We start from the raw sequence: 56,973 nt of genomic DNA on the forward strand, positions 1-56,973 counted from the left end.
AGCTCCGCTTTCTTAGCCGTAGTTTCACTATAACCGGCACAAAGGGCCGCGCGGTAAGCATTAAAGCTCACCAAATACTCATCACAAAAACGTTGTTGTTGGAAAGTTAAATTTTCAGAATTATTCATCAGGTTTTTAATTTTTAGGTGGGACCAATTCAGACATTACAGACGTAACATCAAGACATACAAAGGTACATAATCTGATTTGATTTCTAAAAATTAAAATTATTTAAATTACTAATAATCAATTAGTTAATAACTAAAACAATCTAACAAATCAAAATAACACCACCACAAAAAAGCGCGCAGGGGGTGTCATGCTGAGGCACTCGAAGCGCGGAGCGCAAAGGCCCTTCACCACGCGACAAACAAACTCAAATAACACCACCACAAAAAGGCCCCCGCCCGTTCAGGCGTCCACGCCTGAACACAAGCAGTTGTAAGCGTCCACGCTTACGAGAGAAATAATGCAACAGAACCGGACGCAAAACAAATTGCTATTTGCTTATTATAGCAGCAGCAATAAACAGAAGAAAAGAAAAAACCAAATACGATACAAGTACGAAAGTTAAATCACTTTTGCTCTTATACTTCTGTTGCTCCATTATTTTATCATATCGCTTATAAAAAATAAAAGTAATTAAACAAGCAATCAAAAACCCAATTACAAAGGGGAAATATGGCTCGATGTAATAGTGAAGATGATTGTTTATAAACATCTTATTCATTAAGAGAGATAGCGAAACAAAATTTTGAAATAATAAAAAAAAGAAAAGTCTATAACCATAGTCTTTACCTCTTTTAGACATCTTCATTATCCCATAAAAAACAGTACCATAAAAAGTCACCATCCCTACACCCCCAACTCCCGCATCAACCCCGCAACAATCTCCTTTAATTCGGCCAGTTCAGTTTCAAGTGTAACAACACGCGCTTCTAATTCACTGTTACCGTTGCCGCGGGACGGAGCATCGTCATTGCTCTCATCATCATTAACATCAGGCGTGCCCGATAACAAATGAGCAAAACGCACTTCCTTTTGTCCGGGGCGGCGTGGTAACTGCACCACATAAGCAGGTTCGGAACTGGCCAGTTTTTCCAGCACATTCTGCACCTCTTCAAGCGTTTCAAACTCGTACAGGCGGCCGCTGTTGGTATTGATCTCGCCGGGGGTTTGTGCCCCGCGCAGCATTAGCAGGCATATTACGGCAACCTCAGCAGGCACCACCGGGAAAACAATAGCGAAATTATGTTTATATTTAATAGCACGGCTCGAGCCTCCCGTAGCTGTTGATACCAAGCCGCGGCGTTTTAACTTATCCAGGGCTTGTACCACAGTTTCATCATCGTAATTAACCACCGGCTTGCGCGATGTTTTTTGGTTGCAGGCGGCGGTTAAGCTATTGATGGTCATGGGATAATAATCGGGCGTGGTGCGGGCTTTTTCCATCAGCACACCTAAAACACGAAGCTCGGTAGCTTCCAGTACAGGCAAAGTTTGGGCGGTATCCATGGGTTAAAGATGTGTTTTTTATTTCGGATTTGGGGAATTGGGATTTCGGATTTCTGATAATAACATTAACAAAAGCGGAGGCTCTGTGCGATTCCCTCCCAACGGGAGGGTGTAGGGAGGGGTTTATTGAAGATGCCTTTTTGCAGAAACCCCTCCCTGCTAATACACCGCCAGCCGCTCCCCTCCCGTGCGAGGGAAATTAGTAATCCGGCCCCACTTAAATTTTTTAACATATACTAAACTTCTTCGCAAAATTGGGTTACTTTGTATTACATGTCATTGTTTATCGCATCATTAAATTCGGGGAGTAACGGCAATTGCTATTACATTGGCAACGAGCACGATGCTGTATTGATCGACGCGGGAATATCCTGTAAAGAAACCGAAAAACGTATGCTGCGCCTGGGTCTGAGCATGTATAAGGTAAGGGCCATATTTATCTCGCACGAACATTCTGATCACATTAATGGTGTAGCGGTGCTGGCTAAAAAATACCAGCTAAAGGTTTATGTAACCCCAAAAACAATGATCAGTTGCGGCTTAAAGGTTGATGAGCATTTAATTATGCACTTTAGGGGTTATGAAGCTGAGCAAATTGGCAACCTCGCAATTACCGCCTTCCCCAAGTTTCATGATGCTGCCGATCCGCATAGCTTTATTATCAGTTATAACGATATCAATATTGGTGTATTTACAGATATAGGCGCACCCTGCAACCATGTAATTCAACATTTTGCCAAATGCCATGCCGCTTTTTTAGAAGCTAATTATGACGATACCATGCTGGAGCAAGGCCGTTATCCTTATCATTTAAAGCGCCGTATCCGTGGTGGACATGGTCACCTATCAAACGCGCAGGCTTTAGAGATCTTTTGCACACACAAACCGGCATATATGAGCCATTTGCTTTTGGCCCATTTATCAAAAGATAATAATGATGTCGACCTGGTGCATAACCTGTTTAACACGCATGCCAACGGTACGCATGTAGTAGTGGCATCCCGGTTTGTGGAGAGTGAGGTTTATCAAATCAGCAATCACATACAAACCACCCAACCTGCTTTTGAGCGCGAAGTTGGGCAGTTTAGCCTTTTTTGAATATCGAATATTGAACGCCGAATTTCGAATAATGAAGTTTTAGCATACTGAATATCAATTTTAATAATGATTGATTGATATTATATACTTCGGTGTTCAAAATTCGATATTCATTATTCCTCTTTAGTCAATCACAATACTATTCAAACCTTTTTCAACGGCGGTATCCTGTATGCCGGGTATATTGGTTCCTTCTATCGCGAACTGGGTAATATCGCTCATACCCAACGTGCTTAACAATGCTTTCAAATAGGGCGTTCTAAAATCCATAGCCTGCATTGGTCCTTCAGTATAAACACCTCCCGAAGACAGGGCGATGTACACTTTTTTGCCTTTAATTAGTCCGTGGAATCCGGTTTCATCGTGATAAAAAGTGATGTCTTTCCTCACAATATGATCTATCCATGCCTTTAGCGATGAGTGTATACTGAAGTTATACATCCCGGCCCCTATCACAATAATATCGGCATCTTTAATTTGCTGAATAGCTTCATCAGAATGCTTTACAGCTTCTATCAGCTCCGGGCTGCGGCTCTCTGCCGGGGTAAAAAAGGATTGCAGATGCACTTCCTCTAAATGGGGGAATTGCTTGTCAATCAGGTTAACTTCAGTTAACATGCTACCTGGATATTTAGCCTGGATCTTATCTACAATAGCATTACCCAATTTAATGCTGAATGATTGCCCTTTGCGCGGACTCGAAATAATATGCAATATCTTTTTCATTTGTTTTTTATTTGTTGCGACAAAACTATGTACCTTTGATTACAAAAAGTTAGTAGTATACAAAAGGTTAGTAGTAACCTTTAAGTTAGTTTTTTGATTATCAATACAGTATAAATACAGAAGCCCCCATGAATAAAAAAGCTTGTAGCCAGGCACTAGACTCAATAAGTGATTCGCTATACGTAATAGGGGGCAAATGGAAGCTACCCGTTATAGTAGCTTTGCGCGAAGGGAATGTACGTTTTAACGAGATCCAACGTGCTACTGATGGCATATCCGCCAAAGTACTATCAGGTGAGTTAAAGGAATTGGAATTGAATGGCTTTGTAAAACGTGTAGTGCATAACCAAACTCCGGTTGTGGTTGAGTACCAACTTACCCCTTATGCTGATACATTGGGCAATGTTTTGTCGGCTTTGGCAGAATGGGGAGCAATGCATCGCGATAAGTTGAAGAACGAGCGATAGTGCAGATTCCGGATGTTCAACCTTAAATATTCTTTCTCGCCTAAAATAAATCTCACAATAAAAGGTTTAAATAATATACCCTTATCAATATAATGTTACCTTTAGTGGATAATCTACCAAACACTCCGGTAACATGATTTAGCCAATAGAGACCTTAGGCCCTCTCTGTATTACATTTAAACAACATTTACCTTTTTATCCGGCTAACCGGATAAAGAATAAAAACACGAACCATGAGCAAAGACAAAGGCAAAAAGGAAGCAAAAAAGGCTCCCGCTACACCTACAGAAGGTAAAAAATCAACTTCGGATTATCAATCGAGCAAAAAATCGGTATCATCAGACTTGAACTCTAAAACTAAGAAATAAATATGGCGCACAGAACTGCGGATTACCAGGCTAAAATGTATTTGTACGATTTACACAACATGGCCCGCGAAAACGGCTTTAAAGCCGATGATACCTGGGAAATTAGCCTGGTTACCGAAGAGGAGAAAACAGCGATAGTGAATAAGCACATTCACACCATAGCGGTTAAAATTGCACCTGCTATTCTGCTGGAAACGTTTACCCAGGTAAAAGACACACTGAATTTACCAAAAACAGAGACCGAAGAAGCTTACACTAACGATAGCATCCGCGTTAATCACATTAAATATTTAATGGCTTTTAGCGCCAAAAAGCTACGGAGATAGGGCAATATGATAAGTTAAATATCAAACACCAAATAATGAATATTGAAGTAATTTAGATACTCATTATTTGGTGTTACTAACCAGTTTGCCTTTTAGCTTTTCTTTTACCCCGCCAAACCATTCATCCCTCAAAATACTCAGGATAATAGAATCGCGACGGGTGCCATCAGCTTTTTGGCCATGATTTCGTAAAACACCTTCTACGGTGCAGCCAATGCTCTTCATAGCGGCTATGCTTCGCTGGTTGGCGTTATCGGCCCTAAACTCAACGCGCTCCGCTCTTATCTGCTCAAACGCGAAACCAAGCAATAGCAGTTTGCAATGCTTATTAAGTTTAGTACCCCTAAATTTTTCGCCATACCAGGTATAGCCCAATTGCAAGCTTAATTGCGCAGGTTGAATATCGTAAAAGCGGGTACTGCCTGCATACGTGTTGGTAAGCTTATCAAACACAATAAAAGGGTATTCTTTACCGGTTGCCTTAGCCGCCAAAGCATCATCAATATACTTTTTCATCCCCGCCTCGCCGGCCGCCTGCACCAACGAAAATTGCCAGGTATCGGGCTCATTTATGGCATAAGGTAAAAGGCGTTCGTAATCATCTGCTTGCAGCGGGCGCAATAATACGTGCTCATCTTCCAAAATATAATCCGCGGTGGTATCAAAGTTAAAGGCCATTGTTGTGTGTTTAGCTGATTAGCAATAATAGTGTTTTTAAACGATGAGCCATGAAATTTTTGCAAGTCCCGTTTCAAAATGCCCATCCGTTTCAAAATACTTTATCCGTCAAATTCCAGGTAGTCAACCGCAATCGTTCCCGGCATCGATTGCGTAAATATTTAATACAGATCATATTATTTATTATTTAAAAGTATGTACAATTGCTCCAGCTAACCAATTAAAGCTATCTCTCTCCATAACGCAATTCTTCCCTGATTAATGCTTTATTTTCTATAGGATATTTGTGGCCCGGCCAGTCGCACGGTAATTCTGTATCCCAAAACTATATCATCTACCTAAAAAATAGCAGGGCCATAATAGCATACAACAGCGGCAACTCACCAGGTGACCTATCCGCGTAAAGCACTTGTTCAAAACCAATTACCAAACCACTAAAAACAGAAATTATGAAACTCAAATTTAAACTGATCAGCTTTTTTACCATTATCCTTTTATGTGCCCTCGGCATGTTCGCATCGGCACAGGTATATGTACGGATAGAGCTTCAGCCGGATACCTGGCATTATTACGATAGCTCGTACGATGAATCAGAAGTGTATGATATGTATATCCGCGCCTATACCGATGCAAGCTGTACAACTCCGGCCACATTAAGTACCGCCATTACCATAGGCTTTCAAACTAATTATACCTATCAGGATAGCTACAACTATTTTTCTGGCTCTAATTCAAACCCCATAACTATAAATGCCACCGAAAGTGAATTTTATTATGATGATAAACCCCTATCGTTAACAATTTACAGTCCGTATAGCAAGTACACCTTCTCGTACAGTTTACTGTCCGGAACTGGTTATACCGTTGTTCCGGGATACACCTTTGTGCCTTAATATAGCGTACCCGTTTTTCTTAAAGAGATTGCCTTTTAAAAAAGGCAATCTCTTTTTTATGCGAACAAACATGTTAATACAGCTTTTAATAATACGATTAACCCATCATATTATTTCAAAATAAAACTGTAATTTAAGCCCTGCTAACCTATAACAATGAAAGAAATTCATGACATTGTAAAAGCACATCACCAGGCGCAAAAGCAGGGAATAAAAACCGCTTTAGCTACGGTAGTTTTGGTTGAAGGCTCATCCTACCGCCGGGCAGGCGCACGCATGTTAATTACAGAAAACGGACAGCTTACCGGCGCCATTAGTGGTGGTTGCCTTGAAGGCGATGCACTGCGCAAAGCCCGCTTGGTAATGGCGCAGCAACAACCCATGCTGGTTACTTACGATACCATGGACGATGATGATGCCAAACTTGGCGTTGGCTTAGGCTGCAACGGCATTATCCATATTTTGATAGAGCCTATCCATCCCGATAATGAAGCTAACCCGATCCAGTTGTTAAGTATCGCGTTAAGCAAAAGGCAAAATACAGTACTAATAACCCTGTTCTCGTTACAAAACCGAAAGGCCGCACAACCCGGAACCTGTTTACTTGTTGCAGATAATACCGTTTACAGCCCACTAACCAATGTAAGTTTAAAAACCACCCTTACCGGGGATGGCTTGCAAGTGTTACAAGTAGGCGAGTCTGTAACCAAAACCTATTTTACCGATGCGGAGTATATTGGCTTTATTGAATATTTGAAACCCGTTATCGCTATCATCATAGTTGGCGCGGGTAATGATGCCATCCCTCTCGCAAAAATGGCCAATATTTTGGGTTGGGAAGTTACCATAGTTGACGGGCGCGCTAATTATGCACAGGCAGAGCGTTTCCCGGAAGCAGGCCGCGTTGTTATAGCTAAACCCGAACAGGTGCTTGCGCACATAACACCCGACGAGCGTACCGCTTTTGTACTGATGACGCATAATTACAATTACGAAATTGCCCTGCTTAAGCAATTACTCCCCCTCCAATTAAGTTATATTGGGATGCTTGGCCCCAAAAAGAAGCTCGACCGTATGCTGGGCGAACTGGAAGATGGCGGCCAAACCATTATACCGGCACAATTACAAAACGTTTACGGGCCTGTTGGTTTAGATATTGGGTCAGAAAGCCCGGAAGAGATAGCTTTATCTATCGTGGCCGAAATTAAAGCCGTATTATCTGCCCGGAAGGGTTATTCACTTAAACAAAAAGCTTTAGCTATACACACGCCCGAAGTAAAATGACAGGCATTATTATTTTGGCCGCAGGCAATTCCAGTCGCTTGGGCAAACCCAAACAAAATTTAGTATACCAGGGTAAAACGCTATTGCAGCACGCGGTTTCGGCGGCTTTACATTCGGGTTGCCAGCCTGTAATTGTTGTGCTTGGCGCAATTATGGAAACAATTTTGCCCCAGGCAGATAAAGCGCGGATCACCATTCTCCATAACCCCGGTTGGCAGCAGGGCATGTCGGCATCTATTCGCCTTGGCATAGCCGAATTACAAAAAACGGAAGGTATAGAAAACGCTGTCATTATGCTTTGCGATCAGCCTTTTGTAGGTGCGGCACTCATTCAAAACATCCTGCAAAAGTATAACCAATGCAACAAAGGCATTATTGCCAGCGCTTACAATAATACACTGGGCGTACCTGTACTATTTAATAAAAAGTATTTTGCGGCGTTACTTGAATTAACCGGCGACGAAGGCGCTAAAAAACTATTAACCGATTACCGGGATGATATTGAGCCGGTTAATTTTGAGCAGGGTGCTATTGATATTGATACGATGGAAGATTATCAGGGATTGGTCGGTGATCAGTAATAAACAATATACCAGTTCATCAAACTTACGAGCAAAGTGGTGATCGTGTTCGCTTGACCTGTCCATTACGCCTCATTTCTTCAGGGTCATTAGTATATAACAAGGCAAAATAGCGCGGTAAGGCAAAACCAGTTATTACGTAGCTTATCAGCCCCAATATTTTAACGCTGCCCGAAGTAAAACAGAAAAACAATGGCGACTGAATAAGCGCCAATAATAATATAAAGTTACAATTATAGCTCTGGCTAATTTCATTTCAAGCCTTTTATGGGTATTGTTGCGGTGGGTTCCGCGTTTAACATAATTTGCAGCTACATTACCCGTTTCCCTTACTAATTGCTATTTTCACAAACCAAACTTTATTAAGTGAAAAAACTGCTACTGCTAATCCTCCTACTTTTTACATCCAACTTAACACATGCCCAAAAGTATAAAACCACACAGCCTTATGGTGTAGTTGATACCGCCGACCTGCTCCTTAAAGATTGTGATTTTGAAAAAAATGCCAGCGCTATGGTGCTTTTTGATAAAGCCGAGGTTAGCACCGAACTCGAAGATATTCACATGACCCGGCATAAACGCATTAAAATATTTAACGATGCTGGCAAGCGCAATAACGCCAACGAGCGGCTGGTTTATTATGCTGGCGATGGCCATGAAAGTATATACGATGTGCAGGCCCAAACCATTAACATGGAAGGTGATAAGATTGTAATAACCAAGCTCGACCCTAAAACGATGTATACTGATGTGATTGATAAGTACCACAAGGCTCTGGTTTTTGCCTATCCGCAGGTAAGGTCCGGTTCTGTTATCGAGTTAACCTATAAATGGAAAACCGATTATGCAGGCAATTTCCCTAAGTGGAACTTTCAGGGATACACACCTACCCGATACAGCGAGTTGTATGCCAATATATCGGGCAAAACTCAATATAATGCAGTATCGCACGGTTACCAGCCTTTTGTATTAGATAGTAATGTTAAAACCAATGGTTTTTTAGATAAGTTTGGTTATAAATGCTGGTGGGCAAAGGCCAACATTCCATCGTATGTGGTTGAGCCGTTTGTTACCGAGGGCAGCGTTAATTTGCAAAGTATTGATATGCAATTGCACTCGTTACGTAGCGGTTTTGAACAGGTTATTGGTAGTGATACCTGGAAAAAAATAACTTTTGAGATGATGTATGACGAGGATTTTGGCATGCAGCTTAACGTAGGTTTACCTAACGAGGATGTACTGATCAAAAAAGCGAAAGCTCTGCCCACTACTGATGAAAAAATAGCTTATTTGTTTAACGAGGTGAAAACCAGCATCACCTGGGATAAATACAGCGATTGGGAAACCCACGTTGGCACCAAAGAGGCCTGGAAGAAAAAAACAGGTAATTCGGCCGAGATCAACCTGATACTGTACCACCTGCTTAACAAGGCCGGGGTTGATGTTTACCCTATGGCGGCCAGCACACGCAATAATGGTTCTATCAATCCAGACTTTGCCGATTACGCGCATATCAATACTACGCTGGCTTTTATCCCGGCAACGGCTACCTCAAAATACTATGTACTCGATGCATCAAGCAAATACAATATTTATAACGAGGTGCCCCGCGAGTTTTTGAATACTTACGGTATAATGATCATGCCGAAAGATTTTAACAATAAAAGCAAGCTTATCTATTTAAAAAACGAAAGCCCGGCCAACCAGGTAGTAATCATCAATGGCGAAATAAAGCCCAACAGCGTAATTACCGGTACAGCCGATATTTCAAACTACAGCTATAACCGCGCATATTACCACGATTTGTATGATAGGCTTGGCGAAAAGAATTATACCAAAGAATTGAGCGATGCCAGCGGCCATATCAAAATTTGGGACCTCGCCATGGAAAACACCCAGGCCGATAGCTTACCGCTCATCCAAAAGTTTAAATTTGAAACCGACCTGGGCACTACCGATGGCAATTATATTTATTTTATTGCCAATTTGCTCACACCTGTAACCAATAACCCTTTTGTTAACGAGAAGCGCAACAGCGATATCGATTTTGGTAGCTGCAGCGCCTATAACATACATGGCAATTATATCCTGCCGGCTGGGTATAAGGTTGATGCTTTGCCTAAACCGTTGGTTATGTCGATGTCTGACAAGAGTATCACTTTTAAACGCGTAATTGGCGAGGCTAACGGCATTTTACAGGTACATTTTACTATCAGCATTAACAGGTCGCTTTACAACGTGGCCGAATACAAATCGCTGCACGAGTTCTACAAAAAAATGTTCGATATGCTGAACGAACCCATCGTGTTAAAAAAAGGCTAAGTAACTAATCCACTTTTATGATGCCATTTGAGCCGATAATTAAGCGATATATTCCACTGCTTCAATAAGTTCAAACTATCGCTTAACTTAGCCACAACCAATATTAACAACCTATGTATATCAAAAAAATTTCGCTTGCGCTGATGTGCTTGTTTGCAGCTTATGCCGCTTCGGCGCAAACCGACACCCTGTTTCAGCAAAAAAACATTTTAAAAACCATGGAGCGCGTTGCCGATTGGCAGCTTAACAATTGGACCGAAAAAGGTTTTAAATACAAAAAATCGGACTGGACCAATGGCGCCGCCTATACCGGCCTGTTTGATTTGGGAAAACTGAGCAAAAACGATAAATACCTTAAATATCTGGTAGGCATAGGTAACGATCTGGATTGGAACACCGGTTCGCGCCGTGAGTTTGCCGATGATTATTGCGTTGGCCAAACCTTTGCCAACTTGTACATGGTTTATCACGACCCTAAAATGATCGCCAAATGGCGCGCCCAGGCCGATAGTATTGTAGCCGCCCCGCATACCGAAGGTTTAGAGTGGGTAAACAAGATTAACCAGCGCGAGTGGGCCTGGTGCGATGCCCTCTACATGGGCCCTACGGCTATGGCTTACCTATCCACAGCTACTCATAACCCTAAGTATTTAAACAAAGCATCAGAATTGTGGTGGAGAACTACCGCCTATTTATACGACCCTGCCGAACACCTTTATTTTAGAGATGGAAGCTATTTACAGAAAAAGGAAAAGAACGGCCAAAAAGTATTTTGGAGCCGTGGCAATGGCTGGGTAATTGCCGGCCTGGTACGCGTGCTGGATAATATGCCCGCCAACCATCCCGACAGGAAAAAATTCATCAGCCTCTATAAAGATATGGCCGCCCGCATAGCCGCCCTGCAACAAGCCGATGGCAGCTGGCATGCATCATTATTAGACCCTGAAAGCTATCCGATTAAAGAAACCAGCGGCACAGGCTTTTTCGCTTACGCCATACTTTGGGGTTTAAATAACGGAACCCTTAACAAAAAAACTTACTGGCCGGTAGCACAAAAAGCCTGGACGGCGCTATCATCCTCGGTACAAGCCGACGGGATGTTGGGCTACGTACAACCTATCGGCGCCTCCCCGGCAAGTGTTGATGCACAAAGTACTGCGGTTTACGGCGTAGGTGCATTTTTGCTTACCGGCAATCAGTTGTACAAATATGTTGGTAAGAAGTAATTTTTGATTCGAATGTCGGATGTCCGATCCGAACCATTTGTGATAAGAAAGGACCTGTATTTGCAAGGCCCTTTCTTATTAGTCATTAATCAAAAAAACCGAAATCGAACATCCTAAATCCCAAATCCATTCTATCACTAAACAATTAAAAACAATCACTAAACAATAATTGTTCTTATTTTAACTATTAGATAAGAGCATCATGAAAAATATATTTCAAACATCAATTATCTGTATTACCCTGGCAAGTATGCTGGGCGCATGTAGCACGCCAACGCTGGTAAGCAGTTCATGGCGCAAGCCTAATGCTACGGCTAATGGCTTCCATAATATATTTGTTGCAGCAATAACTAAAGAAACCAGTACCAAGCAAAACCTGGAAACGGGCCTGCAAAGCCTGTTGCAGCAAAAGGGCCTAACGGTTGAAAAAAGTATAGACGTTTTTCCGCCAACCTTCAGCACAGAAATGGGCCGCCAGCGCGATCTGGTTTTGAGTAAGATACAAGGTACCAGGGCCGATGGTATTTTAACCATCGCCATTTTGCGTAAAGAAACCGAAAGCCATTACGTACCCGGATCTGGCGGCTATTGGAACCCCGGCTTGCGCTATGGCTACTACAATCGCTTTTGGAGCTATTATAACAACTGGTACCCGCAGATCTACTCGCCCGGGTATTATGATCAAACCAAAGTTTACTACATAGAAACCAACTTATATAACGCCAAAACTGAAGAGCTGATTTGGGCCGCCCAAACTAAAACTTACGACCCAACCAGCATGCAAAGCTTTTTAAAAGGCTACGTTGATGCCATTTATGATAGAATGGTAAAAGATGGTTTAATAACTGCGGCAGTTGCAGGTAGAGGAAGGTAAATACCATTGTTAAAAGCATTATGGAATCACCAGAAATTGTAAAGCACACCTGGCAAAAGCTGGTTGATAAACTTACTACACGCTTTGGCAGCGAAGGCTATCAGGTAGTGCATTTTCAGCATGACGACCTGGTTTTTGGTAGTTGTTTCATTATCTGGAGTAACGATCAGGATGCCTTGCGCCTTACCTGGGATGGTAAAGAGTGCTGGTTTATTTTGGAAGAGACACTATTGCCCCTATCACTGCAAAGCCCTTGGCAAGAGATCATCGTTTGCCCTTTTGATCCGGACGAGCATGATGAGGTATACTCAAGAAGTTTGATTGAAGATATTTTGGAGAGTTTGGATTAGAGCAAAATTTAAAATCTGTCATCTCGAAACGATAGTGAGAGATCTTTTTCGCATGCTTAGTATACTGTAAACAAAGCATGCGAAAAAGATTCTTCTCTCGTACCCTGCCTGTCGGCAGGCAGGCTCTATCGATGACATTTTTTGTGTCTTTTACTTCGCTTTAAACATCTTATCCAAAAACGCCACCGTATAATTCAACGTAGGTTCAAACCAGGGGTTAAACAGCAGAAAAGGGTGCGGCGTATCAGGCAGGGCATGTACTTCGCTATAAATATGCAGTGAATCCAGCTTCTGAATATAGTCAGTACGCCCGGCATGCATCCGGTCAACCGAGCTATTGATAAAGGCTGTGGGCGGGGTATTTTTATCCACATGGTTTAATGCCGCGGCTTGTTTCCATAGTTCAGGTTTTTCTGTTTTAGTATAGCCAAACCAGTAAGTTCCGGCCGAAGTATGTTTACTATCGTCGCCCTCGCTGCTTTCGGGGTGGATAAAAGCCAGCGTACCATCCACGTCAACAATAGCCTGCACCTTGTCGGAGTAAGTTCTGTAAGGCCCGTCGCCTAAAAACAACTTGCTGTTATTCGTTGTCCCTATCAGGGTAGCCAGCTGCCCTCCTGCCGAAAACCCCCATACAGCAATTTTTGTGGTATCGATATTGTACCAAGCTGCATTGGCCTTCATCCACTTAATGGCGGTTTTTAAATCATTAACAGCAGCGGGGTAAAGCGCCTGGGTTGATAAGCGGTATTGTGCTGTAATAGTTACGTAGCCCTTAGCAGCTATCTGTTGTGCCATGGGGATATGTTGTGATCTGTCGCCAGATCGCCAGCCACCGCCGTGGATCATCAACACTGCCGGGTAAGGTTGTTTGCTTTTAACCGATGGATAAAAAACATCCAGGTGCAGATCTATCCCATCAGCGGTACAATAAACCAGATCCTTTTTTGAACTGATATTTTTAGACACCGGCGGATTAGCCAACGTAATATTGGGATACTTTTTCAGCGCGCTTTTATAAGCGCTGTAATTACTGAACGAGGTATCGCGCGAAGCAAGCCTTAGTTGGGCAACCGAACCAAGTGATGTAGTAATACACAAAAACAGCAGTATTAAACGCATAGGTATCTTTTAAGTAAAGGTATGTATTTTACCTGCTTAAATACAACCATCATTAAACCATCCTATCAATTAGCCAACTGCTTTTTAAACTGATTAGGGCTCAGTCCTACCTCTTTTTTAAACAACCTCGAAAAATAAGGCAGATTTTCAAAACCGAGGGCGTAGGCAATTTCGGATATGCTTTGATCTTCGCCTTTAAGGCGGTTTTTAGCTTCGTTAACCAGGTAAATATGGATGAGTTCGATGGCGGTTTTACCCGTTTCCTGCTTCAGCAGATCGCTTAAATAACGGGCCGATAAATTGAGTTGTGATGCCATTACATTTACCGATGGCAGGCCTTTGGTTTGCAGCAAACCATTTTTGAAATACACACCCAAAGCCGCGTTAAATTTAGATACCGTTTTGCCCGATAGCTCGGCACGGTTAATAAACTGGCGCTTGTAAAAACGCTGTGAGTATTTTAATATCGAATCAATATGGGTGAGGATGATATCGCGACTGTACTCGTCGGTAGTGTTATTGTATTCGGTTTCTATTTTGTGGTACAGGTCCCAGATGATTTCCTCCTCCTTTGGCGAAAGATGCAGGGCCTCGTTAGCCTCATAATCAAAATAGTTGTATTCCCCTATCTCGTTATGCAAAAAGTGGCCGTTCAAAAAATCCTCGTGAATAAAAATTAAAAAGCCATCCTCTTCAAACTCCAGGTTTTTAAACTCAATAACCTGCCGCGGTTTAACAAACATCAGCGAGCCGTTATCATGATCGTATTTGGTGCGGCCGTACAAAATCACGCCCGATTTGAGTTTTTTAAACCCTATCATATAAAAATCCGCAGTAAACTCACTATTGCCAATAGAGCAGTCTACCGTGTCTTTACAGTGATGAATACTAAAAAGCGGGTTTTCGGGCGGGGCAAAACCGGTAAACCGGTGCATATCCGTAAGATTTTTAAAATGCTTCATACGATGCTTAAATAACAAACGAATCTACGCCGATAAACAGCATAGATCCGTCAAATGAATTACATATTTATTAGTGACCGTGAGCGGCTGTAGCAACATCGCTCCATGCTTCCCACTCAGCTAAACGGCCAGCGTACATTTGTTTAACCCAAGGCTCGGCTACTTTACCTAAAAACAAACGTAATGGCGGGTTTTCACTATCAATCAGTTTCAACACCGCTTCGGTAGTAGCTTCTGGCTTGCCGAATGAGTCTTCCGTTAAACCAGCCTGAAAATCAGCCTTAACCTTATCATACGCAGGTAAGTTTTCGGTTTGTGAAGATGATGCACCTGCCCAATCTGTAGAGAAGCCATTAGGCTCTATCAAACTGATGTTGATACCAAAACCTTTCACTTCGGCTGCAAGACTTTCGCTCAAACCTTCTACCGCGAATTTAGATGCATTATATATACCTAATACTGGTAAAGTAACAATACCCAACACGCTTGATACCTGGATAATGTGGCCATGCCCCTGCTCACGCATAACCGCTATAGCGGCTTGTGTTAACCATAACAAACCGAAAAAGTTGGTTTCCATTTGCTCGCGGGCCTGCTTTTCACTGGTTTCTTCAACGGCTCCAAATAAGCCAAAACCAGCGTTATTGATCAGCACATCAATACTGCCGAAATGTGCTTTTGCTTTTTCTATAGCGGCAAAATCTGCAGCGCGATCGTTCACATCTAATTGGATAGGCAATATAGCCGGGCCGTATTGTTTAACCAGATCGGCAAGCGAGCTTAAGTCGCGTGCGGTGGCAACTACTTTATCGCCACGTTTTAAAAATGCTTCAGTCCAAATTTTACCAAATCCGCGTGAAGCTCCTGTAATGAAAATTATTTTTGACATTGTTTTATTTTTTTAATTTGATATGTCAAAGGTACCGGACACTGCCCAGACCGATTTATACGGAAGTAGGAAAGAATGATACATTTTACCGTTATAAAACATTAGCCCTGATAATTCGGTTTCTAAAGTATGGAGCAATTGGCGTTATTTGGCGATGCCGGACAAAGCAAAGGTTTGCCCGAAGAGTATTTAATTTACCTTCCGGGATTATTCAGCGAAAGCGAAAGCAATCGCCTGCTCCAGAAATTTATTGCCGAAACGCCATGGAAACAAACGAGTATTAAAATTTATGATAAGGAAGTACTTAGCCCAAGGCTAACCGCGTGGTATGGTGATGTTGCCCCCGGCTCTTATCTTACCGAAAAAATAACTGATGCTAACCCATGGACCAACGAATTGCTTATGATCAAGGCCAAAGTTGAACCTTTAGCTGGAATGCAGTTTAACAGTGTGTTGCTAAATTACTATCGTGATGGAAATGATTCGGTAGCCTGGCACAGTGATAAAGGCGCAGTTGCCGATAAAAAGATGGTGGTGGCGTCGGTAAGTTTTGGGCAGGTGCGCGGCTTTGATATCCGCAACAAGCAAAACCATGCCGAAAAGTATTCGGTAAAGTTAGAGAGCGGATCCTTTTTACTCATGAAAGCTGGCTTACAGGAATATTGGGAGCACCGCATTGCCAAATCAACCCGGGCAATGCAACCCCGGGTTAACTTAACATTCAGACTGATAGTTTAACAGAAACAATGAGCGGAAGCTCTTTGCTTATTTTTCTTTTACTATTTTTTTAACCTTGATAGCGCTTAGGCCCTTTAAACCTTGTTCGGTTTCAAAGGATACTTTGTCGTTTTCCTGAATAGGTTCTTCAAGCGCCTTGATATGCACAAAAACACTTTCCTGCGAAACGGAATCCTGGATAAAACCAAAACCCTTTGATTCGTTGAAAAACGTTACTGTACCCTTGCGGAACGGATCTGGCGGAGCCATAGCCTCTTGTTTAGGCACCGATATCTGAATATCGTCAATAACGATCTTTTTACGTTTTGACGGATCCGGAGGTGTTGATGTGATGTTTCCATCATCATCAATATAGGCCATCATATCTTCAAGGCCCTTGCCTTTACCAGAGTTTGCCTTGCGGTCTTCTGCCTTTTCCTTTTTATCCTGCTGTTTTTTTGACTTCTTTTTTTCCCGTTCTTTTTTGCTGAAAGTTTCTACTGATCGACCCATGAATAAGTATACGAATTATATTTGATAAAGTGTACTAAAGTTAAACTTTTATTTTTAATTAATAAAAGAGCAACAATTTATAAGATAAGCTTATCCTATTTAAACGTTCAAATGTACCGTATTCTTCATAAATCAGCTACATATAATCTGAATATATCTTTTTGTACAATTACACCCGCAATAAAATTTCAAACGCTACAATTATTAACCGCATATAAAAAATTTATCGCCCAACATAAACGCACAAAATCAACTCCAGTATCCGCAATAAATGTTATGCCCATAAAACATAAAGTATAATTATACCATTCCATACTTAATTTAATAATTGTTAATTTATAGTAGCTTAGTGCTTTGTAAATAGCGCGTTAGGGTTTTGTTTTTGACAATATGAAAATGTAGCTTTAGCCCAAATATGTTTTCATGTTAAAAAGCCGATACTTATTTATTTTATTTTTTTGCTTATCCTTCCATTTAAGTGTGGCTAATAATGTTCCAAGCATTAAAACGCCCGTACTTTTAGAGGCCCTTAGACAAACCGATCCTAAAATAAGAGAACAAAAACTATCTAAATTTATAAAAGACTACTTTGGCCACTCAAACATAAAATTGCTGTATAGCGATAAAGTATTATTGAGTAAACTACTTATAGAGTACAATGTAGAAAACCGTGTAGCGTTTGGGTACTTTGCCGAAAGTATATATCAACAACGCTTATTGAATTTGGGCGGGGCAACCACTAATTTGCTTGCGGCAATTAATGCGGCCAGTAAAAATGCTGATCATTACCTGTTATACTACTTTTTTAATTACTATGCATTCTCGCTAACTGATGGCGGCAATACTATTGATGCTGTTCAGAGTTTTAGACGGGCCAAAAAAGAGGCTATTTTGATCAATGATTACTACTCGCAGGTAATTGTAGATATCAACATTTCGGATATTTATTACAAAAACGGTTTCTTCATCCAATCGATATTTTACTTAAACCAGGCGCAAGAAATATTAGTCGCCAACCAGGTAACCGATCCGAGGCTTCTCAACATTATTTATTACAACAAGGCCGAGAATTACTTTAGGATGAATAAAATTGATTCGTTAAAAAAATATAACGCCTTACTTAATGATCCACAATGTGGCTCTTATAAGATCTATATTTTCAGAAACCGCACTAATTATTACCTATCTATCCTAAACAACGATTATTCAAAAGCCATTAAAGCCATGAAGGCTTTACGCACAGATACTTTATATAAATTTGATGATACAGACGAACAAAATCTTGCCAACGCCTATTATAAGGCAAACATGCCCGATTCGGCCCGGTATATCATCAACCATTTATTAACAAAGTCTTCACAAAACAACCACCCCGAAACTAAATTTCACCTCTATGGGATGCTGGGAGATATTGCCGAAAAGAAAAACGATGACAAACAAGCTGCCTATAACTTTAAAATGGCGCTACAACAATCGGTAGAGCAAATAAACCGTTTAACGCAGGTAGGTAACATCTCATCGCAAATGAATATCGAAGAAATGCAAAACACCTATATACAAAAAGAAGAAGCGTACAAAAGGCAACGCATGTGGCTCATCTTTATCGTAGTTGTATCTGTATTAACCATTGCCACAGGGGGTATGCTTTATCGTAACATTACGCAAAAAAGATATTACGAAAAGTTGCTGTTTTTTGCAAAAAAAGAAGAACTGGCCTTTATCAACTCGCACGAGGTACGCAGGCATTTATCCAACATTTTGGGTATTGTTGATATGATCCGCCACAGTGATAACAAGGATAAGGACTATAAAGAAGCCGAAAACCACCTGTTACAGGCTGCAGAGAATTTAGACGAAGCCATCAAAAACATTTCGCATAAACTGGATAGTTAATTTTTTTAATACGACTAAGTAGAATCAAAAAAATATAATTGTTTATTAATTATTTATATCTTGCCCGAAATTTAATAAAAATGCCAGCAGGAACAGTAAAATGGTTTAACACAACTAAAGGGTTTGGTTTTATTCAACCCGAAGATGGTGGAACGGATGTATTCGTTCACATCTCAGCACTTCAACAAGCCGGAATTCGCGGTTTAGACGAAGGCCAGAAAGTAACTTATGAATTAGTATCCGAAAAAGGAAAAGTATCAGCAGGCGATCTTAAAATCGCTTAATGAATAAAACTTGCTTCGCCCTGTTGTAAAATACAGGGCGAAGCGAGCTAATTCTGTTTATAGCTATCTAAAAACGATACCAACTCATTTATCCCACAAGGCGAAAAATATTTTTTATTGGTATCGGGGTCAATGGTTCCATTTGATACCAAACCTACTACTAAACCCTGTTCATCAACCAAAGGCGCTCCGCTTAGTCCTCCAAATTGTTCAGGTACAATAATCTCTTTTAATAAAATACGATTGCCTACGGTTTTATAATATTCAAACTCGTACACACGTTGCGCACCTTCTTCCATTCTACGGGTCCATCCTATTACATATAATTTTTCGCCGGGCTTTAATGCTGTGGTACGTACCTGTAAAGGCTTTATTTTGGTATTGTTTTGTTTTATAGAAAATACCAGCCAATCGTTATCAAACGTGGCTTTTTCAGATAACAGCTCAATTTTATTCTCGTTTAATAGCTTATCGGCAACAACTACCTCACCCTTTTTATCCAAAGGAAACATGCTCCAGCTCTTAACACTATTTTGAAGATATACACTTTTCATATCTTCTGTTTTAATGAGTTTTAATAAATGTTTTGCCGTTACCGCATAGGTTTGGCCCTTATAATCCAACAAAAAAGCACAGCTAAACCTGGCCTGGTCAAATTTAGGATCAATAAAGTCTATCTTGTTTGTTAAGGCGATCTCGTCAAACTTTTTAGCGGATACTTTTTCTTGCCCGGAGCATCCGGTAATAGAAACAATAAATAGCAGCAATACTGTAGTGATTTTCATGAAATTAAAATTGATGTACTAAACTAATTATATAAAGTTATTATTTTAGTGTATTACCGCTTAACTTTATGAATACCACAACCACGCAGCCAATTTTAGTTCAGCATTTATTTAAGCCATTAGATATAGCTTTGCTATCGCTGTTAGAAAGCTTAACACCCCAGGATTGGGATAAACAAACCGTTGCCAAACAATGGAAGGTGAAAGATGTGGCAGCGCATTTGTTAGATGGGAACATCAGGCTGTTATCGCTGCAGCGCGACAGGTATGTTGGCGAAACCCCGCCAGCCATAAACTCTTATCAAGACCTTGTAGATTGGCTGAATGATTTGAATGCCGATTGGGTAAAAGCGGCAAAACGAATAAGCCCGGGTGTGATGCTCATGTTGCTTAAACTAACCAGCGATGCCTGCTGTGCTTACTACGAATCGCTCAATTTGTATGACGAAGCCGTCTTCGCGGTAAGCTGGGCCGGCGAAGATAAAAGCCTGAATTGGATGCACATTGCCCGCGAATACACCGAGAGGTGGCACCATCAACAACAAATTAGGGAAGCGGTGGGTAAAGAAGGCATTATAACCAAAGCGTTTTATTATCCCTTTATTGATACCTTTTTCAGAGGCTTACCGCACACCTTTAGCAAAGTAGTTGCCAATGTTGGTACAAATATTAGGGTGGTAATAACCAGCGATGTTGGCGGAAACTGGTATTTGCGCAAACAACAAAATGAATGGGAACTGTACGATGGCTCTGATGATGAAAACTTTGCTGCTACAGTAAGCATTCCGCCGCAAATTGCCTGGAAATTGTTTTCCAAAAGTATCCGCCCGGCTGATATTATCAATGAGGTTGAGATTAGCGGTGATAGTGCTTTGGCTACGCAAGTGCTTAATATGGTGGCCGTGATGGCTTGATGCTGCCTGCCTATAAATATTCCTTATTAAAAATAAGCGCTTACATCGGCCACAAACTGCTCAGGGCTTTTATTTGGGAAGCCGTCCCAGGCTTTTAAAACTTTGCCATTCTCGTCAATCAATAGCGTGTACGGAAATTTTCCCTCGGGGTTATATCTATCGGCCAAAGCCTCATTCAGTTGGGTTTGCTCTTTGGGTAACTGATTCTTTTTTTGGCGTGGAAAATCGGCCCGTACCAATACCAGATGATCGGCGGCGTAGGTTTCAAAGGTAGCTGTTTCTAATATTTCTTTACGGAGGCGGATACAGGGCCCGCACCAGTCTGACCCCGAAAAGTTGATCATAATGAGTTTATGCTTTTGCGATGCCTCGGTTTTGGCAGCTTCAAAATTACCCAGCCAGGTTGGGCTGGTAGTAAGTGTGAGGAAAAATATAGTGAGGAATTTCATTTGTTGATATTTAATTACGTTGTCATTTCGACGATAGGAGAAATCTTCTGCAATTGCCTGCTCTGCTGTTGATTGTTCTCACGCAGAAGATTCCTCTCTCGTACCCTGCCTGCCGGCAGGCTCTATCGATGACAAGGTGGATTTGTTATTTCATCTCTTACTTAAAACTAAAACTAACCGAAAACACATCCGATGCCAAGGCTGTAGTTTGCGAGTAATGGCCATACCGTATTTCCATATCGTGCAAATTTTGCCAGCCTAAAACACCCTTAGGCGGCGCTATGCGTAAACCTGCACCAAAAAAACTGCTGTCAAATTGGGCATAAGCATAGTTGCTGGTATAGTATTCATCTTTAACCGTATGAACGCCGTATGGTGCAAAATATTTCGCGGCTGTTTGGGTATAATACCTGTAAAATGGAGATATCGAAAAGAATGGAGATATTTTATAAGCCAGCTCTAAATTGGCCGTATTGGATTTTGTTCCCCAATCATCAAAGTAATAGCGATAGTACGATCGGATGATCAAATTATCGCCCATAAAATAATTAAGCCTTAACCCTACCGGCAGCTTAAAGCGCGATGATGGTAAATGCTCAATGGTATCTTTCCCGGTATTGTAATAAACCCGGTGAAAAGGCAAACTCAAATACCCATCCTGGCCAACTACATCGGCCAGAACCATTACCTGCAAACGCGAATTGATCATTTGCGAGTACGATAGCGATGCTGTATAGGTATTACGCGGACTACTTGGCACATTGGCCTCTTTGGTTTTTGTACTGCCGCCGCCACTGGTTGTAACCCTGCCACTGGCCGTTGTCACAACAGTTGTACCATTTACTACCGTTGTTGTAACGGGGATAAACTCTGACGGATAGATCAGCTTTACCTGATCAAGGTATGCTTGCAGTTTAACTGCAAACTCTCCATTTTTATCTTTAGTTTTTACCGAGAGGTGCATATCGGCACCAAGCGATTGATAATTGTACTCGCTTGATAAGTAGGCGCCAAAACCAAAACTATTACCTGTACGCGCTTTTTCAATGGTCCAGTCAACCGATGGGTAAATGCGTGAGCCACCAGTTTCTGATGCACCACTCTTATTCACAAAAGCTGCCGAAGCCGAGGTATGATGATCATAGCCTAAACCTAATGATAGCGTGTTTTTATTTTGGTTATTGCCGTTCCAAACCAGTTTAAGGTCTATCCCATTCGCAATATCGGTCACCTTTTCGGTACCGATACCACCCGTCACCGGCGAGTGGTTACCATCCTGGTTATAATAGCTCGATACCAGGTTGATTTCGTCAACCCGTAATGCCCGTGGGTTATAACCCGTATCGGCAGTAACTACGGGCGTGTATAAAGTTGGTTTAATAATTATCGCGGTATCTTTAGTGGTGTTGCGCTCCTGAGCGTGCCCGCTTAACCTGCAAATGAATGCAAAACCAATTAAAGACAGATATACTTTTTTCATAGAGCAAAAACTAATTTTACATCTCCCATCTTACCTGATACATCTTCCATCCTTTAATTGCAGCCACAGCCACCACCTGTTTTACCGCCATTGGCACCTGATGCCCCCTCACGGTACGATTGAAAGTTCAATTCGTTCTTCTCCACTTTACGGTTAGACAGGGCCATTTCCGAATCGTTGAGCCTGCTTTTTTGATATGCCTTTAAATGCGCGCAACTTGTTATAGCACCCATCAGCATCAACCCTGTTACTACTCCAAACAATTGTTTCATGGGCATTGGTTATTTAATGTTTATGTTGTTCGATGTGTATAACCTATCGTTATCGTCAATAATTATACACTCCATGTTATTCATTTGGTTTATCAGATCGAGCCCGGCGTGTATGCCCATTACCGTTACCGGTGTGGCCATGGCATCGGCTACTTCGGCGTTGGTGGTAATAATGGTAACACTCTTTATACCCGTTACGGGTAAACCTGTGCGGGGGTTAATGGTGTGCGAATATTTTTTTCCATCAATCATCACAAACTTTTCGTAATTGCCGGATGTGGCTACGGCCAGGCCCGTTAATTTCATATACGAGAATACTTTGCCCGAAGATTGGGGGTCAACAATTCCCAGTGTCCACTCCTCGCCATTGGGCTGTAAACCCCAGGTAGTTAAATCGCCGGATGCATTAACAACGCCGCTTTCAACGCCTAAATCTTTCATCACCTGTTTGGCACGTTCGGCGGCGTAGCCTTTGCCTATCCCACCAAAACCAATGCGCATACCCGTTTCGCGTAAAAAAATGGTACAATTATCGCTATCCAGAATGATGTTTTTGTAGTTGATAAGCCGCACCATTTTACGCGCCGTTTCGGCATCGGGCAGGGCTGTCATGTGTTGATCAAAGTTCCATAGGCGTTTATCCATTGAGCCGTAGCTGATATCAAAAGCGCCCTGCGTTACCGCGGATATGCGAATGGAGCGTTCAATTAAATTAAAAGTTTCGCTACTAACGGCAACCGGGGCAATACCGGCATTGCGGTTTATAAGGTTGGTTTCGCTATCCTCACTAAAAGTGGTAAGCAGTTTTTCGATCCGCCTGATCTCGCCGATGCCTGCATCTATCATCTCATCGGCCCAAGCCTTATGGTGCCCAACAACACTCAGCTCAAAATGGTTACCCATTAGCTTGCACGCGCGTTTAAAAATAAGTTGTCTGGCAACCATAGTTTGATTCTAATTGGGGGAAAGAGTCAATCATTCAACACATTTACTTACGTGTTACAACAAGTATAGGTTTTAATTATGAAAATTAGATGAAGTAAAAAGTAAACGCCGGCTAAATAGTTAACCGGCGTTTAATACCCTTGGGTGTAATTATATTATTCAGGATGGCTTGTCAATGTTTTTGGGCTCATAACCAGATACCAAACGCATGCGTTCAAATACGCTTGGGTCAATGCTCTCATTAGCTCCCGTGGTTTTCATTACCGGGCGCACATAGGCGGCTAATAACGAAAAAGGAAAACCGTTCGAATTGTAAAGCTCGCCTGTAATATCCGCTGTAGCGGTATAGCTGGCCAACTGCGGTTCGTCAAATCCTAAACCACAGCTACGGGCCTGGTCGCTCATCCATTTCAGTGTCAGGTCGCTCAAGCCATGATCCGGATAACCGCCGCCCACATTGGAGTGTACGCCGCTAAACCATACCTGTTTCATGGTTTGCCCCGTTGGTAAAGGCTTAGTAGGGTCTATCGTCCATAAAGCTGGTTGAAAATTACTGCGCTCCTCTTCAACCGCCAGGGCCTGGTATGCATTTTCCACAATGCTACTCAAAGTAGTATCATGAAATTGATACTGGTTTTTATTTAAAAACTGGAAGGCGCGTACAGGTATGCCTAATGCCCCAACGGTGTCCCAAACCCCAACAAACTTGATAGACGTATCGGGGTGACTGTGCTTTGCCCTAAAAGCTGTAGATATTTCGCCATTAGGGTTTTTTTTAGGGTCGTCCCTATCCCGGTAAATATCGTATGCCGTGTTGATCAGGGTCAGATCATTGTTTATCAAAATGCCGCAATTACGTATCAATCCCACCAAACTGCGGGCGGTATAAGCGCCACGGCTAAAGCCGAACAAAAACAGCTCGTCGCCGGGTTCATAGTTCCAAACAATAAATCTGTAAATATCTTTAATATTATCATCAATACCGGCTCCGGTGGCTCCATCTATTAGCTTGCTCCAGGCTGTACCCTCGGCGCCAACGCCTTCGTCATAATATTTAATTTGGTGAATGGGTTCCGAGCCATCGGCGGGGCTCATTACTTTACATACAGTGGCAAATAGTTTTTGAACATTTGTTGCCACAATTTGCCCTTTTGTTTCAACACCGGGTTTATTCCAGGTGCCATCGCTACAGGTAACAATTCTCTTCATTTTGTGATAGTTAAGGTTACTCCAATATCGTTATTTTATATTATATATCATTCATACCTGTCATATTTAAATCAACAGAGTAATAACTTAATTTTTTATTTGGAATTATTCTAAATAAGGTTTTACTTTGTTTTATCCTTAGCGGGATATACAGATGCTAAATTAAATGCAGTGCCTGGGTGCTGTTTAAAATATAAGTCCTGCTTTACCTACCGGCTACTCTATTACAGATACTGCGGGTAAGGCGGGCACTAATTAAAACTCAATTTTATGTGTGATGCAAAGGTACTGAGTCATAAGGGCGCGGCGGTGGTAAGCCGTTGCCACGATTGCCGGGGGTTGTTCATCTGGAACAATAACCTGGTGTTAAATTTTACGCCAACACAATTTGCCAAATTCCGCGTGTTTACACAAGATCTGGATATTGACGAATATACACTACCCTTTCCGGACGGCTTAGACCGTGTGGTAATGCGAACGCCAAACAGCGATATTAACCTCACCTTTACACCCCAAGAATGGCACGATTTTAACGAGGCCATAGAAGAAGCCACACATATGTTGAATGTGTATGAGCTGATGGAAGGCGAATGATAAAAACAGCCGTTGTTTAAATTGCACCCATCGGTCCCTGTTTCTTTATTAAAAATAGTTTTAATTATAACATTATTTTAAAATTCAAATGTTAATAATGGAGCAAATTGTATAATATGCAACATGGCATTAATCTACAATTGACATATTTTTCGCACTATTGAGCAGGATATTGATGCCATAAACCAAATACCGGTTGAAATTTTACTTATTTTTAGACCCTCATGAGCGAAAAAAACAACAAGAAAACCATTTGGGCCTGGTGCATGTTTGATTGGGCCAATCAGGCTTATAATATGGTGATCACTTCAACGATATTCCCCGCATATTTTGTTTTTGTTACTACAAATAACCCGCGTAAAAGCGATGTAGTTACATTTTTTGGGCATCAATATGTAAATACCGTTCTATCAAATTATATACTTGGCCTCTCTTACCTAATTGTGGTGGCCTTATTACCGATATTAACTTCAATAGCCGATTATCGTGGCAACAAAAAACTATACCTGCAACTATTTACCTGGTTGGGTAGTTTGGCTTGCGCCGGATTGTTCTTTTTTGATAAAGGAACACCATTGGAAGGGCCGATGATCTGCTTCGGACTTGCATCCATTGGTTATTGCGGGGGCTTTGTATTTTATAATTCGTACCTGCCCCAAATTGCCAGCACCGATCAGCAAGATGCAGTAAGCGCCAAAGGGTTTATTTATGGCTACGTGGGTAGCATTGTAGTGCAATTGATATGTTTTGTGGTGGTACTGCAACCCAAACTATTCGGCATTACCGAGGTTGATTATTTGCCCGCGCGTATCTCTTTCGTTATTGTATTTGTATGGTGGATAGGTTTTAGCTTTATCGCCTTTAAACTATTGCCTAAAGGGCAGCCTAACGCGGGTTCACATAATTATAATGTTTTAACAGGTGGCTTTAAAGAGCTTGCCAAGGTATTTGGCAAAGTGCGTAAAATGCCTTTGATGAAACGCTTCTTATCGGCCTTCTTTTTTTACTCCGTAGGGGTGCAAACCATTATGCTGGTTGCAGCCAACTTTGCTGCCAAAGAACTGCACATGCCCGATGATCATTTGATCATCATTATCCTCATCATTCAGGTGGTGGCCGTTGGGGGCGCGGTTATCGCATCCAAAGCATCGGCCAGATATGGCAATACCAGAACGTTAATAGGCTTAGTTACCGTATGGACGGCCATTTGCTGCTGCGTTTACTTTGTAGCCAACGAAACACAGTTTTACGTAGCCGCCGTTGTAGTGGGTTTAGTGATGGGCGGCGTGCAATCGCTATCTCGTTCCACTTATTCAAAATATCTTCCAGAAAACATTCCTGATACAGCATCATTCTTCAGTTTTTACGATGTTACCGAAAAGCTATCCATCGTAGTGGGATTATTTTGCTTTGCCAAGGTTGAAGATATCACACATGAAATGCGTGACAGCGCCCTGGCCCTCGATTGCTTTTTCGCGGTGGGATTGTTTTTGTTGATCGTTCTACTGGTTGCCGAGAGGCGAGCCGCGAAAGAGCAACTGGCAGTGGTTTAGTTTTATGATCTCGTTTTGTAAATTTTTGGTTGTCGATTAACATCCAAAATTTACTTCATCGTAACAAACCAAACTACCTTTCCAAACCTTTACATGTTATCTTTACTATACAAAAAACTAACCTATGATAACTACTAAAGCGTATGCGGCTCAAAGCCCCACTACCGATCTGGCCCCCTGGAGTTTTGAACGCCGGGATGTTGGTCCGCACGATGTGCAGCTCGATATCCAGTTTTGCGGTGTTTGCCACTCCGATCTGCATCAAATAAAAAACGATTGGTTCCCGGGGATATTCCCGATGGTTCCAGGCCACGAAATTGTTGGGCGCGTAGTGGCCGTTGGCTCACACGTTACCAAGTTTAAAGTTGGTGATCTTGCCGGAACCGGCTGCATGGTTGACAGTTGCCGCGTGTGCGAAAACTGCAAGCAAGACCTGGAACAATACTGCCTTAACGGAAGCTCACAAACCTATAATGGTTTAGAACAGGATAAAAAAACACCAACCTACGGCGGTTACTCCAACAACATTGTGGTGAACGAGGATTTTGTGCTACACGTATCGGATAAATTAGACCCTGCCGCTGTGGCGCCCTTACTTTGCGCGGGCATAACCACCTACTCACCCCTGCGCCACTGGAAAGTTGGCAAGGGGCATAAATTAGCCGTTTTGGGCTTAGGCGGCTTAGGCCACATGGGCGTTAAATTTGGTGTTGCTTTTGGTGCCGATGTTACGGTATTAAGTACATCGCCATCAAAAGAAGAAGATGCTAAAAAATTAGGTGCCCACCATTTTGTGGTAACCAGCGACCCTGAACAAATGAAAGCCGCCCGCGGCACTTTCGATTTTATTTTAGATACCGTATCTGCCGAACACGATATTAACGCGTACTTAGGTTTACTGCGCACCAACGGCACACATATTTGTGTAGGCGTACCATCTGAGCCATCGCCAATAGCGGCCTTTGGTTTATTGATAGGCCGTAAAAGCTTAGCCGGATCTGCCATTGGTGGTATTGCCGAAACTCAGGAGATGCTTGATTTTTGCGCCGAAAATAACATCGTATCCGATATTGAGTTAATTGATATTAAAGATATTAGTACAGCATATGAGCGTATGCTTAAAGGTGATGTACGCTATAGGTTTGTAATTGATATGGCTACGCTTTAATAGTAGCAAGTTATGAGTATCAATTAGCAAAACTATATATTGACATATCACGCGTTATTGCCAAACTATTGCGGCAATAACGCGTTTTTTATTTATGCCACAACAACTGTAGACTGACTTTTTACTCCCCTACTCCTGTCCTCTAAAAAATTGATTACCCTCATCCAGCTTTAGTGGGTTGGCCTTGTACCATGTAGCAAATGCCTGCCACTTTGCAGGATTTTGGGCCTTCCAGGTTTTAAAAGCGGCCTCGTCTCCGGCAGACAACAGCCAGTGATTGTAAGCCTCTATACAGTCTGCCTTAGCAATTTTATCCTGATAGTTATATAGTATGTTTGGGTATTTGGTATTATAGTGCCAATTGAAATAGGTTTTTAAAAAGCTTTGCCTTATCCTGTCTAACGAATTAAGGTCAATTGCCGATTCGGGGATGGCGGCTATGTATAAAGTAGGCTCGTACACGGTAGAGAAGGATGCTTTAAACCCCTTATCAACCATAACAGTAGGCCTTTTACTAAACGATTGTACGTATGGCTTGCCGGGCGCTGTAAACGTGATCTGGTTTTTGTAGGTATCGTAAAGCAGCTTGCTTATCTCTTGCCAGCGTTCGCCGGTAGGCTCAAGGTTCATAAACAGTTCGCCGTATATCATGCCCCACATGGCCTCGTTGCTGTTACAATATACCTTGGCGGCCCAGTAATAGTTATCGGCAAAAGCCGGATCGCCGGCTATGCCTTTTTCAAAATATTTGAGAGCCGTGTTCAGATCGGGTTTATCAGCCCATATCAATCCAGCTTCATAATTTAAACAGCCCGATTTTGGAAAACGCGTTAAACCCTCCTCATAAATGGCTACCGCTTTCGCGTTTTGGTTTAAAACATCATAACATTTACCCCAAAGCTGGTAAATCCTATCAAAGCTATCGGTTTTATCTTTAAGCTTTACCAGCACATCAATCACCATTTGATACTTTTTTTGCAGATACCAAACGTAGGCGGTTTCGTAAACATAACTGCTGTTGGTAGGTTCAAGCCTTTGTGCATCGGCTAATAATTTAAGGGCGGCGTTGTAATCGCCGTTATCTTCAAACTCCAGGGCTTGCCTGCATTTTTCGGCAGCGGCATCTTTATTGGCTTGAGCCGATGCGTTGAGGTATACCAGCACTAACAAGGCGCATAGCGAGTATCTAAAAACTATTCTCATTTTTATTGCTTATCACGAATAGAGCAAAATTACAGATAGCCACCGAGGTGATAAAAGTTTTAACATTTTATAACATTAATAAAAGCAAATAAAAGGACTGCTTAAAATACTCGCCAAACTGTCACCCCCATGTCATACACCAAAGTGTGCCAAATAGTTACAAATCCAGGCAATTGTCATGTAAATGACAAATTGTCGTGAAAAATATTTTCAAATGCTATCGCGGCACAAAAAACATTAATTATTAATGTTTTGATGATCAAATTCCAAAAAATAAAGAAAAATCACGCTCTAACCAACGTATTTTCTATTATTCGTTCCTTTTTTTATACTGTTTAAACCAAATTCTCATCTGAAACAATTTATTTCAATGCATAATTTACCTTTTCGGGATAAACATAAAATTCTATTTTACTAATTTAAAATTTATTAATGTCCGGTTTAAAATCATTACTAAAAAACAACATTTTCAAAAAACTTTTTGTGTTTTCAAAATCGTGATAAAAACTTTTTTTGAGTTTTTTACATGTAAAACACTGACAATAAAAATTTTATAATTACGGCATACAATTAGCGGGTGTATATTCAGAAGGATACATATGTTATCCTAAAAAAAATTATTTAAAACACTAAAACTCAAACCCATGTTAATTGTATTAGAAGTTGCCGTTTTGATCGCCGCTATTTTGATCCCTTTGTTCACACCAAAAAAGATAGCTTAAATTTTACGCTATAGCGTAAAGAAGAATTTGAGGGGGGCTGCACAGCCTCCCTTTTTTTGTGGAATCAATTAAAAATGTTTATCACTTCCATAACGATGCAGCTTTTATTATGGTTGCCGGATAATCTCGCCGTTTGGGCTAACCCTACCCTTCTACATTTATAAAATGTAATATTTTGCGGTACAACTCATCTGGTAAAAACGGTTTTACTATAATATCGTCAATACCAACCTCTTTGGCTTGTTCCTCAATTTCGGCGGGCAGGTTTGCGGTGAGGGCCACTATCGGGATGCTCACGCCCATTTGGCGCATGCGGGTAGTTGATTCATAGCCATCCATAACGGGCATATGCAAGTCCATTAATATCAGTTGATGTTTATGTACATCGAGTTTATCAAGCGCTTCCAGTCCGTTTACGGCAACATCAATAGTAGCGCCCCAACGTTGCAAAAACTTTTGGGCAACCAATACATTCATGGGGTTATCTTCAACAAGTAAAATAGAAACTCCTGTAAAGGGCTTATCATCTTGCTTGGGAGCCTTGCTTTCCAATGCCTGTTGTGCTTCGGTTTTAATACTCTTATCAAAAGTTTGGGTAAAAAAGAACGATGAACCTTTACCTGGCTCACTAAACACCTGTAAACTTGAGCCTTGCAACTCTAAAATACGTTTGCATATAGCCAAACCTAAACCCGTACCACCAAAACCCCGTACGGTTGACGAATCGGCCTGGGTAAAGCGCTCAAATATTAACCGCTGCTTATCGCGGGATATGCCTATGCCGGTATCTTTAACTTGTATGTTAAGCGTTATTGTTTTTTCGGTTTGGGATGTTACCAGGATGCCCACCTCAACATAACCTTGCTTGGTGAATTTGATGGCGTTATGCACCAAGTTAGTAATTACCTGAAAAGCACGGGTAGGATCGCCCAGTAGTTTGCCTGTTAAACCACCGGCAATATTAAGGCGCAGATCAATACCCTTATCATCGGCCGAATTTTTAAGTCCGGTTACAATGTTGCGCGCTATGGACATGATATCCATCTCGGTATGCTCAAAGGTAATTTTGCCGGCTTCTATCTTATTATAATCAAGAATATCGTTCACGATAGAGAGCAGGTTGTTTGCCGAGAAAAGCATTACGTCCAGTTGTTCCACCTGATCAGGCCGTGGATCATTCTTGAGCAGCAAATGGCTCATGCCGATAACCGAGTTCAGCGGCGTGCGGATCTCGTGGCTCATGGTGCTTAAAAACTCACTCTTAGCACGTAGGCCCTGCTCGGCCTGTTCGCGGGCATGGGTTAGTTCGAACGATACCCGGTGCGATAATACCAGCGACTGCAAAAAGAAAAAGCATACATAACAAATAGTGCTTGGCCCCTGCCATTGCGATATATATCCCCAGTAATGGAACAACGAAATACCAAAAACAACCATTAACGCTACCGAACTCACTAACGCGTAAATAGAACCCGGGCGTTTATTTTGATGGGCTTTCCAGTATACAAAAGGTATGTAAACTAAACAAAACACCATTACCAACAAAAATGGATTAATTAACCGGGTAAAAATTATGGGCGGCGCTATTAAGGCAATGAGCGTAAAACCAAAACAAATAAAACTTACGCTATACAATATCCATTTGTTAATATCCTGCGGATACAGACAACGGGTGTACAGGCCAAATATACCAATGCCCAAAAACAGGCTCATATATTCTATCCGTACAGTAATATACCAATTTATAGCTGGTATAATGGAGTGCAAAACATAATTATCTATCCCAATTAACCGGTAGCTGTAAATAATACAATATAACGAAAACAGCAGGATGGCATTATCGCGATTACCAAAAATGTATAATCCTAAAAAGAAAAGCCCACCCATAAACAAACAACCTGTAAGCAACAGATCAAAAGCGGCGGCGCGCTCGCGGTTAACTTCTATCATTTGTTTGCGGCCAATCACCAGCGGTTTACTGATGCCTCCCTTGCTGTGTACAAAATTGGCTACCTGGAGCACAATATCCAGCGTATCGGTACCGGCGGGTATGTCAATACCATTATATTGCCAATAGGGGACAAACCCTTTTGGGCTTGTGCTAACCGCTCCGTTTGTTGCCACTTCTCCCCCATTAAAAAACAGACGGTAGGCACTGTAAACATCGGGCATGGCTATACGCAACCGCTGATAGGTATGGGGTAAAAGTACTTTTAGTTTAAAGGTAGCGTAGCCAAATGCTGGCAGGGTTTTACCCTCTATTACGGCGCCATCCCATTTAAATGGAAAATTCACCAATATAGGCTTATGGATACTTGAATCTTGCGGGGCAAGCAATTGGGCCCAATAAAATTCCCATTGGCCGTCAAGATGTATAACTTCGTCAAATTTTTCCTTTCGCAGATCAAAAATACCACTTTGCGCCAAAGGTGTATAAGGGCTTACCTGTGCGCTACTTACAAAGGTAATGCAGCACAATAGCAACAATAATAGTGCGTAAAAAAGGTTTTTGCCTTTCATCAATAATCAATAAGGGGAAAAATTGCAGTATACGGGAGGACTACACTAATTCCATAGGTGTTTCGTGACCATAAAGATAAACTATTACGTTTAATACGCATTGTATTATGCATTAAATTAAAATTAATCCGTAATAAATATGATTGTTTAAAATTATTAGCCGCACGAGCGTAAAGCGGTAAGCATTGGATAGCAATAACTTTTTGCAAAGCAGTTTTTCTGACAGCAACGATTATATCATCCGCTCAACAACTACTCTTGGTTTAAAACTGCGTAAATGGATAAGCTTAACAACATCACTTAATTATAATAAACTCAATATTACCAACAGCCAGAATTTGAATTTTACTTATGGGCTAACGCTGGATAAGTTTTTTTGATGCCTTTTCACTTTATTATCTGAATAAATCAAACCCATATTGCGCATCGCTCCAAAACTCATCCAAAGCTATTATGCGTGGTTTAAAAAAGCTAATGAGTTGTGGCCAGTCTTCTTGCTTAAATACGCTTAGGGCAGGTAATTCAGTATAGATACGGCTTATGGTTTTACCGTTATCATCCATGTGCAGCACCCAATTCCACTCTTCGTTCAAAATACTTTGAAGCATCACTTTGTAAGCCTTAAACTGATCGAACATGTATTCCTGTATTTCCTTGTCGGGATGTGTCATCTCTATGGCGATGGTAGCCTGGTGCTTATCCGCCTCCATTTTAAAATACAGGTGCTTAATGCCGGTTTTATAATTAACCCAATTCACCTTTAAACCTTCGGCAGATGGATGCGGCGATATATATTGCCCAAAGGCAGTCCAAAATTGTTGTTTAAGTTGCGATGCCTGGTCTTTAGAATACACGGCGGTAAAAGTAAGAATCAGGAAGGGAGAATCAAGAATCAGGGTTTAAATAAAGCGTCGGGGTTCCTTATCATGATATTCGAAGTATAATACCTGCGCACCTTAATACAACGATTTTCTTTTAGTCCGTGCAACCAATATAAAAGCAAACCATTCTACTCCTAAGCCCAAACCCATTAAACAGCCATGTACAAAATCGGGCATATTCAAATACCGGCTCAATACCTGCGTTGCCGATATGACCAATAAACCCAGCACCAGGCAATACAGCGCGGGTTTCGGAAATTGTTTATTTTTCATCTAATTGTTCTAATATTTTTTCAAGATTTTGTTTGGTAGCGGCCAATTTGCGCGCGCCTTTTTTATAGCTATAAGGCCTTATCACAAACCAGTCGACCAGTAAGGATATCACCACAAGAGGATAGCCCCATAGCATGATACTGTGTTTTTTGCTAAAAAACTCATATTCGTAAAGCAGTACGCCCACCGTACAAAGCGATAGCACCCATACTTGCGTGTTGTGATAAAAGTAATCCTGGTTTTTACGGGTTTGTTCTAAAAACTGCAAAAACTCGCGGTTAGTAAAATTATCGAAATGATAAAAACGCTTAATAGAGCGGATATTGTTATAAGCCAGTATAGCGGTGCCCAGCAGCAGCATCGCCTCGCCAATGCGGGTAGTGATCATTTTTGTTGGCAAAAAGACCGTTATCGTTAGCATCAACAAAAGACACAGGCATGATATCCCGATCATTATTTTTTTGCGGCGCAGTACTTTATCACGAAAACTTTTGCCTAATTGCACCACCTCTGCCGATGTGGGCAAACCAGCCGTATCCGCTGTGCGCCATATGGCTTTTAAATCATTCAAATTTTCCATATGCTTTAAATTTGATGCTTAATTTTTCTTTTATCCGGTGAATCTTCACCCGTACATTCGCAGGGCTTAAACCCACAATACTGGCTATCTCTGCCTGTGGCACATCTTCCAGCACCAGCGAGATGATGATCCTGTCGGTTTCTTCCAATTGTGCTATGCAGTTGTATAAAAAGTGAAGTTTTTCTTCCGGATGTTCTTCCTTTACTTCTGCCAAATTAAGTGGCAACTCGGTAGTAACAACACGTTTTGATTTTTCAATGGCCCGTAAACAGTTGTTGGTAGCAATGCGGTATATCCAGGTACTGATAAGCGACTGGTTTCTGAACGAGGATAAATTTTTCCATACCGAAATAAAGGTTTCCTGCACCAGATCTTTCGCCAGCTCTACATCATTGGTATAGCCCATGCACACCCTAAATATTTGAGGTGAGTATTTGACATATATTTCATCAAAATCCATCATGTAATGTCAGAGCAATTCGCTTTATTAATAATTTATGCCCGGTTAGATACGGCACTAGTTATAATGTTACATTTTTTTTGCGAATGCGTATGGAGGGTTTGGTATATTCACTCGTGTTCGTCTTTAGACTTAGGGGTCTCTTTATCTACATAATGATACTCATCCTGTCTTTATTACTTGACCATAAACGCCTGGTCAAAAAATATCAAGTAAATGATCAGGCATATCCCGGCAAGGTGAATAAACACAGGCCAGTACGACTCATCGTCATCCAAAACCGATTTACGCAGGCTGCTATACAACATGTAACAAGAGCATAAACTAATAATAATAAACGCATAGATATTAAGCCCCGGCCCTCCGTCGGATTGAAATCGTCTTTGAAAAAAAATCACGCTTGCGATAGCTATGATATAGTAAAATACAGCCAAAAAAATTCGTGTCATTCTGTTATTACGTAATATATTCAGCCTGGTTTTCCAAGTTTGTTCTAATTAATTTATATAAATTATCAAAGGTACATTTAAGGCCATTACCTGTAATACTTACCGGCGAACCGTATGTTTTAAGGTTGTATTGCATTGCCTTTTTTTGCAAGTAATGATGCTGGCGCTCAATATATTCTTCGGGGTTGTAAACTTCAACCATAATAAATTTTTGACGCCCTATTTCAACCACAAAAACACTTTTAATGTCCCGCCATATAATTAAACCTGTAGCAAAGGCGTTTGAGTTATCCATTATCCCACTATCATCTATAATTAACCCAGGGGTATCATCCTGTAGTTTCCGGGCTATTACAGATGCTACAAAGCCAAAAAACAATATGCTTATAACGCCCAATATTTTATAAATCTGTACGTCGTTTTGCATTAATAGAAACCATAGCCCAATAGCTGTAAAGATAACGGCACTTAGCAATAAAAGTATAAGTTTTGCTTTTTTTAACTGTATTTCTGTGTGGTTAATATGTGCCATACTACAAGCCTTTAATGCTATGGTGCAAACAATAAACCTTACTAATTAGCCTCAGGATTTATATAATATAAATTGTTAAAGGATAATAAAATTAAGAAAATATTTTTTTAAAAATAAAAACAATAATAATTCAGCTGTTTTTTAACTATCTGTTAAAAATCAAACTCAAAAAAGTTAAAACTTTGTAAAATAACTGTGTACTATTAGTTAATTAAAAGCTGAACAATTACCTTTAGTGTTTGACAATTACTCACCAGACAAAATAATAGTATGAAAAAGATCACATCAACAGTATTAATGCTACTACCAGCTGTGGCCATATTTGCGCAAACCGGTGGCGCTTTTACTTACAAAGGCACTATAACCGGTGCTAAAGGGCAAGAAAAAGCATTTTTAATATATAACAACGGTACCGACAGCAAAACAGATTCGGTAGCATTAACCAATAGCGCTTTTGAATTTAAAGGCACAATTACCCAGCCCGTAAAAGCTACCTTGCTTGTGGCCCACAACGGCGAAACCTTTGGCGCCCTGCGCCGCTCGCGCAAGCGCGATGGCATAAGTGCCTACCTTGAGGCCGGTACCATTACTGTAACTGGTACAGATTCGGTTTACAAAGCCAGTGTTGTTGGCGGTGCGGTTAATAAAGATAATGCCACCATGATTGCTGCTACCAAACCTTTTGACGACCAGAATAACAAGCTTGAAGCCGAAGAAAACGCGGTCCCCAAAGAAAAACAAACACCAGAATTAGAAGCCCAATACGAAGCCAAATACAAGGTTATTGAGGCCGACAAGAAAAAAGCCTTAGGCGCTTTTATTAAAGCACACCCAAAAAGCTGGGTTAGCTTAGATGCGTTACAAAATTATGGTGGTTATTACCCCGAAGCCAGCGATTTGGAGCCTTTTTACAACACTTTTAGCCCTGAGTTAAAAGCATCAAAACAAGGCAAGGCTTATGCCGAAATGATACCTAAATTAAAATTGGTTGCCATTGGCGCTAAAGCCCCTGTGTTTGCACAAAATGATAAAGATGGTAAAGCTATCTCGATAGAATCTTTCCGTGGTAAATATTTGCTTATTGATTTTTGGGCATCATGGTGTGGCCCTTGCCGCCACGAAAACCCCAATGTGGTGAAAGCTTACAACCAGTTTAAGGATAAAAACTTTACTATTTTAGGTGTATCGTTGGATCAGCCAACCGGTCGTGAAAAATGGCTTGCGGCCATTGAAAAAGATGGTTTGGTTTGGACACAGGTTACTGATTTGAAATTTTGGGGTAATGAAGCCGCGGCTTTATATGGGATTCGTGCTATTCCGCAAAACTATTTGTTAGATCCTAATGGTATTATTATCGCTAAAAACCTATCGGGTAAAGATCTTACAGATAAATTAAGCTCTATACTGGATGGAAAGGCCACTAAAGCACCTGCCGGAACTGGAAAGTAATTTCGTTTAACTAAATATCTTGTCATTGCAATAAACGAAGCAATTATGAATCAGGTAGTTGGATGGTTCAGGTCCAAATTACATCATCGAATGTCTTTTGCAAAAATTGCCATGCTATTAGCCACAATTACGCGCGGGGAATAAGCTGTTTATTTATTGGGGTATTGCAAATAGGGTTTCCAAAATAATACACTAACTTGTGCAAATATTTTGATGAGTAAAATCAAATCAACCTGAATTGTGTTAGCACAATATACACCCGATTACCATGGCTAAAAAAACCGACCCTACTAATCCTATGTCCAAAGTTAAGGTAGCTGCAGAACCTAAAATTAAGGCTGCTGTTAAGAAAACGAAACTTGTTGCAACCGATACATCAACAGAGCAGTTGAAACCTGTAGAGGTTTACAGCTTGCTGACCGAGTTTGATATCAGCCTGTTTAAAAGTGGGAAGCACTTTAAGCTTTATGAAAAGTTTGGTTCGCATGTGGTAACACACAAGGGGGTGGTGGGTACCTACTTTGCGGTTTGGGCGCCTAATGCGCAATACATTTCGGTTATTGGTAATTTCAATGGCTGGAATCGTGGTTCGCATCAATTGTACGTGCGTTGGGATGGCAGTGGTGTTTGGGAAGGTTTTATTCCGAATATTGGTGATGGGGAGACGTATAAATATTACATCCAATCATCAACCGGTGAAGACCTGGAAAAAAGTGACCCCTTTGCTTTACGCTGGGAAGAACCGCCGCGCACGGCATCGATAGTTACACATACTTATTACGAGTGGGACGATAAAGCCTGGATGAACACCCGGATGGCGCACAATGCGCTGGATGCTCCATGGTCGGTTTACGAGGTTCACTTCGGATCGTGGGCGCGGGGTGTGGATTCGCCAGACCAGTTCTTAGGTTATCGCGATATGGCGCATAAGCTGGTGCCTTACGTTAAAGAGATGGGCTTTACGCATGTGGAGTTTATGCCGCTGATGGAGCACCCTTATTACCCGAGCTGGGGATACCAGATCATGGGATTTTTTGCGGCTTCATCCAGATATGGTAGTCCGCAGGATCTGATGTATCTGGTTGAAGAGTTTCATAAGGCCGGTATCGGGGTTATTTTGGATTGGGTACCATCGCATTTCCCAGGTGATGTGCATGGCATTTACCGTTTTGATGGTACACATTTATACGAGCATGAAGATGTAAGAAAGGGTTATCATCCGGACTGGACATCGTATATATTTAATTACGGCCGTAACGAGGTTAAGGCTTTTTTGATCAGCAACGCGCTGTTTTGGTTAGAGCGTTACCATATTGATGGTTTGCGTGTAGATGCGGTGGCATCAATGCTTTACCTGGATTACTCGCGCAAAGCGGGCGAATGGGAGCCTAATGTTTTTGGTGGCAATACTAACCTGGAAGCGATATCGCTGTTAAAGGAATTTAACGAGGCTGTATATAGCCATTTCCCGGATGTACAGACGATTGCCGAAGAATCAACCTCGTTTAGCGGGGTGAGCCGACCTACGTTTTTAGACGGTTTGGGCTTTGGTATGAAATGGATGATGGGCTGGATGAACGATACGCTGAAATATTTTAAGGAAGACCCGATCAATAGGAAATATCATCATAACCAAATCACCTTTAGTACGGTTTACGCTTATACCGAGAACTTTATGATGCCACTTTCGCATGATGAAGTAGTTTATGGCAAAGGCTCCATACTGCGTAAAATGCCGGGCGATGAGTGGCAGCAATTTGCTAACCTGCGCCTGTTGTATAGCTATATGTTTACCAGCAGCGGTACCAAGTTGTTGTTTATGGGCGATGAATTTGGACAAAGCGCTGAGTGGAACTTTCAGCAATCGTTAGACTGGCATTTGTTACAATATGCACCACACGAAGGTGCAAGGCAGGCAGTAAAGGCTTTGAACTACTTATACCGTAATGAGCCTGCTTTGTACCAAAAGAACTTTAGCAGTGACGGCTTTGCCTGGATAGATGGCGGTAATGCTGCCGATTCGGTTTTGGTTTATACCCGTAAGGGGAACAATGCCAAGGACGATTTGATTATTATATTGAACCTTACCCCAGTTACCCGATTGGATTACCGCATCGGCGTTCCACACAGCGGGGTTTGGAAAGAGATATTTAACTCGGATGATACCCTTTATTGGGGAACAGGGTTAACCAATACCGCAAAGCTAAAGACAGAGGAAAAGGAATGGATGTGGCAAAAGGATTCGGTGGTGATAACGGCTCCGCCATTGGGGGCTGTGGTGTTGAAAAGGGTTTAGATTGATGGAAGATGTGAGAAGTAAGATGGAAGATGTAAAGCTGAGTAACCGGTTTTATATTTTGACCTTTTTCTGTTGTCTGTTTACTTATAATACATTTGCGCAAACCGAACAATACCCCTCTCCTGCCAAAGTAGCTGCTGATTTCCATAAGATATTGGACAGGCCAAAGGTTGCTGCTCAAGCTCAGTTTGAAACTATTAATGCCGATTCTGTTAGTATTGAAAATGGCTTTATTTATAGCGAGCAGAATGAGAAAGTTCCGATGCTGATCTATAAGCCAAATCATGCTAAGGTTAAATCTTTCCCCGTGGTGATATTTTTGCATGGGACTGGTGGGCGCAAAGATGAAGCCGGCATTAGAAATGTACTTTATCAGCTCACTAAACGTGGTATGATGGGTGTGGCTATTGATGCCCGTTATCATGGCGAACGTATAGCTGGCGGCGCACACGGCTCAAAGGAATATGTTGATGCTGTTACCAGGGCCTGGCAAAATAAAGATATAAGTAAACAAAATCACCCCTTCTTTTGGGATACAGCTTATGACCTTTGGCGTGTTACCGATTATTTAGTTACCCGGCCAGATGTTCAGGCTAACCGGATAGGTATGGGCGGCATTTCGATGGGTGGGATTGAAACCTGGATGGCTGCCGCCGTTGATACCCGCATTAAGGTTGTAGTGCTGGACATATCGGCGCAAAGCTTTAAATGGAGTTTAGAGAATAACAAATGGCAAGGCCGTGCCAATACCATTACGGGCGCACACTTACAAGCTGCCAAGGATTTGGGCGATGCCGAGATGAACCAACGCAATGTGAAAGCTGTTTGGGATAAACTGATACCGGATATTACGGGCGAGTTTGATTGTCCATCAATGATTCGCCTTTTGGCACCGCGGCCTTTGCTGGTTTTGAGTACCGAGAAGGACGGGAATTGCCCGTTACCTGGAGCTAAGATCGCATTTGCTTCGGCGGAGGTGGCTTATGGTTCTGCTAGTGCCAATAAGTTGAAGATGGATGTTACGCCTAACTTACCGCATAGAACAACGCCGGAGCATTTGAGGATGACTTTGGATTGGTTTGAGAAGTGGTTGTAGGAAATAGTCGGGAAGTACGTGAGCATAGAATTAATCTATAAATAACTGCAAGAAGAAGAAAACATGGGGCTATTTAATTTCTTAAAAAAGAAACCCAAAACAAGCAGTACCGAAAGCAATTTTTTGCTTTCTATGCCGATTTTCAATAACAACGATAGCTATCAGGTTGATAAAATCATAGAAAATCTAAAGTCTCATTGGGGATTGGAGGTCACGGAAGTTGCAGGTGATAACACAACTACTTCTTTTATGATAGATGGCGAAACGGTTGCAATAGCATATATGCCAGTGCCGATCCCTTGGGATGATATTGAAGGAACCGCAAAATATGCTTACAATTGGTCCAACGCATTAACCGACCTAAGAGAACATACAGGCCACGCATTTGTAACTATAATGGCTGGAAAGAAAAGTCCGTTGGAGAGATATAAAATTTTAAGCAAACTTTTGTATTCTACTTTAATAACATCTGGTTCTATAGGAGTATACCAAGGCAGCCAATCGTTACTTATACCACGATCTCAATACTTGGCCACCATTGAAGAGGCTGGAGGTAGTATACCAGTAGCATTATGGATATACATTGGGCTAAGAAAACCAACAAGCGGAAACAATGCTTACACTTATGGGTTAAAAGATTTCGAAAAAAACGAAATTGAAATTATTGATTCGGAACTGAGTCTGGAAGAATTATATGATTTTCTGTTAAACATCACATCTTACATAATCAGTAATGATATAACATTAAAAAGCGGTGAAACAATTGGATTTACAGCCGAACAAAAAATCCCTATTACCTTATCAAAAGGCGAACAGGTTACGGGTGAATCGTTTAAACTTAAGATGTAATACTGGCCCTAAAGCTGTAAAAGACGAGGAGTCCGTAAGATTTTCTTCGCCAATGGTGATGACGTCGTGATGTGTTATTGGATCAATAAATAAACCCATAAAACAGCAAAGCCGGCTATCAACCGGCTTTGCAATATGAATATGGGTAGCTAATTAAAGCTTACCAACTTCCTGAACCATGTCGATCAGTTTGTTTGAGTAACCCCACTCGTTATCGTACCATGATACTACTTTTACAAAGTTATCATTCAACGCGATACCAGCTTTGGCGTCAAAGATTGAAGTACGTGCATCACCTTTAAAATCTTCGGATACTACATCATCTTCGGTATAACCTAAAATGCCTTTCAATTCGCCTTCAGAAGCATCTTTCATGGCTTGTTTAATCTGCTCGTAAGTAGCCGCTTTTTTCAAACGTACAGTTAAATCAACTACAGAAACATCGGCAACCGGAACACGGAACGACATACCTGTTAATTTACCTTTTAACTCAGGGATAACCAAGGTTACCGCTTTAGCAGCTCCTGTTGATGATGGGATGATATTTTGGTAAGCACCGCGGCCACCTCTCCAGTCTTTAGCCGATGGGCTATCTACTGTTTTTTGAGTTGCAGTTACAGCGTGAATTGTGCTCATTAAGCCTTCTTCTATACCAAAAGCATCGTTCAATACCTTAGCAATTGGGGCCAAGCAGTTAGTTGTACATGAAGCATTTGATACGATGGTATCGGTAGCTTTTAATAATTTATGGTTAACGCCCATTACAAATGTAGGGGTGTCATCTTTAGCTGGCGCGCTTAATACTACTTTTTTAGCACCTGCGTCGATGTGTTTTTGTGCGGTATCTTTAGACAAGAACAAGCCTGTTGATTCGATAATTACTTCGGCGCCAACTTCGCCCCATTTTAAGTTTGCAGGATCTTTTTCTGCAGTAACACGGATTGTTTTACCGTTAACAACTAAATGGCCGCCTTCTACAGCGATGGTACCTTTGAACTGACCGTGAGTTGAATCGTATTTCAACATGTAAGCCATATAATCCGGCTCAACCAAATCGTTGATACCTACTACTTCAATATCGGCTCTTTCAATGGCTGCTCTAAAAGCTAAACGACCAATACGGCCAAATCCGTTAATTCCTATTTTCATGATTTTTTCTAATTTTTATTTGAATAGTATTTTAATAAGTTATTGATAGGTTCTTTTATAATGTTACTGATGTTAATGTTAAGCTCTGATGCTGTTTCGATCAAGTTATCCTGAAAGGCTGCCGAAATTGTACCCAGAAAATATACCGGGGTATTCGGGTTATCTTTTAGCAAGGGATTAACGTAAGTAGTGATGAACTTTTTGAAACCGGTTTTAATGGTATTTTTGATATAAACCTCGTCCATGTTTTCCGTAAAAAATTCGGTGAACGATGTGAGGAATAAAGCCGGATACGGGTTACGATACACTTTCTCTAATATCTGTTTCCTATCGTAATCATAACGTTTGGTAAACTTTTTTGTTATGTTATCGGGCAGGGTTTCGTTCATGTAATCCTTCAAAAGCATGCGGCCAAGCCAGTTTGCCGAGCCTTCATCGGCCAATACATAGCCTAAACCGTAATTATTTGATTTTATCTTTTTACCGTCATAAAAAGCGGCATTACTGCCACTGCCTAAAATGCAAACTATGCCTTTTTTTTCTTTACAGGTGGCTATTGCCGCGCCCAATACATCGTGTTCAACAAATACCTTGGCATTTTTGAAAAAGGCGGATAGCCCGTCGGTCACAATTTTTTGCCTTGCGGGAGATGATGCACCAGCGGTAAAGAAGTAGATCTTTTTGATCTCTTCGGCGTGATGGATCAGATTAATGTTTTTATTGAGTAACTGGAGGATGAATTTCTCGTCGTTAAGGTAAGGGTTAATACCCTGGGTTTTAAAAGTAGCAACGGTTTTATCCTTAATGGCGAGGCGCCAATCAGCAAAATTTGAACCGCTATATACTACTGCTATCATTTAATTATATTGATAATACTTTCATCATTTGCATCAAATCGTCTTCCAGTTTAAACTCATGGTTGGTTAGCGCTTCTTCCAGATCAGTTAAAACGATTGAATTCCCTCTGAGGCCAACCATTTTGCGGCTCTCTCCTCTTAGCAGCGCGTTAACTGCTGCAAAGCCCATCCGGCTACCTAATATGCGATCAAAAGCGCTCGGGCTTCCCCCACGTTGCAGGTGGCCTAATATAGTAACTTTAGTATGATATGATTTAATTCTGTCTTTAACAATTTTGGCGATATCGTAAGCGCCGCCATGCTTATCTCCCTCTGCCACAATCACAATGCTTGATGATTTGTTGGGTGAACCTTCCAGATCACGGATCAGATCATCCAAAGCAGTTTCGGTTTCGGGCAACATAATAGCTTCGGCACCACCAGCTATACCGGCGCGTAAAGCTATGCAGCCGGAATCGCGACCCATCACTTCCACAAAAAACAAACGGTCGTGCGAATCGGCGGTATCGCGTATTTTATCCAAAGCTTCGATAACGGTATTGGTAGCGGTATCAAAACCTAAAGTATAATCAGATCCATAAAGGTCGTTATCAATGGTTCCGGGTACACCTATTACGGCAATATCCGGATAGTTTTTTGAGAAACGGAGAGCACCGGTAAAAGTACCATCGCCACCTATGCAAACCAAGGCGTCAATTTCCTGGTCTTTTAGGTTTTTATAAGCTAGGGCCTGGCCTTCCTCGGTTTTAAAAGGCATGCAACGCGCGGTTTTCAATATGGTGCCGCCAAGGTGAAGTGTATTACTTACCGAGCGCCTGTCCATATCAAACATATCGTTATCAATAAGGCCCTGGTAACCTTTCATTACGCCCACAGCTTGCTTACCATTGAAAATTGCTGTACGTACCACTGCACGGATGCAAGGGTTCATTCCGGGAGCATCCCCTCCGGAAGTTAAGACAGCTATTTTTCTAATATTCTGCATGAGTGGCATAGGTTATTAAGGAGACGCGAATATACTGTGTATTTTTTACACTAACTAAATTATTTTTTTATTTTTTTTAATGGAATAAGCTCTATATTTATCCTTAATTATAAACTATAGATCATTTGGAACCACTGTTACCTAAGTTTGATTCGGCATTTTCTATTGATTGCGTGATTTTTGGATTTGAAGCCGGCGAGCTGAAAGTTTTATTAATTGAACGTAACGAAGATCCGTTTAAGGATTGGTGGGCGCTACCCGGCAACCTGGTTGAAGCGGACGAAAGCATAGAGGACGCAGCTACCCGTATTTTATACGAACTTACCGGCTTACGTGATATGCATATGGAACAGTTTCATACGTTTGGCGCGGTAAAAAGACACCCTTTAGGCCGGGTTATTACGGTTGCTTATTATGCCCTGATTAGGATAATTGGACAAAAAGAGGTTAAGCCGGTTACTAAATATGCCAAGAACGCGGCATGGCGCTCGGTAAATGATTTACCTAAGCTGGCTTATGACCATAGTGAGATTTTTGAAACCAGCATTCAAAAACTGCGACGCAGGCTGGCTTATCAGCCCATAGCATTTGAATTATTGCCAGAGAAATTTACCCTTACCCAGTTACAATTGCTTTACGAAGCGATATTGAATAAGAAGTTGGACAAGCGTAACTTCCGTAAAAAGATGTTGAGCTATGGCTTTTTGAAGGAACTGGATGAGAAGCAGAAAGGTGTATCATACCGGGCTGCCAAGCTGTATAAGTTTGACAGACGCAAATATTTTAAGATATTCCAGAACGATTTGACACCGGATAATTAGTAAGAAGGCGGAAAGTAGGAATTTAGATCACATAAAAAAAGCGATAAGTTAACTTATCGCTTTTTTTATGTGGCGTATATTTTACTTGAAAGAAACTTCCATGTGGTATTTCACCAGGTTATCTATTGGTGAACGGATGATGTTACCCATCGTCATCCCGTTTTCTTTTACAACTTCTTCGAGCACATTGCGGAAGTTGTAGCCAACCGAACCGATACAGTTAAAGGTATATTTTTGATAATCGGGATAATGCGTTACCAGGTTGCGGAAAAAATCATTGAACGAGCTTTTTACCAGGTTACGTGAGTATTCTATATTAACCGTGTTATCGTAAACAAACTTACTAAAGCCCGCACAAAAGCGATTAGCCAAAGGCTTAGTGTAAACTATATCAATCACTTCATCTGGCGTAAGCTTGTAGGTTTCCCAAAACAATTCGCGAACAGCTTCGGGCATGTAACCGCGAACATAATCGCCCAGTAGTTTTTTGCCAATGTAGCAACCGCTGCCTTCATCGCCTAAAATATAAGCTAACGAATCTATATTATGGGTGATCTCTTTTCCGTTATATAAACAGGTATTGGTACCTGTACCTAATATGGCTGCAAAGCCTTCGTTAGTACCTAATACAGCACGCGCGGCAGCCAGCAGATCATGCCCTATATTAACTTTGGCATTGGTGAAAACGGCCTGCATGGCACCTTGCACAATTTTCTTTTTATCATCAACAGAGCAACCTGCACCGTAGTAATTAACCTCGGTAATTTTATCAATCTGTAAATCGGTTGGTAAACCTTCCTTTAACGAGTTAATGATATAAGCTTCGCTAACGAAGTATGGGTTATACCCTTCGGTATTAAAATAAATCTTTTTTTGTTCATCGGTGACCAGGCACCAGTTTGTTTTAGTTGAGCCACCGTCGGCAATGATGATCATATGATTTTACAGTTTAATATTGGCCTTAAAAGTATGCTTTTACAAAGTGTAAAAGAAACACTTAGGTGATTTATTTTAACATGAAATTATCATTATTTTATTAGATGGTATCGCACCAAATACTTAACTGGCTAACTTATTGATTATCAAATAATAAGTTAAAAAATGTTAATTATACATTTATTAATTAAAAAGAAAGTATAATTTGCTACTCAACATAAATATTGTGTTGCTTATTTGGTTTACCCATTTAAAACCCACCTTAAAAATCTTCGTTTGCGAGTAAAAGTGTAAACCGAATGTCACAAAGCTGCTACATAGCAGTAATTAAAAAATTAACTTATTCGTAACAATTAGATGCCTTTAATGCAAAAGGCAGTTACAACATTTAAATCAGTTAAAACTTTGCTTAATAATTAACATTCTTAATGATATTTTCACATTTCAAAAAAATGACTGCAATTGCTTATTGTGTTCCGGGCTATAAACTAAATTACTTTTCTGTCGTTTATGCTGTATATAAACACTAATAAGGGAGGGAGAACTGATGGTAGAGTTAATCATAATACTAGTAGCAGTTAACATTTGTTTTGGCATTTATCGTGCCGATGAACGAAAACATTTTCGCTACTAAATAGCACGGTACGTGAGTAACTCATGTACCTTTTTAGTTTGTGGCAGTTTGTAAAGTATCCGTCATGCCAAAAGACAGGATTATTTGTGAGGCTTTGGCAGTTGGTTGTAAGCCGAAAAGTAAATGTATCTTTTATCCTTGTCTATACCCAAAAAGCTTGTGTTGGCTATGGTATGCCCCCTTTGAGCCGGAGGCTCTCATTTCAAGGTAAACAGACTCAGGCACATCCCAATATTCGTAAACACTTCCCGAAAGGAACACAAACCGAAGTACGGAAGATACCTTGTTATACTCAAAGCTGGATACTACAGTTGAGGGCATTTTACAAATCAGATATCAAATATACTTTTGGCTTTGTTGATGGTTGTTTCCAGATCAATACCTTTACCCAATACACCTTTAAACAAGTCGCCTTCGGTTTTAAGCCTGTCTATCGAGTTGAAGATGGTGAAATGTTTCATGGTGAGGCCCGGTTTTACCTCGTCCCAATGGAGCGGCATAGATACGGTTGCACCCACTTTGGGGCGTAATGAGTATGGGCCGGCTATGGTTGCACCGGGGCGGTTCTGTAAAAAATCGAGGTACATTTTGCCTTTGCGGTTAGCCACCATTCGCTCAAGGCTGGTATAATCCGGAAGTTGCTTGTGTACAATATTGACGATGATACGGGCGAACATTTGCGACTGATCATAATCATACCTGGCGCCAAGCGGGATATAAATGTGCATACCAGTTGAACCTGATGTTTTGCAGTACGATGTTACGCCGATGGCATCTAACACTTTTTTAACTTCAAGCGCGGCTTCTATCACCTGATCAAAGGTGTTTTTGTCGGGATCAAGATCGATCACACAATAATCCGGATTATCTGGTGATTGAACACGGCTGAACCAGGGATTCATTTCAATACAACCCAGGGATGCCATCCATAGCAGCACCGCTTCGTCGCTTCCTACTAAATACTCTTTATGCTCACCATCGCTGGTAGTGTATGGAAATGTTTTGGTGATCCAATCGGGCGCTTTTCCCTTAACATCCTTTTGATAAAAACTCGGACCATGAATACCTCCCGGAAAACGATTGAGCGACATGGGGCGATCTTTCAGATAGGGCAAAATGTATTCGGCCACCTGGTAATAGTAATTGAACATATCGCGTTTGGTAACGCCATCTTCGGGCCAGTAAATTTTACTGAGGTTGGTAAATTTAAGATCGTGACCGCAAATCTTTTTAACCTGTGTTTCTTCTTTGGGGTTGAGCAAGGTTTTGCGTTCCTTTTCTTTCGGTGGCTTAATTGCGGCTGTATGTTTATCGGGCTTTTGCTCCGGTTTGTCCTCTACAATATCTTCGGTTTGTAATTCAGTTTCCCGTACCACGTCTTTAGCCTTTTTATCAATACGCATACCCTGGAATGAGGGGTGGCGGAATACGCCATCGCTGGTTACCTCGCTAAAGGCAACCTCGCAAACCAGTTCGGGTTTTAGCCATGTGGCTTTCGCTTTGGGCGGATTAGGCCGGAAACGCGATGGCTTATTCACATCGGGAACGGTATTGAAAGGGCTTTTATCGGTAATTAATGGCTTGAATTGCGCCATCATTTCTTTTTGTACCTTATCATTAAAACCGGTGCCAACTTTACCAACGTATTGAAGCGTACCATCTTCATAAACCCCTAATAACAAGGAGCTAAATTGTTTTGGGGTATCTTCGTTTTTGGTAAAACCTGCTATAATTACTTCCTGCCGTTTGTTCACTTTAATTTTGAGCCATTCTTTGGAACGCAGATCGGGCGAGTAGGTACTTCTTGCCTTTTTGGCGATGATACCCTCTAAACCCATCCGTTCCGCGGCGGCGAAAAATTCGGTACCGCTGGCATTGAATACCTGGCTTACGCGGATGTTATCATTATCTGCCGGAAGTATTTCTTTGAGGATAGCCTGGCGTTGGATGAGCGGCAGGTCCATCAGGTTTTTGCCATCGTACCAAAGTAAATCGAATATATAATATACCAATTCGCCATCGGCCTCGCTGCGCCAGTTTTGCAGATCGCCAAAATTGGACACGCCTTTATCGTTCAGCACCAGTATCTCGCCATCAACTACGGCGTTGATCTCCCATTGTTGAAGCGCTTTGTGAATGGGGTAAAACTTATCGTTAAAGCCCTTATTGTTTCGGGATAGCAGTTCAACCTCGCCTTTATTGATAAAGCCGAGGGCACGGTAACCATCCCACTTTACTTCGTAAACCCAATCAGGGTCGTCAAAGGGCTCATCAACTAAGATGGCCAGCATGGGTTTGATACCTTTTGGAAAAGCTGATTTTTTTGCTTTTTTCAGCAAAGCATCTACGTCAATGTTTTCCTGCTTTTCTTCCTGCTCTTCTACCTCATCTCCTAATTCAGGGAGTTTTTTTTTACTGCCTTTCTTTGGTTTTTCTACATCCTCTTCGTGACCGTGCTGCCAAACCTTTTCGCTGGTTTTTTCCATTGTTGCGATGGTTTTACCAGAAAGTACGGATTTGTCTTTTTTGGTAATATCCGTTTTAGATGCAAAATCGTCTTTATGTTTAATGAGCAGCCAGCCGTTTTCGCCCATGCCGTGGGTTTTAACTAAAGCGTACTCCCCTTCCAGTTTTTCGCCATGGAGCTTTATTTTTAACGAGCCTGCTTTAAGTTGTTGCAGCAGGTGTTTTTCCTGGGCCTTTTTACCTTTGATCTCTTCAATGGGTTCGTAGGTTCCTTCGTCCCAAACTATTACTGTTCCGCCACCGTATTCACCTTCGGGAATGATACCTTCAAAATTCCGGTAATCGAACGGGTGATCTTCAACCATCATGGCCAGGCGCTTGGTTTGCGGATCTGTTGATGGGCCCTTGGGTACTGCCCAGCTTTTTAATACGCCCTCCATTTCGAGCCTGAAATCGTAATGCAGCCGTGATGCATCGTGCTTTTGTATCACGAACATGAGTTTGTCTTTATCCTTACTCCTGCCAGCTTTAGGTTCGGCGGTTTTGGTAAAATCGCGCTTCTCTACATATTTTTCCAGGCTCATGGCGGTATGTTTATCTGTTCAGGTACTTTTTAATATCTTCTATAGATGTTCCTACATGCTCAACGGCATCTTTTAATACTTCAATATTGGTATGCAACTCTTTGGTCCAGTGTTCAACTTCGTAATATTCGTGGATGTTGATGTTATCGTTATCAATACTTCCGGTTTGTGTAACGTTATTCATATTATTCAATAGTTTTAATTAATAGTAAACATTGAATGATGGGGAAAGGTTTTAATGGGGAATAATTAGACATGGATGAGTAAACATTGATATTGTGATGGTTTATGTATATTTGTATGTGTAGCGATCAAGACATTGCCATATGAAAACGACAAAAAGCACTTTTGATGAAGCTGAATTAGAACTTTTAAAAGAAGGTTTAAAACGAACTTATAAAGAACGCTTTGAGATGGCTACCCGATTATATAAGATACAGCAAACTATGAATAAGGCCTCTGTTGTTCATAAACCGTTTATTGCCAAATAAGCTGTGGATATTTTTGATGAGGAAATATTAAATTTTTGGAAAGCACTGCATGAGCATCAGGTGCAGTATATTTTAGTTGGTGGCTATGCTATTAACTTACATGGCTATCAGCGCTTCACTGGTGATTTGGATATATGGCTTAAGGATACGTTACAGAATAGACAAAAATTACGGCAATGCTTTATTAGCTGTGGTATAGGCGATTATCCAATGGTTGAAACCATGCAGTTTATACCGGGCTGGACAGACTTTCATTTAACGAATAACCTTAGATTAGATATATTGATAGACATGAAAGGGCTTGAAGGTTACAGCTTTGATGAATGCTTATCTATGGCATCTGTTGCGGATATTGATGGTATTAATATTCCATTTTTACATATTAACCAACTTATTGAAAATAAAAAAGTGGTCAATCGGGCTAAAGATCAGATTGATGTTTTAGCTCTTGAGCAGATACGCAAATTAAGAGATAAGTCCGAGTAAATCTGGCAAACATCCAAAAGCAAAGATTTACTATCTTAGCCTATAATTGTAAACCTAACAATTAATAAACCATGACCAGATATATCCGCTTTTATTTGCTGATACTTGTTGCAGCGCTTAATGTTACCGCTTTTGCCCAGCGCAAAGAGGTAGTGCCCATTAATGTTCAGGTTGACCTGAATAAACCTATTGCCCCCATGAAACCAATATGGGCATGGTTTGGTTATGATGAGCCCAATTTTACCTACATGAAGGATGGTAAAAAGCTGTTGAGCGAAATATCAGCTTTAAGCCCCGTTCCGGTTTATGTTAGGGCGCATAATTTGTTAACCAGTGGCGATGGTAAGGCGGCTTTAAAATGGGGATCGACCAATATTTATACCGAGGATGCTAAGGGGAACCCTATTTACAATTACCACATTGTGGATAGTATATTTGATACCTACGTAAAGCGCGGCATGAAACCGCTGGCGCAGATAGGCTTTATGCCAGAGGCCTTGTCAACTCACCCTGAACCCTATCGCCATTACTGGAAACCGGGGATGGAATACAAAGTTATTGAAACCGGCTGGGCCTACCCGCCGAAGGATTATAAAAAATGGGATGAGCTTTGCTACCAATGGGTAAAACATTGTGTTGCCCGGTACGGAAAAAAGGAGGTTGAAAGCTGGTATTGGGAAGTTTGGAACGAACCCAACGGCGCTTACTGGAAAGGTACCGAGGCCGAATTTTTTAAACTGTATGATTACGCCGTTGATGGTGTAAAACGCGCCTTACCCACCGCCCGTATTGGTGGTTGCAATGTTACCGGCGGCGCTACCAAATGGTTAAGAGATTTTATTAATCATTGTTTGAAGGATACCAATTATGTTACAGGTAAAGTGGGCACCCCCATGGATGCGATATTGTTCCATGCCAAAGGGTCGCCGAAAGTGGTGAATGGTGTGGTTACAATGGGTATCAGGAACCAGTTGAGTAATATTGACGGGCATTTTAAAGTGATCCGTTCGTTCCCGGAGTTAAAGAATGTGCCTATTATTATCGGAGAATCTGACCCGGAGGGTTGCGCTGCCTGTGGCATGAGCACCAATCCGGAGAATGCTTATCGCAATGGTACTATGTATTCGAGCTATACGGCGGCGTCGTTCGCGCGGAAGTATGAACTGATGGATAATTATGGTTTAAATTTAATAGGCGCGGTATCATGGTCGTTTGAGTTTGAAGACCAGCCCTGGTTCGCGGGCTTTAGAGATCTGGCTACCAATGGGGTTGATAAGCCTGTGTTGAACGTTTTCCGGATGTTTGGGATGATGAAAGGGAACCGTGTTGAAGCTAAAAGCCAAAGAATGTATACGCTTAAAAGTGTGCTTGATTCGGGCATCAGAAAAACTACTGATGTTGGTGTGCTGGCATCAAGGGATAAAAGCTCGGCAGCGGTGATGTTGTGGAACTATCACGACGAGGATAAACAGAATGCAGGCGAAACAATAGTAGTGAACATTAGCGGCATACCATCGCATACGCTTAAAGTTACCCAATATAGAATTGATAACGAACATAGTAATAGCTACGAGGTATGGAAAAAAATGGGATCGCCACAAAACCCTACTGCCGCGCAGATAGGTCAATTAGAAAAGGCAGGTATGCTGGAGACGGTTAATGGCAATCAAAAGTTGGAAATACCTAAAAAAGATGCTGTTATCCGTTTGATTTTGCCAAGGCAGGGAGTTGCTTTGTTGAAGTTGAATTGGTGATAGGTAATAAGTTTGGTATTGTGACAATGCTTACGCTATCAATTATAACGTTACCTCCGCTGGCAATTATATCTTGATATAAGGGATGAGGTATTCTTTTGGCGGAGTGTAGGTACCTATGCGGCCATTATTACCTACCATTAATACCAGTTTGCCACTTTTGGCTTTGCTGCAAACGTTAAAGCTATTGGCATCAATTTTGGCCCAGGTGGTGCCGCCATCTTTAGAATACCAGGTGCCCGATGTGCCGGTTGAGAGATATTTACTGCCGCTGATGTACTCGACACAGGATTGGAAACCTGGTGTTGTTTTGGAGATCTTCCAGGTTTTGCCTGCGTTATCAGACCAACAGGCGGTTGAATCGGTGCGCTGATCGTGCGTGTAATCGCCGCCTACCACTACCCAGTGCTTACCATCGGCAGCTACCGAGAACGCGCCCGCACTTGATATGCCGTGCGTAACAGGCAAGGCTTGCTGCACCCATTTTTTATCGGTGGAGAGGGCGAATATTAAATTAGAGTAGCTGCCGCCCGATACCATCATTAATTGGTTATTGTTCAATAACCCGCTTTTGTTAATGATGAAGCATGTACCGCTTGCGGCAAAGGCGGCTTCGCCGGAACGGCCTGTGGGTGTTTTGGTAATATCGCGCTGTTTCCAGGTTGTGCCCATATCAAAGGTTTCGAAGATAACAAAGTGCCCGTTGATCGGGTCGCCCATGACGCAGCCGTATTTGCTTTTAAAATCCATGGCATCAAAAAAAACGGAAGTATCGCGGTTATGGTATTTTAACTGCCAGGACAAACCACCATCTATTGTTTTGAGGATAAGCGCCGGGGTGCCGGAACTCATAATAACGGCTTCTTTAGCCGAAAAGGCTTCAATGTCTCTAAAATCCGAAGTTTCAAAACCTTTAACCTGCTGCCAGTTCCACGTTCGGCCACCATCTTTGGTGCTGGCCACGTGGCCCTTGCTGCCACTAACCCAAGCTATTTTATCGCTTACAACGGATAGCCCCCTCAGGCTGGTTGCCCTGCCCTGCTGTAGTACTGTAACTTTTTGTGCCAATGCGGTATTGATCCCCGTAAAGGAGATCAATACAACAATGCATAATAACTTTATAAGTGTTTTTATCATTTAACTTTTGTCCACACTTCGGTGCGCCCGAATAAAGATATGCCTATATAACCGCGTATCTTTAGAGTATTGCCCCCAATGGTCATTTTACAGCTATATGTTTTCCCGCTTTTTGGGTCGTATATAGTTCCATCGGTGTATTTATCGCCATCAAAGGTAAAATTCTTTAATAGTTCCAAATTTAAAACCGGGCGTGTTTTTTGTGCCGGGTCGGGATTATTCTCGTCTACTTTTGGTTTACCGTTCTTATCCGGAAACTTGATCCAACCTAATTTACCAAAATATTTATCCCCTTTTTTATAAATATAAATATGATCCTCTCCGGATGCGTTGGCCCATTTACCTATAATAGCATCGCCGGCTTGTGCCATTGCACTTACAGATACTGCTACAAACAGCATCATCAATATTAACTTTTTCATAGCTTATTGGTTTTATTAATTGGTAAAACTAAATTACTCGTTATGTACAGCAATAGCAAACTTTAGCAAGTTTATATTTATTTGAACACAAGCATTAAAAAATTATATTTGCAGCCCGATATAAGGCCGAAAGCTAAATATTGGTTGTAATGCCCGGATGGCGAAATTGGTAAACGTTGCGGTCTCAGAAGCCGTTGAGAATTGTCTCTTGAGAGTTCGAGTCTCTCTTCGGGCACGCTGTTAGTTCATTGGTTGATTTGTTTATTGGTTGATTAGTCTTATCGCTTGCGAATAAACACCAATCAACTAATGAACCAACCAACTAATTGACCGAGTGAAAAGCCCAGGTGGCGAAATTGGTAGACGCACCATCTTGAGGGGGTGGCACTCGTAAGGGTGTGGCAGTTCGAATCTGCTCCTGGGCACAATCTCAAATTACTTTTTTATATTTATTGGGCGTTGCCTTCGGCCGCGCTATCCCAGCCAGCCAGCCGGCAGGCGGTCGTTACAGGCCCGCATTCACCGATAGCTCACTCCGGACTTTCCACTACTACCGCTAACGCAAGCTAACGACTCCTGAGCGTTCGAGTCTCTCTTCGGGCACATCTTTGGTACTTATCAGGAAACTTGCACGGTTTTTGCAATTGGTTAATTGTATTTAAACTATATAACATGAAAACAATGAATTTTATTAAAGTACCTGCCATAGTATTACTTTTTGCAATGGGCGCATGTTCTAAAACAAACAATGATACTACAGCATCCATATCTACCGATGACGCGGCTACTATAATGGCCAATTCCATGTCGTCAAACTCGGGTGGTATGGTCAGTGTATCAGCGGATGTTACGCTTAACGCGCAACTTACCTTTAACGCCAATCCGGGTTGTGGTGGCACTAAAACCTATAGCTTCAGCCGTCAAAATCCACAAGGATCATCGGTTACTTACAGCTATGCATTTAATTATACCTACACGCTTAACTGTGTTAATAACATACCCGATAATGTTAGCAGCACAGCGAATAGTACAGGATCATTCGACGGGCCGAACCTGAGCAGCAACGACTCGGGTACTTCTACCTTTACCGTGGGCGGACTCGCGCCAAACACTATTGCCTATACCCTTAGCGGCGAGTATAAACGTGCCGGTAGCTTTACGCAAAAAACGGGCAATATGAATAAAGGCAGTAGTAATGTTGATATTATTTTAAGCAGCCTTACTATACCTAAAACCGGGGGTACTATTGCATCAGGCAATGCTGCCTTTACTTTAAGCGGCTCCAGTGATAAGGGCGCGTTCAATTTTAACGGTACTATTGCCTTTACCGGTAATAACCAGGCCAGCGTAGTAATAAACGGAACGGCCTATGTGGTTAACCTTTTAACTGGCAGCACCGCAAAATCATAATTATTGACCGATTAAAAATAAGAAGGGTTCCGTTTGGGGCCTTTCTTATTTTTAATTTAGACTGCCGCTTTATACTGAGTATTTGGGATCTCTTCTCAATGAGCACACAATATTTCTTTTAAATTTCAGCAATTTTTCGTACCTTGTAGGTAATGAGAGGTAAACCTCATTAAGCTTGAAGCTAAAAGCCGGAAGCTTTTAAAACATCACATTTACCTACGGGTATTTTGTTATTTCGATTGCTTAAATGATTATAGTTATTAAGCTTTATTTGATTGCGAGTTTGATAATCTGGATTTAGAAACCACTTGAAAATCCTCCATAAATCCCCCCCGGTTAGGTAAGATGATTGCGAAAATGATAATAAAATATGTACCCGGAGATTTCATAGGTTGTTTTAAAATCCCCCTTAATCCCCCCTAAGCGGCTACCGGTTCAATCACGATCTGCTTGATACGGGGGAATTGCTTTTGGATGGTTTTGGTGATGCGCTGGATAGCATCGGTTATTTGATGAGTGGTAAGATCGTTGGCGAAGATTGCGTTGATCTGTAAAAGGATCTCTTCGGGCGCGAGGTATATAGAGCGGTGTTTTTTTACCCTGATAATATCGGGATCACTCTCTACCAAAGCCATTACCGTACGCATATGTTTACGGCTTGGCGTTTCGCCCATGAGCAGGCTTTTGCTTTCACGAACGAGTACCATCGAGATCAATATCATCATCACTCCAATAAGCATGGAGGCTATGCCATCATAGTGTGGGTTATTGAATTGGTGACCGAGAAATACGCCCACAAAGGCTATCAATAATCCGAGTACATCGCCAACATCGCCCAGCAGGGCAATAAAGGTTGAGGGATCTTTACTTTTATTAATTGCTTCCCAAAAGGGCATATCGCCACGTTGTTTGTTGAATGCTTTGAGCGCGCTGTTGAGTGCTATGGCAGTAAAGACAAAGGAAGTGGACAATACGATATAATTCCAACCGGGATGATCAATAGCTTCGGGATGCTGAAAATGCTGTAGGCCCTGGTAAAAGGAGATGCAACCGCCCAGTATAAAAATAACG

58 protein-coding genes and 2 tRNA genes (1 of these 60 only partly in view) are annotated in these 56,973 nt (G+C 41.5%); 30 read left to right on the plus strand and 30 right to left on the minus strand.

What is annotated here, in order from left to right:
• Positions 1–855 precede the first annotated feature (855 nt).
• Positions 856–1,515 carry a YceH family protein gene (locus ABIN91_RS14050; protein ID WP_348051796.1) on the minus strand — a complete coding sequence of 220 codons (660 nt, stop codon included), beginning with the start codon at positions 1,513–1,515 and terminating at the stop codon, positions 856–858.
• Positions 1,516–1,788: 273 nt separating this feature from the next.
• On the opposite strand from ABIN91_RS14050, the gene ABIN91_RS14055 reads away from it, so the two are divergent.
• Positions 1,789–2,613, plus strand: a complete 825-nt coding sequence (locus tag ABIN91_RS14055; protein WP_348051797.1) for an MBL fold metallo-hydrolase — start codon at positions 1,789–1,791, stop codon at positions 2,611–2,613.
• 123 nt (positions 2,614–2,736) lie between these two features.
• On the opposite strand, the gene ABIN91_RS14060 is transcribed toward ABIN91_RS14055, so the two are convergent.
• The gene (locus ABIN91_RS14060; protein ID WP_348051798.1) at positions 2,737–3,339 is read right to left on the minus strand and encodes an NAD(P)H-dependent oxidoreductase; all 603 of its coding nucleotides are present in this window, start codon (positions 3,337–3,339) and stop codon (positions 2,737–2,739) included.
• Between the two features lie 128 nt (positions 3,340–3,467).
• Here ABIN91_RS14060 and ABIN91_RS14065 point away from each other — a divergent pair, with 128 nt between their 5' ends.
• The 3 genes from ABIN91_RS14065 to ABIN91_RS14075 all read left to right on the plus strand — a co-directional run bounded on the left by ABIN91_RS14065 (position 3,468) and on the right by ABIN91_RS14075 (position 4,500).
• Entirely contained in the window at positions 3,468–3,806 is a 339-nt protein-coding gene (locus tag ABIN91_RS14065) for a helix-turn-helix domain-containing protein (protein ID WP_348051799.1), read from the plus strand.
• 233 nt (positions 3,807–4,039) lie between these two features.
• Positions 4,040–4,174 carry a hypothetical protein gene (locus tag ABIN91_RS14070; RefSeq protein ID WP_348051800.1) on the plus strand — a complete coding sequence of 45 codons (135 nt, stop codon included), beginning with the start codon at positions 4,040–4,042 and terminating at the stop codon, positions 4,172–4,174.
• 2 nt (positions 4,175–4,176) lie between these two features.
• On the plus strand, positions 4,177–4,500 hold the full coding sequence (locus tag ABIN91_RS14075; RefSeq protein WP_348051801.1) for a hypothetical protein: 324 nt from the start codon (positions 4,177–4,179) through the stop codon (positions 4,498–4,500).
• Positions 4,501–4,563: 63 nt separating this feature from the next.
• On the opposite strand, the gene ABIN91_RS14080 is transcribed toward ABIN91_RS14075, so the two are convergent.
• Complete coding sequence (locus tag ABIN91_RS14080) at positions 4,564–5,178, minus strand: GNAT family protein (RefSeq protein WP_348051802.1); 615 nt, start codon at positions 5,176–5,178, stop codon at positions 4,564–4,566.
• A gap of 449 nt (positions 5,179–5,627) precedes the next feature.
• Between ABIN91_RS14080 and ABIN91_RS14085 the strand changes: the two genes are divergently transcribed.
• The 7 genes from ABIN91_RS14085 to ABIN91_RS14115 all read left to right on the plus strand — a co-directional run bounded on the left by ABIN91_RS14085 (position 5,628) and on the right by ABIN91_RS14115 (position 12,708).
• The gene (locus ABIN91_RS14085) at positions 5,628–6,071 is read left to right on the plus strand and encodes a hypothetical protein (protein WP_348051804.1); all 444 of its coding nucleotides are present in this window, start codon (positions 5,628–5,630) and stop codon (positions 6,069–6,071) included.
• 156 nt (positions 6,072–6,227) lie between these two features.
• The gene (locus tag ABIN91_RS14090) at positions 6,228–7,355 is read left to right on the plus strand and encodes an XdhC family protein (RefSeq protein ID WP_348051806.1); all 1,128 of its coding nucleotides are present in this window, start codon (positions 6,228–6,230) and stop codon (positions 7,353–7,355) included.
• A complete protein-coding gene (locus ABIN91_RS14095) occupies positions 7,352–7,936 on the plus strand; it encodes a nucleotidyltransferase family protein (RefSeq protein ID WP_348051808.1) in 585 nt (194 codons plus the stop codon). The genes ABIN91_RS14090 and ABIN91_RS14095 overlap by 4 nt, the downstream gene beginning before the upstream one ends.
• Before the next feature lie 366 nt (positions 7,937–8,302).
• Positions 8,303–10,258 (plus strand): DUF3857 domain-containing protein, encoded by a 1,956-nt coding sequence (locus ABIN91_RS14100; protein ID WP_348051810.1) that lies wholly within the window; start codon positions 8,303–8,305, stop codon positions 10,256–10,258.
• Positions 10,259–10,371: 113 nt separating this feature from the next.
• Positions 10,372–11,484, plus strand: a complete 1,113-nt coding sequence (locus tag ABIN91_RS14105) for a glycoside hydrolase family 88 protein (protein ID WP_348051811.1) — start codon at positions 10,372–10,374, stop codon at positions 11,482–11,484.
• Between the two features lie 202 nt (positions 11,485–11,686).
• Positions 11,687–12,358, plus strand: a complete 672-nt coding sequence (locus ABIN91_RS14110; protein WP_348051813.1) for a hypothetical protein — start codon at positions 11,687–11,689, stop codon at positions 12,356–12,358.
• A gap of 20 nt (positions 12,359–12,378) precedes the next feature.
• Entirely contained in the window at positions 12,379–12,708 is a 330-nt protein-coding gene (locus tag ABIN91_RS14115; protein ID WP_348051814.1) for a hypothetical protein, read from the plus strand.
• Between the two features lie 150 nt (positions 12,709–12,858).
• Here the strand turns inward: ABIN91_RS14115 and ABIN91_RS14120 are convergent, their stop codons facing one another.
• From ABIN91_RS14120 to ABIN91_RS14130, 3 genes are all read right to left on the minus strand, one after another.
• Positions 12,859–13,830: an alpha/beta hydrolase gene (locus tag ABIN91_RS14120; protein WP_348051817.1), complete on the minus strand. Its 972-nt coding sequence runs from the start codon at positions 13,828–13,830 to the stop codon at positions 12,859–12,861.
• Positions 13,831–13,895: 65 nt separating this feature from the next.
• Positions 13,896–14,792, minus strand: a complete 897-nt coding sequence (locus ABIN91_RS14125; protein ID WP_348051819.1) for an AraC family transcriptional regulator — start codon at positions 14,790–14,792, stop codon at positions 13,896–13,898.
• Positions 14,793–14,862: 70 nt separating this feature from the next.
• Entirely contained in the window at positions 14,863–15,681 is an 819-nt protein-coding gene (locus ABIN91_RS14130) for an SDR family NAD(P)-dependent oxidoreductase (protein WP_348051821.1), read from the minus strand.
• A 129-nt stretch (positions 15,682–15,810) separates the two neighbouring features.
• Between ABIN91_RS14130 and ABIN91_RS14135 the strand changes: the two genes are divergently transcribed.
• The gene (locus ABIN91_RS14135; protein WP_348051823.1) at positions 15,811–16,419 is read left to right on the plus strand and encodes an alpha-ketoglutarate-dependent dioxygenase AlkB; all 609 of its coding nucleotides are present in this window, start codon (positions 15,811–15,813) and stop codon (positions 16,417–16,419) included.
• Between the two features lie 27 nt (positions 16,420–16,446).
• Here the strand turns inward: ABIN91_RS14135 and ABIN91_RS14140 are convergent, their stop codons facing one another.
• Positions 16,447–16,911, minus strand: coding sequence for a cold shock domain-containing protein (locus ABIN91_RS14140; RefSeq protein ID WP_348051825.1), 465 nt, complete (start codon positions 16,909–16,911; stop codon positions 16,447–16,449).
• Between the two features lie 480 nt (positions 16,912–17,391).
• Between ABIN91_RS14140 and ABIN91_RS14145 the strand changes: the two genes are divergently transcribed.
• Positions 17,392–18,804, plus strand: a complete 1,413-nt coding sequence (locus ABIN91_RS14145; RefSeq protein ID WP_348051827.1) for a hypothetical protein — start codon at positions 17,392–17,394, stop codon at positions 18,802–18,804.
• Positions 18,805–18,884: 80 nt separating this feature from the next.
• Positions 18,885–19,088: a cold-shock protein gene (locus tag ABIN91_RS14150; RefSeq protein WP_348051829.1), complete on the plus strand. Its 204-nt coding sequence runs from the start codon at positions 18,885–18,887 to the stop codon at positions 19,086–19,088.
• Positions 19,089–19,135: 47 nt separating this feature from the next.
• On the opposite strand, the gene ABIN91_RS14155 is transcribed toward ABIN91_RS14150, so the two are convergent.
• On the minus strand, positions 19,136–19,873 hold the full coding sequence (locus tag ABIN91_RS14155; protein ID WP_348051831.1) for a trypsin-like serine protease: 738 nt from the start codon (positions 19,871–19,873) through the stop codon (positions 19,136–19,138).
• A gap of 68 nt (positions 19,874–19,941) precedes the next feature.
• On the opposite strand from ABIN91_RS14155, the gene ABIN91_RS14160 reads away from it, so the two are divergent.
• Positions 19,942–20,787 (plus strand): maleylpyruvate isomerase N-terminal domain-containing protein, encoded by an 846-nt coding sequence (locus ABIN91_RS14160; protein ID WP_348051833.1) that lies wholly within the window; start codon positions 19,942–19,944, stop codon positions 20,785–20,787.
• A gap of 26 nt (positions 20,788–20,813) precedes the next feature.
• Here the strand turns inward: ABIN91_RS14160 and ABIN91_RS14165 are convergent, their stop codons facing one another.
• The 5 genes from ABIN91_RS14165 to ABIN91_RS14185 all read right to left on the minus strand — a co-directional run bounded on the left by ABIN91_RS14165 (position 20,814) and on the right by ABIN91_RS14185 (position 25,142).
• Positions 20,814–21,236 (minus strand): thioredoxin family protein, encoded by a 423-nt coding sequence (locus tag ABIN91_RS14165; protein WP_348051835.1) that lies wholly within the window; start codon positions 21,234–21,236, stop codon positions 20,814–20,816.
• Between the two features lie 157 nt (positions 21,237–21,393).
• Positions 21,394–22,716 (minus strand): DUF3570 domain-containing protein, encoded by a 1,323-nt coding sequence (locus ABIN91_RS14170; RefSeq protein WP_348051837.1) that lies wholly within the window; start codon positions 22,714–22,716, stop codon positions 21,394–21,396.
• A 53-nt stretch (positions 22,717–22,769) separates the two neighbouring features.
• Entirely contained in the window at positions 22,770–22,988 is a 219-nt protein-coding gene (locus tag ABIN91_RS14175; protein WP_348051839.1) for a DUF4266 domain-containing protein, read from the minus strand.
• 9 nt (positions 22,989–22,997) lie between these two features.
• The gene (locus ABIN91_RS14180; RefSeq protein ID WP_348051841.1) at positions 22,998–23,891 is read right to left on the minus strand and encodes an FAD:protein FMN transferase; all 894 of its coding nucleotides are present in this window, start codon (positions 23,889–23,891) and stop codon (positions 22,998–23,000) included.
• A gap of 201 nt (positions 23,892–24,092) precedes the next feature.
• Complete coding sequence (locus ABIN91_RS14185; protein WP_348051843.1) at positions 24,093–25,142, minus strand: DUF2235 domain-containing protein; 1,050 nt, start codon at positions 25,140–25,142, stop codon at positions 24,093–24,095.
• Between the two features lie 270 nt (positions 25,143–25,412).
• Between ABIN91_RS14185 and ABIN91_RS14190 the strand changes: the two genes are divergently transcribed.
• The 3 genes from ABIN91_RS14190 (at position 25,413) to ABIN91_RS14200 (ending at position 28,457) form a co-directional block, all read left to right on the plus strand.
• On the plus strand, positions 25,413–25,736 hold the full coding sequence (locus ABIN91_RS14190; protein ID WP_348051845.1) for a DUF6686 family protein: 324 nt from the start codon (positions 25,413–25,415) through the stop codon (positions 25,734–25,736).
• 224 nt (positions 25,737–25,960) lie between these two features.
• On the plus strand, positions 25,961–27,289 hold the full coding sequence (locus tag ABIN91_RS14195; protein WP_348051847.1) for an MFS transporter: 1,329 nt from the start codon (positions 25,961–25,963) through the stop codon (positions 27,287–27,289).
• Between the two features lie 124 nt (positions 27,290–27,413).
• Positions 27,414–28,457 carry an NAD(P)-dependent alcohol dehydrogenase gene (locus tag ABIN91_RS14200; protein WP_348051849.1) on the plus strand — a complete coding sequence of 348 codons (1,044 nt, stop codon included), beginning with the start codon at positions 27,414–27,416 and terminating at the stop codon, positions 28,455–28,457.
• 129 nt (positions 28,458–28,586) lie between these two features.
• On the opposite strand, the gene ABIN91_RS14205 is transcribed toward ABIN91_RS14200, so the two are convergent.
• Complete coding sequence (locus tag ABIN91_RS14205; protein ID WP_348051850.1) at positions 28,587–29,660, minus strand: hypothetical protein; 1,074 nt, start codon at positions 29,658–29,660, stop codon at positions 28,587–28,589.
• An 866-nt stretch (positions 29,661–30,526) separates the two neighbouring features.
• Positions 30,527–32,902, minus strand: a complete 2,376-nt coding sequence (locus ABIN91_RS14210; RefSeq protein WP_348051851.1) for an ATP-binding protein — start codon at positions 32,900–32,902, stop codon at positions 30,527–30,529.
• A gap of 185 nt (positions 32,903–33,087) precedes the next feature.
• On the opposite strand from ABIN91_RS14210, the gene ABIN91_RS14215 reads away from it, so the two are divergent.
• A complete protein-coding gene (locus ABIN91_RS14215) occupies positions 33,088–33,282 on the plus strand; it encodes a hypothetical protein (RefSeq protein WP_348051852.1) in 195 nt (64 codons plus the stop codon).
• 15 nt (positions 33,283–33,297) lie between these two features.
• Here the strand turns inward: ABIN91_RS14215 and ABIN91_RS14220 are convergent, their stop codons facing one another.
• From ABIN91_RS14220 to ABIN91_RS14245, 6 genes are all read right to left on the minus strand, one after another.
• On the minus strand, positions 33,298–33,756 hold the full coding sequence (locus tag ABIN91_RS14220; protein ID WP_348051853.1) for a DUF4268 domain-containing protein: 459 nt from the start codon (positions 33,754–33,756) through the stop codon (positions 33,298–33,300).
• 102 nt (positions 33,757–33,858) lie between these two features.
• The gene (locus ABIN91_RS14225) at positions 33,859–34,056 is read right to left on the minus strand and encodes a hypothetical protein (protein WP_348051854.1); all 198 of its coding nucleotides are present in this window, start codon (positions 34,054–34,056) and stop codon (positions 33,859–33,861) included.
• A complete protein-coding gene (locus tag ABIN91_RS14230) occupies positions 34,046–34,636 on the minus strand; it encodes a hypothetical protein (protein WP_348051855.1) in 591 nt (196 codons plus the stop codon). The genes ABIN91_RS14225 and ABIN91_RS14230 overlap by 11 nt, the downstream gene beginning before the upstream one ends.
• Positions 34,620–35,099, minus strand: a complete 480-nt coding sequence (locus ABIN91_RS14235; RefSeq protein ID WP_348051857.1) for a sigma-70 family RNA polymerase sigma factor — start codon at positions 35,097–35,099, stop codon at positions 34,620–34,622. The genes ABIN91_RS14230 and ABIN91_RS14235 overlap by 17 nt, the downstream gene beginning before the upstream one ends.
• A 173-nt stretch (positions 35,100–35,272) precedes the next feature.
• Positions 35,273–35,404 carry a hypothetical protein gene (locus tag ABIN91_RS14240; protein WP_348051858.1) on the minus strand — a complete coding sequence of 44 codons (132 nt, stop codon included), beginning with the start codon at positions 35,402–35,404 and terminating at the stop codon, positions 35,273–35,275.
• A 148-nt stretch (positions 35,405–35,552) separates the two neighbouring features.
• Positions 35,553–36,077, minus strand: a complete 525-nt coding sequence (locus ABIN91_RS14245; protein ID WP_348051860.1) for an STM3941 family protein — start codon at positions 36,075–36,077, stop codon at positions 35,553–35,555.
• 270 nt (positions 36,078–36,347) lie between these two features.
• Between ABIN91_RS14245 and ABIN91_RS14250 the strand changes: the two genes are divergently transcribed.
• The 4 genes from ABIN91_RS14250 (at position 36,348) to ABIN91_RS14265 (ending at position 41,770) form a co-directional block, all read left to right on the plus strand.
• Complete coding sequence (locus ABIN91_RS14250; protein ID WP_348051861.1) at positions 36,348–37,526, plus strand: TlpA disulfide reductase family protein; 1,179 nt, start codon at positions 36,348–36,350, stop codon at positions 37,524–37,526.
• Between the two features lie 268 nt (positions 37,527–37,794).
• A complete protein-coding gene (gene glgB / locus ABIN91_RS14255) occupies positions 37,795–39,822 on the plus strand; it encodes a 1,4-alpha-glucan branching protein GlgB (protein WP_348051863.1) in 2,028 nt (675 codons plus the stop codon).
• A gap of 4 nt (positions 39,823–39,826) precedes the next feature.
• Positions 39,827–40,921, plus strand: coding sequence for an alpha/beta hydrolase family protein (locus tag ABIN91_RS14260; protein ID WP_348051865.1), 1,095 nt, complete (start codon positions 39,827–39,829; stop codon positions 40,919–40,921).
• 63 nt (positions 40,922–40,984) lie between these two features.
• Positions 40,985–41,770 (plus strand): DUF4261 domain-containing protein, encoded by a 786-nt coding sequence (locus ABIN91_RS14265; RefSeq protein ID WP_348051867.1) that lies wholly within the window; start codon positions 40,985–40,987, stop codon positions 41,768–41,770.
• Between the two features lie 153 nt (positions 41,771–41,923).
• Here ABIN91_RS14265 and gap read toward each other — a convergent pair whose 3' ends face one another.
• The 3 genes from gap to pfkA are packed head-to-tail and all read right to left on the minus strand — an operon-like array spanning position 41,924 to position 44,761.
• Positions 41,924–42,919: a type I glyceraldehyde-3-phosphate dehydrogenase gene (gene gap, locus ABIN91_RS14270; protein ID WP_348051868.1), complete on the minus strand. Its 996-nt coding sequence runs from the start codon at positions 42,917–42,919 to the stop codon at positions 41,924–41,926.
• 8 nt (positions 42,920–42,927) lie between these two features.
• Positions 42,928–43,776 (minus strand): hypothetical protein, encoded by an 849-nt coding sequence (locus ABIN91_RS14275; RefSeq protein WP_348051869.1) that lies wholly within the window; start codon positions 43,774–43,776, stop codon positions 42,928–42,930.
• A 4-nt stretch (positions 43,777–43,780) separates the two neighbouring features.
• Positions 43,781–44,761: a 6-phosphofructokinase gene (pfkA, locus tag ABIN91_RS14280; protein WP_348051870.1), complete on the minus strand. Its 981-nt coding sequence runs from the start codon at positions 44,759–44,761 to the stop codon at positions 43,781–43,783.
• 125 nt (positions 44,762–44,886) lie between these two features.
• Here pfkA and ABIN91_RS14285 point away from each other — a divergent pair, with 125 nt between their 5' ends.
• Positions 44,887–45,582 (plus strand): NUDIX domain-containing protein, encoded by a 696-nt coding sequence (locus ABIN91_RS14285; protein WP_348051871.1) that lies wholly within the window; start codon positions 44,887–44,889, stop codon positions 45,580–45,582.
• Between the two features lie 81 nt (positions 45,583–45,663).
• Here ABIN91_RS14285 and ABIN91_RS14290 read toward each other — a convergent pair whose 3' ends face one another.
• From ABIN91_RS14290 to ABIN91_RS14300, 3 genes are all read right to left on the minus strand, one after another.
• The gene (locus ABIN91_RS14290; RefSeq protein ID WP_348051873.1) at positions 45,664–46,518 is read right to left on the minus strand and encodes an N-acetylglucosamine kinase; all 855 of its coding nucleotides are present in this window, start codon (positions 46,516–46,518) and stop codon (positions 45,664–45,666) included.
• A 963-nt stretch (positions 46,519–47,481) separates the two neighbouring features.
• Positions 47,482–50,202, minus strand: coding sequence for a DNA ligase D (gene ligD, locus ABIN91_RS14295; RefSeq protein ID WP_348051875.1), 2,721 nt, complete (start codon positions 50,200–50,202; stop codon positions 47,482–47,484).
• 10 nt (positions 50,203–50,212) lie between these two features.
• A complete protein-coding gene (locus ABIN91_RS14300) occupies positions 50,213–50,386 on the minus strand; it encodes a DUF3606 domain-containing protein (RefSeq protein WP_348051877.1) in 174 nt (57 codons plus the stop codon).
• 142 nt (positions 50,387–50,528) lie between these two features.
• On the opposite strand from ABIN91_RS14300, the gene ABIN91_RS14305 reads away from it, so the two are divergent.
• The 3 genes from ABIN91_RS14305 to ABIN91_RS14315 all read left to right on the plus strand — a co-directional run bounded on the left by ABIN91_RS14305 (position 50,529) and on the right by ABIN91_RS14315 (position 52,933).
• Positions 50,529–50,693, plus strand: a complete 165-nt coding sequence (locus tag ABIN91_RS14305) for a hypothetical protein (RefSeq protein WP_348051880.1) — start codon at positions 50,529–50,531, stop codon at positions 50,691–50,693.
• Between the two features lie 3 nt (positions 50,694–50,696).
• The gene (locus tag ABIN91_RS14310; protein WP_348051882.1) at positions 50,697–51,179 is read left to right on the plus strand and encodes a hypothetical protein; all 483 of its coding nucleotides are present in this window, start codon (positions 50,697–50,699) and stop codon (positions 51,177–51,179) included.
• Between the two features lie 71 nt (positions 51,180–51,250).
• A complete protein-coding gene (locus tag ABIN91_RS14315) occupies positions 51,251–52,933 on the plus strand; it encodes a beta-xylosidase (RefSeq protein WP_348051883.1) in 1,683 nt (560 codons plus the stop codon).
• A gap of 66 nt (positions 52,934–52,999) precedes the next feature.
• Here ABIN91_RS14315 and ABIN91_RS14320 read toward each other — a convergent pair whose 3' ends face one another.
• Together ABIN91_RS14320 and ABIN91_RS14325 are read right to left on the minus strand one after the other, a co-directional pair.
• Positions 53,000–54,070: a YCF48-related protein gene (locus tag ABIN91_RS14320; protein WP_348051884.1), complete on the minus strand. Its 1,071-nt coding sequence runs from the start codon at positions 54,068–54,070 to the stop codon at positions 53,000–53,002.
• Positions 54,067–54,492: a DUF2147 domain-containing protein gene (locus ABIN91_RS14325; RefSeq protein ID WP_348051886.1), complete on the minus strand. Its 426-nt coding sequence runs from the start codon at positions 54,490–54,492 to the stop codon at positions 54,067–54,069. Before ABIN91_RS14325 ends, ABIN91_RS14320 begins: the two co-directional genes overlap by 4 nt.
• A 151-nt stretch (positions 54,493–54,643) precedes the next feature.
• Here ABIN91_RS14325 and ABIN91_RS14330 point away from each other — a divergent pair.
• From ABIN91_RS14330 to ABIN91_RS14340, 3 genes are all read left to right on the plus strand, one after another.
• Positions 54,644–54,727 (plus strand) — tRNA-Leu (locus tag ABIN91_RS14330).
• Positions 54,728–54,833: 106 nt separating this feature from the next.
• A tRNA-Leu gene (locus ABIN91_RS14335) sits at positions 54,834–54,917 on the plus strand.
• Positions 54,918–55,164: 247 nt separating this feature from the next.
• On the plus strand, positions 55,165–55,902 hold the full coding sequence (locus ABIN91_RS14340; RefSeq protein WP_348051888.1) for a hypothetical protein: 738 nt from the start codon (positions 55,165–55,167) through the stop codon (positions 55,900–55,902).
• A gap of 419 nt (positions 55,903–56,321) precedes the next feature.
• On the opposite strand, the gene ABIN91_RS14345 is transcribed toward ABIN91_RS14340, so the two are convergent.
• Positions 56,322–56,973: the 3' portion of a cation diffusion facilitator family transporter gene (locus tag ABIN91_RS14345; protein WP_348051890.1), read on the minus strand. 248 nt of this gene lie beyond the right edge of the window; only the last 652 of its 900 coding nucleotides appear in the window; its start codon lies beyond the right edge, outside the window; the stop codon is at positions 56,322–56,324.

The organism is Mucilaginibacter sp. (genome assembly GCF_039921305.1).
In the GTDB taxonomy this organism is placed as follows: domain Bacteria; phylum Bacteroidota; class Bacteroidia; order Sphingobacteriales; family Sphingobacteriaceae; genus Mucilaginibacter.

Excerpts from the sequence above, each read along its gene's own strand:
- ABIN91_RS14050 (WP_348051796.1), bottom strand. The coding sequence starts at position 1,515 with ATGGATACCGCCCAAACTTTGCCTGTACTGGAAGCTACCGAGCTTCGT.
- ABIN91_RS14055 (WP_348051797.1), top strand. The coding sequence starts at position 1,789 with ATGTCATTGTTTATCGCATCATTAAATTCGGGGAGTAACGGCAATTGC.
- ABIN91_RS14060 (WP_348051798.1), bottom strand. The coding sequence starts at position 3,339 with ATGAAAAAGATATTGCATATTATTTCGAGTCCGCGCAAAGGGCAATCA.
- ABIN91_RS14065 (WP_348051799.1), top strand. The coding sequence starts at position 3,468 with ATGAATAAAAAAGCTTGTAGCCAGGCACTAGACTCAATAAGTGATTCG.
- ABIN91_RS14070 (WP_348051800.1), top strand. The coding sequence starts at position 4,040 with ATGAGCAAAGACAAAGGCAAAAAGGAAGCAAAAAAGGCTCCCGCTACA.
- ABIN91_RS14075 (WP_348051801.1), top strand. The coding sequence starts at position 4,177 with ATGGCGCACAGAACTGCGGATTACCAGGCTAAAATGTATTTGTACGAT.
- ABIN91_RS14080 (WP_348051802.1), bottom strand. The coding sequence starts at position 5,178 with ATGGCCTTTAACTTTGATACCACCGCGGATTATATTTTGGAAGATGAG.
- ABIN91_RS14085 (WP_348051804.1), top strand. The coding sequence starts at position 5,628 with ATGAAACTCAAATTTAAACTGATCAGCTTTTTTACCATTATCCTTTTA.
- ABIN91_RS14090 (WP_348051806.1), top strand. The coding sequence starts at position 6,228 with ATGAAAGAAATTCATGACATTGTAAAAGCACATCACCAGGCGCAAAAG.
- ABIN91_RS14095 (WP_348051808.1), top strand. The coding sequence starts at position 7,352 with ATGACAGGCATTATTATTTTGGCCGCAGGCAATTCCAGTCGCTTGGGC.
- ABIN91_RS14105 (WP_348051811.1), top strand. The coding sequence starts at position 10,372 with ATGTATATCAAAAAAATTTCGCTTGCGCTGATGTGCTTGTTTGCAGCT.
- ABIN91_RS14110 (WP_348051813.1), top strand. The coding sequence starts at position 11,687 with ATGAAAAATATATTTCAAACATCAATTATCTGTATTACCCTGGCAAGT.
- ABIN91_RS14115 (WP_348051814.1), top strand. The coding sequence starts at position 12,379 with ATGGAATCACCAGAAATTGTAAAGCACACCTGGCAAAAGCTGGTTGAT.
- ABIN91_RS14120 (WP_348051817.1), bottom strand. The coding sequence starts at position 13,830 with ATGCGTTTAATACTGCTGTTTTTGTGTATTACTACATCACTTGGTTCG.
- ABIN91_RS14125 (WP_348051819.1), bottom strand. The coding sequence starts at position 14,792 with ATGAAGCATTTTAAAAATCTTACGGATATGCACCGGTTTACCGGTTTT.
- ABIN91_RS14130 (WP_348051821.1), bottom strand. The coding sequence starts at position 15,681 with ATGTCAAAAATAATTTTCATTACAGGAGCTTCACGCGGATTTGGTAAA.
- ABIN91_RS14135 (WP_348051823.1), top strand. The coding sequence starts at position 15,811 with ATGGAGCAATTGGCGTTATTTGGCGATGCCGGACAAAGCAAAGGTTTG.
- ABIN91_RS14140 (WP_348051825.1), bottom strand. The coding sequence starts at position 16,911 with ATGGGTCGATCAGTAGAAACTTTCAGCAAAAAAGAACGGGAAAAAAAG.
- ABIN91_RS14150 (WP_348051829.1), top strand. The coding sequence starts at position 18,885 with ATGCCAGCAGGAACAGTAAAATGGTTTAACACAACTAAAGGGTTTGGT.
- ABIN91_RS14155 (WP_348051831.1), bottom strand. The coding sequence starts at position 19,873 with ATGAAAATCACTACAGTATTGCTGCTATTTATTGTTTCTATTACCGGA.
- ABIN91_RS14160 (WP_348051833.1), top strand. The coding sequence starts at position 19,942 with ATGAATACCACAACCACGCAGCCAATTTTAGTTCAGCATTTATTTAAG.
- ABIN91_RS14165 (WP_348051835.1), bottom strand. The coding sequence starts at position 21,236 with ATGAAATTCCTCACTATATTTTTCCTCACACTTACTACCAGCCCAACC.
- ABIN91_RS14170 (WP_348051837.1), bottom strand. The coding sequence starts at position 22,716 with ATGAAAAAAGTATATCTGTCTTTAATTGGTTTTGCATTCATTTGCAGG.
- ABIN91_RS14175 (WP_348051839.1), bottom strand. The coding sequence starts at position 22,988 with ATGAAACAATTGTTTGGAGTAGTAACAGGGTTGATGCTGATGGGTGCT.
- ABIN91_RS14180 (WP_348051841.1), bottom strand. The coding sequence starts at position 23,891 with ATGGGTAACCATTTTGAGCTGAGTGTTGTTGGGCACCATAAGGCTTGG.
- ABIN91_RS14185 (WP_348051843.1), bottom strand. The coding sequence starts at position 25,142 with ATGAAGAGAATTGTTACCTGTAGCGATGGCACCTGGAATAAACCCGGT.
- ABIN91_RS14190 (WP_348051845.1), top strand. The coding sequence starts at position 25,413 with ATGTGTGATGCAAAGGTACTGAGTCATAAGGGCGCGGCGGTGGTAAGC.
- ABIN91_RS14195 (WP_348051847.1), top strand. The coding sequence starts at position 25,961 with ATGAGCGAAAAAAACAACAAGAAAACCATTTGGGCCTGGTGCATGTTT.
- ABIN91_RS14200 (WP_348051849.1), top strand. The coding sequence starts at position 27,414 with ATGATAACTACTAAAGCGTATGCGGCTCAAAGCCCCACTACCGATCTG.
- ABIN91_RS14205 (WP_348051850.1), bottom strand. The coding sequence starts at position 29,660 with ATGAGAATAGTTTTTAGATACTCGCTATGCGCCTTGTTAGTGCTGGTA.
- ABIN91_RS14210 (WP_348051851.1), bottom strand. The coding sequence starts at position 32,902 with ATGAAAGGCAAAAACCTTTTTTACGCACTATTATTGTTGCTATTGTGC.
- ABIN91_RS14225 (WP_348051854.1), bottom strand. The coding sequence starts at position 34,056 with ATGAAAAATAAACAATTTCCGAAACCCGCGCTGTATTGCCTGGTGCTG.
- ABIN91_RS14230 (WP_348051855.1), bottom strand. The coding sequence starts at position 34,636 with ATGGAAAATTTGAATGATTTAAAAGCCATATGGCGCACAGCGGATACG.
- ABIN91_RS14235 (WP_348051857.1), bottom strand. The coding sequence starts at position 35,099 with ATGATGGATTTTGATGAAATATATGTCAAATACTCACCTCAAATATTT.
- ABIN91_RS14240 (WP_348051858.1), bottom strand. The coding sequence starts at position 35,404 with ATGTTGTATAGCAGCCTGCGTAAATCGGTTTTGGATGACGATGAGTCG.
- ABIN91_RS14245 (WP_348051860.1), bottom strand. The coding sequence starts at position 36,077 with ATGGCACATATTAACCACACAGAAATACAGTTAAAAAAAGCAAAACTT.
- ABIN91_RS14250 (WP_348051861.1), top strand. The coding sequence starts at position 36,348 with ATGAAAAAGATCACATCAACAGTATTAATGCTACTACCAGCTGTGGCC.
- glgB (WP_348051863.1), top strand. The coding sequence starts at position 37,795 with ATGGCTAAAAAAACCGACCCTACTAATCCTATGTCCAAAGTTAAGGTA.
- ABIN91_RS14260 (WP_348051865.1), top strand. The coding sequence starts at position 39,827 with ATGGAAGATGTGAGAAGTAAGATGGAAGATGTAAAGCTGAGTAACCGG.
- ABIN91_RS14265 (WP_348051867.1), top strand. The coding sequence starts at position 40,985 with ATGGGGCTATTTAATTTCTTAAAAAAGAAACCCAAAACAAGCAGTACC.
- gap (WP_348051868.1), bottom strand. The coding sequence starts at position 42,919 with ATGAAAATAGGAATTAACGGATTTGGCCGTATTGGTCGTTTAGCTTTT.
- ABIN91_RS14275 (WP_348051869.1), bottom strand. The coding sequence starts at position 43,776 with ATGATAGCAGTAGTATATAGCGGTTCAAATTTTGCTGATTGGCGCCTC.
- pfkA (WP_348051870.1), bottom strand. The coding sequence starts at position 44,761 with ATGCAGAATATTAGAAAAATAGCTGTCTTAACTTCCGGAGGGGATGCT.
- ABIN91_RS14290 (WP_348051873.1), bottom strand. The coding sequence starts at position 46,518 with ATGATCATCATTGCCGACGGTGGCTCAACTAAAACAAACTGGTGCCTG.
- ligD (WP_348051875.1), bottom strand. The coding sequence starts at position 50,202 with ATGAGCCTGGAAAAATATGTAGAGAAGCGCGATTTTACCAAAACCGCC.
- ABIN91_RS14300 (WP_348051877.1), bottom strand. The coding sequence starts at position 50,386 with ATGAATAACGTTACACAAACCGGAAGTATTGATAACGATAACATCAAC.
- ABIN91_RS14305 (WP_348051880.1), top strand. The coding sequence starts at position 50,529 with ATGAAAACGACAAAAAGCACTTTTGATGAAGCTGAATTAGAACTTTTA.
- ABIN91_RS14315 (WP_348051883.1), top strand. The coding sequence starts at position 51,251 with ATGACCAGATATATCCGCTTTTATTTGCTGATACTTGTTGCAGCGCTT.
- ABIN91_RS14320 (WP_348051884.1), bottom strand. The coding sequence starts at position 54,070 with ATGATAAAAACACTTATAAAGTTATTATGCATTGTTGTATTGATCTCC.
- ABIN91_RS14325 (WP_348051886.1), bottom strand. The coding sequence starts at position 54,492 with ATGAAAAAGTTAATATTGATGATGCTGTTTGTAGCAGTATCTGTAAGT.
- ABIN91_RS14340 (WP_348051888.1), top strand. The coding sequence starts at position 55,165 with ATGAAAACAATGAATTTTATTAAAGTACCTGCCATAGTATTACTTTTT.